The organism is Lactobacillus kimbladii (assembly GCF_000970755.1).
Lineage (GTDB): Bacteria > Bacillota > Bacilli > Lactobacillales > Lactobacillaceae > Lactobacillus > Lactobacillus kimbladii.
This window is the reverse complement of the sequence record NZ_KQ034007.1, coordinates 1,663,178-1,705,955: the sequence shown is the minus strand read 5'-3', so window position 1 is coordinate 1,705,955 and position 42,778 is coordinate 1,663,178. Positions and strand designations below refer to the sequence as shown.

Here is a 42,778-nt window from a genome sequence, read left to right as displayed (position 1 = left end):
AAGTTTTAGTTTCGAGGCTATGATTTAAAATTATTTTTTCTTTTTGTTTGTTTTAGGCAGTGGTTTAGCATTAAGGGCATTGGTAGGTATCTTTAAGAAGTCTTTGCTGCCCATGTTGCCATAACTTTGTCCAGCGCTGAATTGCATTAATTTATTTACTCTAATTTTAACTAGATATTGAAAGCTATACATCTTTTTATTTTTAACCACAAGTTTTGCAGTCATACCTTTAATTTTGCCCAATTTGACTAATTTATGATAGATGGTTTTTTGCTTGGGACTTTGAGTATTGGTAGTAAATATTGGATCTAATGCATCTTTCATCGTTTTCTGGTCTGTGATGTTCGCTTTTAAAGTATAAGTGTGACCTTTTCTAGTCATTTTATAAGCGTTAGTCAGAGCCTTAGGTGGATCCATTAACATTGAATTATTAATTATAGAATCGAGTAAATCAGCGTAAGAGTGCCCGGTTAATTTGTTAAAATCAGCTTTATACCAGTCACTTGAGCCGTTAATATAAACGTGATTGGAATTGTCAACCCATTCTTGCGAAGATTGTGTTTTACCTTTAGCTTGCGTTTGGTAGTTAAGTTGAAATACGGTAGGATTGCCACCAAAAAGGGCAGTTGTAGCAACAATTTGCTTGGAAGTATCGGTACCAAGGGTTACGATCTGCTTAGCTTGTCCGCTCTTAAATGATTTCTGTGAACATTTAATTACTTGGCTTTTAGTTAAAATCGGTTCGCTTTGCTTTTTCTGCTTGGAGCATCCGCCTGCAGCAAGCGCTGCAATTAAGCTCAAGCCCATTAATAATTTTTTGAATTTCATAGTGAGTTAGATATTCTCTTTTCTTATAATCATCATTATATCTATTGTATCGTAAAATTTGGATTTTAAAAACGATTTTTAGTCCTAAACCCTATGAAAACAAAATGTAAATGTGTAAAATAGTAAGTGAAACATTTAATTTGCAAAGGAGATATTTCATGTCAAAATTAGTTTTGATTCGTCACGGACAAAGTGAATGGAACCTTGAAAATAAATTTACTGGCTGGATTGATGTAGATTTATCAGAAAAAGGCGTTGAAGAAGCAAAGAACGCAGGTAAGTTAATTAAGGAACATGGTCTGCAGTTCGATCAAGCTTATACATCTGTTTTAACTCGTGCTATTAAGACTCTACACTATGCTTTGGAAGAAAGTGGCCAACTTTGGGTTCCCGAAACTAAGAGCTGGAGATTAAACGAGCGGCATTACGGTGGCTTGCAAGGCTTAAACAAGAAGGCTACTGCTGACAAATACGGTGATGAGCAAGTTCACATTTGGCGTCGTTCATATGATGTTTTGCCACCAAAGATTGAGGATGACTCTAAATACAGCCAAGTTCATGATCGTCGCTACGCTGATCTTGATCCCCACATCATTCCTCGGACTGAGAACTTAAAGGTTTGCTTGGAAAGAGTTATGCCATTTTGGGAAGACCACATTGCTCCAGACTTGTTAGCTGGCAAGAACGTTATTATTGCGGCTCACGGTAATTCACTTCGTGCCTTGACTAAGTACATCGAAAACATTTCTGACGCTGATATTATGAACTTGGAAATGAAGACCGGTGAACCAGTAGTTTACACCTTTGATGACAAGTTGAATGTCACTAACAAAGAAAAATTAGACGACTAATTTTAAGTTAAAAAACAAAATTCCTAACTTTCACGGTTAGGAATTTTTTGGTAGTTACAGTTTATTTGTGAATTTTGACAGAAGCGACAAGTTGCCGACCATATTGTCAGCATATTCTTTTAATTTTGGTTTGATTTTTTTCAATAAAGTCTACTCTCCTTTTTATCACTTATACTCCACAACATATTGCACTTTAATATATTCAAAACACTATATGTTGAAAAGGCTATTGCTTTTAGGCTTTAGCATGATTATCAATCCGGTTCCTTTTTCCAGCACAAAAAAGCAAAAAAATAGATCAAGTCTTTTCCAAAAGAAATACTTGATTTATCTTTTTGTCTAAAAATTAATTTTTACATTTTCTACTATAGCAATACCGTGCAAAGTATAGTTTTTTCCAGGAATTGATTCCTTATAAGAAATTGTATTAAACGACATTTCAATGCTTAAAGCTACTAATATAGCTTTTAAAATGAAAAAAGTAAAACATTAGTACAAACAAGATTATTAATGAAATAAAAGAACTAAGTAAAAAACATGGCTACCCGCCATATGCTGATCAATATATTATCAGAGTGACCTTGCCATAAAGATATTAAAAACCGATCTGTCCAATTACTAGGCAGATCGGTTTTGTTCTTTAGTTTTTGCCTTTTCTTTTGGATTTCAAAGCAATAGCAAAATCAGCAATTTCATTTTGATCTCGCTTACTTAAATGACCGATTCCCTTAAAGGTTAAACCTTTTTTGGGAAAGCGGTAAAGCTTACCAATATCGACCCATGAGGGTTTCATTAAACCGGCAGCTTGCCATTCTTTAATTGGATAATACTGTTGCCTGATATAAGCCGATTTATTTTTGTACTTACTGGTAATTTTATAAGCTTCAACTGTTTGCGCCGAAACCTTGCGAATTAATACTGGTCTACGCTTACCACCATTAGTTTCTACATAACTAACGTATAAGCTAATTAGGTCATTAGTCTTCATTTGGATCATTTAGCCAATTAGCAACTTCTTTAGCGTCTTTAAACTCCACTATTGGAGTATTTTCAGTGGCCTTTAAAAAACGTAACTCTGCTCGTTCTGTTTCACTTAAAGTTGGCTTAAAGGGTAAAGCACCATCTGCAACGATTTGCTTATAAAGCATGTTAATAGCCGTGGTGGGTGTTAGGCCCAACTCACTTAAAACTGCTTCGGTATTTTCAGCCAAGTTTTTATCAATTTGTACTTGAACTCTTTTTTTATCTTTAACTGCCATGACTATCCCGCCTCTCTCAAATAGTACTCTAATTATACTACTGTTTGAGTGCTACTTCAATTTCTATGCCTTTTTGAGCTTTTGCTTTAATTTTAACCGCTTCGCTACTGCTTAGTTTTAATTTCTTCGTCTGACCAATTGTGGCTTTTCCCTTGATCTTGTATAATAGATATTATAAAGAATTTTACTTAGGTAAGAATCTGTTCAGACAACTAAATATCAATATTTAACAGAAATTAGGTGCTCTTCAACTTAGCTACGTAATACTGGAATTAGTAAGACTAAAATAATATCGATATTGGACTTGATACTCTTGAACATTTAAATCGTGAAGATGTAATGTTGTACATTGATTATCTTAAGAATGGCCAAAATAAACAGGAGGAGTATAACTTTCCCACATTAAAAAATTAGAAAGCAACGTTATCATGCTACAAAGGGAGACAAAGCCCTATTTTTACCTATATTTATCGTAGGCTGGTTAAGTCGCTAATTGAAGAAAAAGAAATTTCAAACTGGGATTTAAAAATTGCAGGTCAGTGTTTCAAAAATTTTGACTTAAGGGATGTGAATTCTTTACCAGGCTCTAAGAATTACTCTGGCAAAAGTAGTTATTCAGCTACTATAACAATCGCTAAACTTTCAGGTGAGTTTTTAATTAATCTAGGACAAATCGGTGAAGTCGCTGAACTAAAGGTTAATGGCAAATTAGTGGGAAGAACAATTGAGCAAAACTCAACTTTTGCTATAACACCATTCTTAAAAGTAGGTCCAAATAAAATTGAAATTGAAACGGTAAATAACTTGGCTATTAAAATTCAAGATCCAGAATCCCAATTTGGTATTATTCCACCAGCTGGATTAATCGGGCCAGTAAAGTTAGAGATCTATCAAGGCTGAAAATAAGAAAGACAATCAATTACGTAAAAATAATTGATTGTCTTTTTCTTGAATTGGGTGTTGAAAAATTTCTAATCCGGTTCATTAATATTTAAAATGGCATCAAACACGCTCTGCGGCAACTTAATATCACTTTTAACAGCTTGCCTTTTGTTTAGACTTTGTCTGCGTAAAAGTTGTTGTTTCTTCGAAATACTCCGTTTTTCGCCATTAACAGCCGCATTTTTACGCAAAGGCGGCACGTCAACTCTGGCGATTGACTTGTTTTCCACCATTGCTTGCACAGGCATGGGGTATAAACGACGCGGCACAGTATATTTCAATTTTTTAACTAATTTATGAGCGATCAAATCGGCTTTTTGCCGCGGCACAATAATGTCGAGAGCATCAACAGCGGCATAGTTAATCTGAATTTGAATTTTAACTACATCCACTAGTTCGTAGTCCAGAAATTCAGTGTCAAGAGTCGCAAAACCATGAGTAATTGATTTTAAGCTGTTGAAAAAGTCATAGGCAATTTCAGACACCGGCAGTTTGTATGTTAATGTGACTAAATCTTGTTGATTGTCCAAGTCTACCATTTCCCCAAAATGCTGGTCGCATAATTTCATGACGGCACCCAAGTATTCATTGGGCGTGGTAATTACGGCCTTAACGTATGATTCAGTGACATAATCAATTTCAGAAAAATCAGGAAATTTTGCCGGATTGGTGATAGTGAGATATTCCTGTTTAGGCTGAGGCTGCTTGAGGTAAACGTGGTAGGTGGCATTCGGCGCAGTAGTCAACACTTCGACATGATATTCATCGCGCAGTCGTTCTTGGATGATTTGCAAATGGAAAATACCTAAGAAGCCGCAACGAAAGCCGGCATCAAGTGCTTCAGATTGCTCGGGGGTGTAATGAAAGGCTGAATCATTGAGAGCGAGCTTACTGATAGCCTGCTTTAGAGCCTCATAGCTGGTATCTCCTTTAGGATAAAAACCAGCATAAACCATTGACTGCGCTGGCTTAAAGTGGGGAATGGCATTTTTAGTAGGATTTTCTGCAGTGGTTAAGGTATCGCCCACCTGCACGCTGGCAATATCCTTAATCCCAGTCACAATATAGCCGACTTCTCCCGCATTTAATTCTTTTACTGGCTTCATATCTGGCGTGAAGATTCCCACTGCTTGAGCGTTAAATATACTGCCGCCTTGCATTAACTGTAGTTTTTGCTGGCTTTTTAACGTGCCGTCAATTAGTCTAACGTCCGCAATAATTCCCTGGTAAGAATCATATTGAGAGTCAAAAATCAAAGCCTTAAGGGGTGCATCTGGTTTTCCCTGGGGAGCTGGGATTTTTTGATAAATAGCTTCTAATACCTGGTGAACATTTTCTCCGGTTTTAGCAGAAATTTTTAAAATAGTCACATCTGCAAATTCGGGGCGCAAAGCACGAATTTGCGCTTCCGTTGCCGCAACGTCGGCAGCCGCATTGTCAATCTTGTTAATCACCGGAATGATGGTCAAGTTATGTTTTAAAGCTAAACGTAAGTTGGCTACGGTTTGTGCTTGCACACCTTGAGTTGCGTCCACTAATAAAATAGCACCATCGCTGGCAGCGAGGCTTTTAGAGACTTCGTAAGCAAAATCAACGTGTCCCGGTGTATCGATTAAATTGTATTCGTATTCTTGACCATTGTCAGCTTGATAAAAGTTACGCACTGATCGTGATTTAACCGTTACTCCGTGTGCTTGTTCAACTTCCATGCTGTCGAGCAGTTGCTCGCTTAACTGCCTTTTGCTGACAGTAGCAGTTTGTTCCATAATCCTGTCAGCTAAGGTTGATTTACCATGATCAATATGAGCAATTATGGCAAAATTTCTGATATTAGCAAGTTTCATTTCTATTTTGCTCCTTCCAGCTTTTGTTGCAATCCTTGCAAGTAAAACAACATTATTTGATTGGCTTCTTGTTCGAGATCGATTTGGAAGCCTTTAAAGTCGACGGGCAATTGATCGTGGTGAAATTCGTCCAGATTCATCATATTCATTAAGCCGCTAATAATGGCACTTTGAATAATGAAAAGGTGACTGGCCTGTTTAACGCTTAATAGTGTAATTCTTGCGGCAATCGCCTGACCTAGCTTTTGGTTTATTTCGTATAATTTTTCCCGACCGGCCAAAGTTTGTTCCCTGTCAGCCGCTGCTTCTAAAATTGGCCCCCGTAACGCGTTAAGCCGTAATAAATCAGGCCTTTCACGTATTAATAGGTGATTTTGTTCTAATAAAAAAGCAGCAAAGTCATTCCAAGAAGTGATACTTTTAGATTTTTGAAAACGCTGGCGTACTTCCGTGAGGTAGTCTTGATAACCGGAAAGCAGCAGATACATAAAGATATTTTCTTTAGTTTTAAAATAATTAAATAGTGTGCCTTTGGCAACGCCTGATTCACGGGCAATTTGTGCCATAGATATTTGGTTAAAATCATTTTTTTGAAATAACTTGCTGGCAGCCTCTGCAATTAGCTGTTTTTTGGCTGCTTTTTCTTGGGGAGTTAAAACATACATAATGGCAAATGTACTCCTTTTATTCAATAATGACCAACGGTCATTTTACAAAGAATTTCCAGTTTTTGCAAGAAAAAACCATCTTCATATGAGGATGGTTTTCATTGCTGATTTATTTATTAATGTATTTCTTTAATTGTTCACCACGTAGTCCAGCACTTAAGCCCACTAAGAGCTTAATTCTGGCCTTTTGACCATTGAGACCCCGGCAGAAGATAATGCCCATTTTGGCTAAGCCAACACCGCCACCTTGATAATCATAAACTGGTTCAGCGATACCGTTAAAACAACGGGAAACCAATACCAGGGGAATTCCGTTATCAAGCAGTTTTTGCAATTCAGGTAATGTTTGCGGTGGCATGTTGCCGGCTCCTAAAGCTTCAATTACTATGCCGTTTGTTGATGGCTTGTTTAAAGCTTGGAAGATTTCCGGCCCCATTCCTGCATAGGCTTTTACCAAATAAACATTTGCAATAATATGGTCAATCGGTAAATGTTGCTGAGGATTAATAGTTTGCACGTAATTAACGTGACCCTCAGACACAACGCCTATCGGACCAAATGTGGCTGTCCGAAAAGTAGCAACATTTGTAGTATGGGTCTTCGTGACATAACGAGCAGGATGAATTTCATCATTCATCACAACTACAACACCCTTGCCAATAGAAGCATTAGAACTGGCTACCATGATTGCGGTTCTGAAATTATACAGCCCGTCGCTGCCAATTTCGTTAGAAGAGCGCATAGCTCCGGTTACTACCACAGGCATTTTACTGGAAATCGTTAAATCTAAAAATAAAGCTGTTTCTTCCAGGGTGTCTGTGCCGTGAGTCACGACTGCCCCGAAAAAGCCTTCGGCTTCTGCTTGGCGGATCCGCAAAGAAAGTTGCAACATGCGCTCTGGTGTCATATGAGGAGAAGGCAAGTTGAAAATTTCTTCAGTAACTAATTGGACATCGTCATTAACGTTTAAAGAGAGGTCAGCCAAGGGATTTTGACTGTTGGGCTTAATTTTGCCATTTTCATCCTCTGACATGGAAATGGTGCCGCCAGTATGTAAGATCAGAATTTTTTTACTCATAATCGGTTTTTACTCCTGTAATTTCTTTAATTAATACTTCTACAGGTTAGCATAAAATTAGGGATGCAGAAACCGTTAGAGGTCAAAGTTTTTAGACATAAAAAAGCAGCCAAGCAAAAGGGCCAGCTGCTTTAAATTAAGGTTTTAATCAGTGAAAATTTCTTTTGCCAAATCAAAAGCAGACCATGCTTTAGGCCAGCCACAATAAAAAGCCAAGTGGGTAATCAGTTCGGCCATTTCGTCTTTTGTAATGCCGTTCTTTTTTCCCATAATCATATGTGATTTAAGTTGGGGAAAAGCTCCTTGTGCCATTAAGGCAGCACAGGTAATTAAACTACGGTCGCGTGCAGATAATTTATCTTCTCTTGACCAGACTTCACCAAATAAAACGTCATCATTTAATTCTGCAAACTTAGGTGCAAAATCACCTAAGTTATCTCTACCAGCTGTTTGTTTTTTCATTTTTAGTCCTCCAGCTTCTCATATTCTTCATCTGTAACAGGTTCCAACCATTTAGGCGTTCCAGCAGTAATAGCTATATGTACAAACCAACTGTTCTTGGTAGCACCATGCCAATGTTTGACGCTGTCATGAACTACGACGACATCTCCTGGATGCAGTTTGCGTGCCGGCTTACCTTCTTCTTGATACCAGCCTTCACCAGCAGTAGCTAATAAAATTTGAAAGCCGCCAATATGCTGGTGCCAGTTGTTGCGACAACCGGGTTCAAAACTGACATTTGAGACGCTGACATTAATATCAGGATCACTGACTAAACTTTGCTGGTAGCTTTGACCCTTAAAATATTTTTGATAAGCAGTATTTTTGGCACCTAAAGCAAAAATACCATTTTGCACATCACTTTTATGATCGTTCATTTTATTCTCCTTTTCTCTTTAATTTAATAGGATTATTTTAATCCTTAACGTGAACTTTAAGTCAAATTATTTTAACAAATGAGTTTTATTAATAATTAATTATTGTTTTTTAAATAGTATATATTGAAAAAATATAATGTGATAAAATTAACTTGATAAATGAAAGCGATTTATATTAAGGAGATTTATATGATTTATCATAAAAATTTTTCATGGGATGCTAATTATGATGTTGTCGTTTTAGGATTTGGTGGCGCTGGTGCAACTGCTGCTCGGTTTGCGGCTGATCATGATGCCAAAGTGCTACTGGTTGATGCAGCTCCTGAAGGGCACGAAGGTGGTAATACCCGTTATTCTGCCCAATTAATTGCTACTGGCAATGACTTTAATGAGTTGAAAAAGTATTATCAAAAACTAACGGCGCCAATGGAACTTGACGAAGAGATGATTGATACTTATGTCGATGGGATGGTGCACATTCCTGAATATGTTTCTAAATATTTGGGTGTTAAACCATATAATGCTAAGGAATATACCACTGATAAAAGTATTGCTATCATAGAATATCCGGAATTTCCAGGTTCAGAATCCTGTGATTTAACCTCTGTCACTAAGCAATGGTTTGATGCTGCCTTATGGCAGATTTTAAAGGAGCAGGTAGTAAAACGGCAAGACAAAATTGCTGTTTTGTACAGCACTCCTGCAGAAGAACTAATTCAAGATCCGGAAAGCAAAAAAATTTGTGGCGTGGTTATTAAACGCGACGGTAAACTATTAAAAGTGCAGGCCAAGAATGGTGTTGTGTTGACCACTGGTGGTTTTGAAAACAACCAAAGAATGATTGAAGACTTTATTGGCGCTAAAAGGCTGGCACCTTTAGGTACCCTTTATAACAAAGGTGACGGCCTGAGAATGGCCCAAGAAGTTGGCGCTGATTTTTGGCATTTACATAATTATGAATCTGTAGGCCTGCTTCATGGTATGGCTTTTGCGGTGCCAGCGGGACAACGTGGTCGCTTAATGATAGGGCCTCAAAATAAAGCTGTTTCTAGCGGTAGTGCCTTTGTTGTTGGTGATGATGGTACCAGATACTTTAATGAAGCAGAAGAAAACCGCCACGGCCATCTCAAGAATCATGGTCAATGGAAAGTGCCGCTAAACCAAGAGCACCCATACTTGATTTTTGACGAAACAAAAAAGCAGGAGCTGGATAATGATAAAATTATTGGTGATTACAAGCCATACACAGAAAATGTTATCAAGGCTGACTCTGCTGCTGAATTAGCCGATAAAATTGGTGTTGAACCGGCAGTTTTGTCTGACACTCTCAGTCGTTTCAATCAAGCTTGTCAAGAACAAGACGATCCCGAATTTAGAAGAGATCCAGCAACTTTACGTGCATTTACTGGTAACACAATTTATGCTGTCAGACTAGAACAAACTATGCTTAATACACAAGGTGGTCCTAGAAGAAATAAGAATGCCGAAATTTTAGATACCAGAGGTAAAGCAATTCCTAATCTTTATTCTGCTGGTGAACTTGGCGGTATCTGTGCTAACCAATATCAAGGTGGCAATAACTTGGCTGAATGCTTAATTTGGGGCAAGATTGCAGGGGAAAATGCGGCTAAACCAAAAGTTGATGAAGCAACCGATGCAGCAAGTGGTGCTACTATGCCTGAAAAGCACTTAACTTCGGATCTTAAACACGAAACCTATGAAACGGGAGAGAACCAATACATTGGTAAATCTACTAAAGGCATGGGTGATGAAATAGTTGTACGGGTAACTGTTGATGAGCAAAAGAACTTGAAGAATATTGAAGTTTTGAAACAAGCTGAGTCGGATGACTACGGTTTGAAAGCTATTAAGACTCTGCCTTCTAAGATGGTTCAGGAAAATACTGTTGATGTTGATGCAGTCAGTGGTGCTTCGAGTTCATCACGTGGTCTCAAAGACGCGGTTAAGGACGCGCTAAGTAAAATAAAATAGTAAGTATTGCTAAAGAGGGTCATTAATATTAAATGGCCCTTTTGTATGGTTCAAAACTGTAATTAATAGGGCAGTCTTTTTTAAGTATGTTGATTTTTAGTATAATATACACAGAAAGAAAATTTTTTGTTAATTTGATGAGGTAATAAAATGAATTTCACTCAATTACGCTGTTTTATTAAGGCCATAGATAATTCCAGTTTTACTATTGCAGCTGAGCGCTTAAATTTCTCCCAGTCGGCAGTTTCGAAAAATATTAAGGATCTTGAGGATACACTGGGGGTAACTTTAATCAATCGTGCTCATCACCGTATTTCCTTAACAAGCGCTGGCAAGTATTTCTACCGTGTTGCGCGCAATGTGGTAGATGATATGGATTACACGGTAGCATACTTGCAAAGTAAAAAGAATGACCCAGAAACGCTTTTGCGAATAGGGGTCTGCGATACACCGTTTGAACAAAAAATTCTGCCCATTTTTTTGCGCAAATTGCGTGAATCTGGGAGTAATTTGAACATCCAGTTTGTCTTTGTACTCAACAATTCTATTGGTGAGCTTCTTAACCATCATGTTGATTTGTGTGCAATTGCACGAGAAGATGTTGATATTGTTGAAGATATTCACTTCGAACCAATGGTTCAGGGTAAAGTAGTTGTAGCTTGCCCAAAAGGTTCTCCTTTAGCAGAAAAATCTAAGATCTCTATTTCAGATTTAATTGATCGTGACGTATTTTTGCTTGATCCTAACAGTTCTTTAAATGTGCAATTAAATTTTCAAACTACCTTGATCAATAAATTAGGAATGGAACATATTAAATTTGTACAAGATTTTTTGGCCATGGATATTTATGTTAGAGGTGGCTGGGGCTATGGTATTTTGCCCAATTTCATTGCAGATTATCAATCAGAGGGAATTAAATATATTCCCATTGATTTTCATGATATTTCACCATATGGAATTGCATACATGGAAAGCTTTACTAACGACTCTGTACTTGAAAAAGTGGCCAGTACATTAAAAAAAGCAATAAACGAATATTTATCTGAGGATAAAAATAAGTAATGCACAAATAAAAGTTGTTTTTGGAATGCTTGTAGTCAGCGCTTAAACGTTGATCTTACAAGCATTTTTTATTTTGCCTTTTTAAATTGTTATGTTCTGTATTCCATTTAGTAATTCTTAATTCTAAATATGGTGCATAAATTCACTTGATTCATAGTATTATGAAAACGGTTAAAGGATTTGTTTAAAGAAGTGAGGTATAAAAATGGAAAATACTTATGATGTCATTATTGCTGGTGCCAGCAATGCTGGCGCAATGGCAGCTTGTGCTGCTGCTGAAAAGGGAGCAAAAGTTCTCCTGATTGACAAGCAAGGAAGTTCAAGGTTTTTATTCCGTTCATTCTTTGCTGCGCTGGACAGTAACGCCCAAAGAAGAGCAGGAATTAAAGTTGATAAAGCTAAACTAATGAACTTTTTAACTTTGTTCTTCCAAGATAACGTTGATGAACGTTTACTTTGGACTTGGGCAAATCATGCAGATGAAACTGCCAATTGGCTGGAAGATAACATTTTGAAACCAAATGGCGGTGTTTTGAGACCACAAAAAGATGCCCACTATGAAACTGTTGTTAATACAGCTTTCAATACTGAGTTAGCAATTGCAACACCTGACAACGGCTGGGCTCATTATGGCGATTGGGTAATTGATAAGGTCAAAGAACTAGGAGTAACCCTTAAATACAACACTAAATTAGAAGAATTAGTGACAGATGATAGTGGTGCGGTAACCGGTGTAATTACCAGTGATCGTGAAAGTGGCGAAAAGACTGAGTATAAAGCTAATAAGGGTGTCATCATTTGTACTGGCGGTTACGGTGCCAATGTTGAATTGATGAAGAAATGGGATCCACTTGGCTACAAGAAGAATGTTTATTCAGATGGACCTCGTGATGATGGTTCAGGTATTCTTGCTGGCCTTAAAGTCGGTGCCGCTCGCGATGAAGAACCAGCTGAAATCATTTTTGACCGTGGTGCAGTTCCTGTTGGCACTAAGGCTGAAGACCATTATGTCATTGACTTTAAGGATCCAGGCTACTTCTGGATGGGTGCTTACCCACTACTAAAAGTTAACTTAAAAGGTGAGCGTTTCGGCAACGAAAGTGTACCTTACCAATTTGATATTAATGCAATGGCTAAGCAACCAGGCTACCTGGAAGCACAAATTTGGTCTGAAGATACTATGGATCATTTGGCACAATTTGATACTCAAGGTTGTTCTCGTTTAGGCTGGCCTGGTATTTACAATACTGAGGAAAACAAAGAAGAAATTCAACGCAGGATTGATGATGGCTTAGTCAAGAAAGCAGATACCATTGAAGAATTAGCTGAAAAATTGAATTTGCCAAAAGATAACCTGGTTAACAGTGTTAAACGCTATAACGAAATGTGTGAAAAAGGCGTAGATACCGACTTTGGTAAAGAAAAGTTCAGATTATTCCCAGTAGATAAAGCGCCATACTATGGTGTCATCATGGGCGGACGTTTGCTTGCTACTCTGGATGGATTGCGGATCAATACTAAGATGGAAGTTATTGACCAGAATGGTGATCCAATTCCTCACCTATACGCAGCTGGTAACGCCAGTGGTGGTTTCTTCTGGGGCAGTTATCCAGATAGAATTCCTGGCCTTACTTGCAGTCACGCCCAGACCTTTGGTCGTCTAGCCGGACAATATGCTGCTGAAAATTAGTTTTTATCATAAAAGGAGTTTTTATATATCATGGATGAAAAACAGTTACCTAAGCTTTCAAATTATAGGTGGGTAATCTTAGCAATAGCTGCTTTGCTTGATGCAATTAGTAGTTACATTCAATTTCAGATTTCTGCTTTAGCTGTCCAAATTATGCCAGCACTGCATATTTCACCAGCACAATTTCAAAGTTTATTAATGGCACCAATGCTTATTGCAGTTTTCTTAAGTATTCCTGCCGGCTCTCTTGCTGATAAGTTCGGAGCTAAGAAAATCGTTTCTGTTGGTTTAGTTATCTCAGTACTAGGTGCATACGGTCGCCTTTTTGCTAATAACTTTATCACAATGTTTATTACCCTGTTACTTTTCGGAGTTTATATGGCTCTGCTAAATGCTAATACTCTGAAAATCTTTGGTACCTGGTTTAAACAAGATACTAACACAGCTATGGGTGTCTTCTTTGCTTCAGCCAGTGTCGGAATTATGCTTTCCCAAGCTACCAGTTCTTTGTTCCCAACTGTTGAAAAGGCATATATCTTTTCATCGACTGTACTATTGGTTTTAGCTGTTTGCTGGGTGATCTTTGTTAAAGATACTCCTAAGGGTGAAGAAGTTCCACAACCTCAAACAGAACAAGGCAAATCTGAGTCATCGTTTGAATTCTTCAAGGCTGCTGCTAAAAGTAAGAAAACTTGGTATGTTGCTTTAGCTGTGGGCTTTGGTATGGGTGCTAGTGAAGCCTTCTCAGGCATTTTGCCACAAGCATTCGCTGCCAGGGGAATGACTCCTGCAGCTGCTGGTGTGGTTGCTTCTGTTGCTACTATTGGTAGTTTAGCAGGTTCACTCTTTGGCCCAGCAATTATCAATAAGGCCAAAAAGGCTAAACCAATGATGATTGTTATTACTGCTCTTGGTGGTCTGTTGATGGCCATAACTTGGTATATTCCATTAGGAATGCCATTAAGCATTGCACTAATCCTTGGCGGCGTATTTGGCGCTATGACTGGTCCTATTATGCAGGCTATGCCAATTACATTCCCAGAGATCGGTCCTAAGAACGCTGGTAGTGCTGGTGGACTTGTTGGTACAGTATCACTGCTATTATCATTCTTCCTTCCAGTTATTATTTCTTCAATTGCTGGTAAGAACTATGCATTAACCTTTATTATTCAAGGTCTTGTCTTTGTAGTACAAATTATCGTACTGGCAGTTTTACCAGACGCAAATGCTGCTCGTCGTCATGCTGAATAAGATTTTTTAAAGTGAAAGGGGTCATTTATATGGCACAAAAAATAACCGAAAATCCAGGCAAATATACTGGTTCTGGTCAAGGTAAGGAAAGTCAAATTAATCTTGAAGTTGAGGTTGACTCAGACAAGATAGTAAATGTTAAACCGTTAGATAAATATGCTCCCGATAGTTTAGCTGATAACGCATTTAGGAAAATGGCACAAAAAATTGTGGATCAGCAATCAGTCGATGTTGATGTTGTTTCTGGTGCTTCTGAAACTTCACACGGTATTATTGAAGGCGTTAAAGAAGCCTTGAATAAGGCAGGGGTTGACTTTGATGCCCTTAAAGAAAATGGTGGTCAAACTGCTGGCAAGAAAGAAGAAACTATTGACGTTGATGTCGCGGTAGTTGGTGCCGGTGGTGCAGGCGTGGCAGCCGCTTTAGCAGCTCGTCAACATGGCGCAGAAGTAGCTTTATTTGAAAAAACTATTTCACCACTTGGTGCAAGTACTTTTGCCGGTGGTATGTTTGCCGGCGATAGTCAACAACAAAAAGATCAAGATGCAGTTGTTTCCAAGAAGTGGCTTTACGACGAATACATGGATGCTTCTCAAGGTTACATGAATTCAATTTTGGTTCGCCGCATTATTGATGAATCAGGAAAAACTGTCGATTGGCTAAATGAAAACGGCGCTATTATGAAATTAGTTGACGCTGGTACTGGCGGCAGTTACGATCACATTGGTATGCCAGCCACTCTTCATGGCTATCAAGAAGGTGGCACTAAGGCCGTAACCAAACTAATTGAAAAATTCAAGTCAATCGGTGGCAAGATGTACTTTGGCTTTGCAGGTAAAAAATTGTTGCAAGATAATGCAGGTAAAGTCACTGGTTTAATTGCCGAAGGTGATGACAAAACACTACATGTTAATGCTAAAAAAGTCGTTATTGCAACAGGTGGCTTTGGCGGCAGTCCTGAAATGCGCAAAAAGTATCTTGGCGATGTCAGCACACAAGGTCAAGTTTTGCAAAATACTGGTGATGGTTTGAATATGGCCTGGGATGCAGGAACTGCTCACCACATTAATGGTTCTACTCATTACTTCTGGCAAACTTTTAGTGATAAAGATATTGGCGAAATGGCTAAACTTGTTGGTCCAAACTGGATGCCTGTCAATGCCCTAGCTGATTTTCCTAACTTGCGTGTTAATAATCGTGGTCAACGTTATGCTAGTGAAACCCATGCACTAGATTTCGCTGTTCACGGTGCAGAATTGTCAGAACAACCACAACAAACTGAATTCGTTGTCTTTGATCAGGCAATGCTGGATAAGATTAAAGAAGGCGGAACAGTCGCAATTGAAGACCACTATGGCAAGTGGAAGAATCGCCATCAGTTTTACATGGAATTTAACTTCCCAACGGATACTGATGAAAATATCAAGCACGAACACGAGAAGACTGACTTTACTTCATTACTGAATAAACTGGCTTCAACCAATGTTATTTTTGTTGCAGACACTATCGAAGAATTGGCTGAAAAGATGGGTGTTGACAAAGATAATTTGGCCAAATCAGTTGCGCAATACAACAATGCTAAGAAGAAGGGTGAGGACGACTTGTTCTTCTCTGATACGAAGAGAATGATTCCAGTAGAGCAGGGTCCATTTTACGCTGTAAAATTCATCGCTCGTAACCTGGGCACTCTTGGTGGTGCAACCATTGATGAAAAAATGCATGCTTTAGCTCCAAATGGTGAACCAGTACCAAACCTTTACGTAGCTGGTGCCGATGCATCAGGAATGTATGGCAAAGCTTACGTTGATTTTGAAGGTGGTACTTTAGGCTTTGCTTATATTTCTGGTAGACTAGCCGGAATTGATGCGGCTGAAACTGCTAAAGCCGGTAGGTAGATTATGGCAAAAATCATGTATGAATTAACTGATTTGTACATGATTTTTTACTAGAGGAACAGATTATGACACAAGAAAAATATGATGTAATCATTGTGGGAGCAGGTCTTGCAGGCTTTGCTGCTGCAGATGAGGCTGTAGATAATAATTTAAAGACCTTGCTGGTCGAAAAAGGTAAAACAACTGGTGGCACTGGTAACTATGTTGAAGGAGTTTTTGCTGCCGATTCCGAAATGCAAAAAAAGGATAATGCAACTCTTGATAAAGATGATTTACTCAAAGAAGAGTTAACATATTCGCACTACAAAGCAGACGGCAAGATGTGGCAAAAATACATTGCCAATGCCGGCAAAAATGTTTCCTGGCTTGAGGATCATGGTGCTGAAATTGAAATGGTAGCAAATTTAGGTTCTGGAGCTAGAACTTGGCACTTGTTTAAAGGCAAGGGTCATGATGCCATTCACAATGGTTTAGAACCATATGCTAAGAAGAAGGGCATCACCATAGTTACCCTAACTAGCGTGACTGATCTAAAACAAAATTCTGACCACACTTTTGATGTCACACTAACTAATGTTGTAGCAAAAACTACTAAAGTTGTTAATGCTAAGAATGTGGTTTTGGCTACAGGTGGTTATCTGAATGACCAAAAGTTGTTAGAAATTACACCTCACCAAAATCCAGACAACATTATTCCAGTTAACTCTGGTAAAAACACTGGGGATGGTTTGAGACTTGCTTGGAAGTTAGGTGCTAAAAAGTACTTTACTGGAATGGCAATGATGTTTGGCGGTCAGCTGAAAGATAAGACGGTGCCATCATTTAAATTGTGGGGTACTGCTATCTGGAGTTCAGTTTGTGATCAACCGCAAATGTGGGTTAACGAACTAGGTGAACGTTTTGTCGATGAAAGTGCAGCTGTAGTCAACTGGGCTAATGAAGGCAATTCAATGAACCGTCAAGACCGCGTCTTCTGTATTTTTAGCCAAAAGATTTTGGACGACTTTACTGACAAGTCTTATCCGAGATCCATGAAGCCATTTGTTCCAGAAGACAGATACCCCACTTTGCGTGATGATATTGCCAAAGCTGAAAAAGAAGGTCGTCAATACCTGCATAAAGCTGCAACGCTAGAAGAACTCGCTCAAGAAATTGATACCCCTAACTTGGTTGCGTATGTCAAACACTATAATGAAATGGCGGCAAATGGTGAAGATACTGATTTTCATAAACCGGCTAAATACATGTTGCCAGTAGATGGCGCTGGCCCGTTCTATGCTATCGAATTAGGTGTAGGTGCATACACTACAGGTGATGGACTACGCGTAAACACCAATAACGAAGTTTTGAATACAAAGGGCAGACCGATTGCGGGTTTATATGCTATCGGTGGTGATGGTTCAGCCGTTTTATATGGTGACACCTATGGTGTTAATATTCCGGGAACACATGCAGGATATTGCATCTTTTCAGGACGTAACGCAATTAAGGAAATTGTAGCCCAGAAGTAAAATAATCAAAAAAATAATTTCTAAGAAGTAAAATAAAACATTATACCAGCAAAAAAGCCAACTCATTTAATACGAGCTGGCCTTTTTGTTTGAATTCTTAAGTTATGCGTTGGCTTTTACAAATTGATCAATTTCATCTAAATATAATTGTTTTTGGCGTTGGCTGATCCAGGAAGTTTCAAAAGAATTTTTAGCAAGTTGCACGACTTGATCTTGGGAAAGATCAAATTTTTGTGCTAAAGCATAATAATTGTCGCTAATATAACCTTTAAAGTAAGCAGGGTCATCTGAATTAATGGAAACTTTTACTCCCGCATTCAAAAGATCGATTACTTCTTTACCCTTCATTTCTGGTGAAACAAAGCTGTTAGACAATGGACAAGAAGTTAAGCCAATCTGTCTTTTGGCAGCTAATTCTACCAAATCAGGATCTTCTACAATATTGGTGCCATGATCAAGCCGCTCAACTTCCATAATTTCTAAAGCTTGACGGATATGTTCGATTGAATCTTTTTGATCAATGTCACAGTGAGTGGTGATATGAAGTCCAGCCGCTACTGCGTCTTCAAACTGGCGGGCAAATTTTAGTGGCGGATTGTTATGCTCATCAGAATCAAGTCCAATACCAATAATTTTATCTTTGTATTTCAGACCTTCTTGCAGTGTTTTTCTTGCTGATTCCTTTGAAAAATCACGTAAAAAGCACATGATCAGATGAGCGTCAACGTTTAATGCCCTTGCATCAATAGTAGCTTGATAAAGACCATTGAGTACAACTTCAAAAGGAATACCGCGACTAGTATGAGCCTGGGGATCAAAAAAGAGTTCAACGTGTCGTACATTATTTGCAGCAGCTTTAGTTAAGTAGTCCCAAGCCAAGTCATAAAAGTCTTCTTCAGTTTGTAAAACATTCATTGCTGGATAATACACAGCTAAAAATGATGCTAGGTCATGATAGTTATATGTTTTTTGGACATCTTCAATTGTAGCTTGGCCTATATCGACGTGATTGCGTTTAGCTAATTTTAGTTTCAATTCAGGTTCTAAAGTACCTTCAACATGCAAGTGCAATTCGGCTTTAGGCAGGCCACGGGTAAATTCTGGTGTAACAACTGAACTCATGTAATCCTCCTTGATAATGTTCTTGTATTTAACTTATTATCTTAGTTTAGCATAATTTTAATAACAATAATAGAGCAAAAAACGAACAAATTAAAGAATTATAGCATATATGTTCCTAATAAAATACTTAACTAAAAATCTAGTTAGGTAAAATAATTAAAAATTCCAGTTAAGTATTTTAGTCGCAATGGCGCCATTTTGCGTCCGTTAAAATGCGAGCAGTAAGTAAACCGATTGGCAGAGCAGTAATAATCATTAAAGCATCCATAATCCAATAAGCACCAACGTTGATATTGGTGATACCAAAATTAAAGACAGCGCGATACATGTATAAACCGGGAACCATGATAACAATTGCGGGAACCGTGATTGCAATACGGGGGAAACCAACTTTATCCCGCACAAAACTGGCAATTAGTCCTGCTAATAATGCTCCGGTGAATGCTGCTAAGGCAGCCGGAACGTGGTTAAATTCAACTAGACTTAAACGCAGGGTATTTGCTAACGCACCAATGACTGCTGCTACTGTCGCCATTGATACTTTGGCATTAAACATGATCGAAAATCCGAAAACACCGCAGAAACTGGCAATTATTCTGCAAACTGTTAATAAAGTTGGGCTAAGATTTAATTTGGGCATGGCACCTGGCGATAAGTTGAGCATAGTAGCCATGCCCCAGCCTACCATTGCTGCAATCATGACCACTAGTATTGCGTAGGCTAATCTTTCAAGGCCTGAACGCATATCAAGTTTCGACATATCAAGGCCAGAAGTGATAAAAGGGAATCCGGGAATGACATAAAGCATCGAACCGATGTAACCATAGGCATGATTATTGCTCCAACCCCAAATTATTGTGCCTAATCTAAAACAGATGAAATATACGGCGCAGGAAACTGCCACACCGACAGTTATTTTGGCGACCAAGGTAACTTTTTTCTTTCCTAATAATTGACGCAAATAGTTCCCAATAAAGGCTCCAAAAAATGTGCAAAACATTTCCAGTATTCCTCCACCAAGCAGAAAAATAAAACTAGCACACGCCAGACCGGCACTCAAAGCGGAAATGATTAAAGGATAATTTTGAGTATGGCGCTCAATTTGATTCAGTTTGTGGTGAACTGCGCCAATTGTCCAATAATCATTTTCAGTTTCAAATTTACGGACAAATTCTTCCATCTCATTGAGCTTGTTCATATTCACTTCTGTAGTTGGTAAGGAAAGAGTCTGTGAGTAAGACTTGTTGTCAATGTCAAAGCAGGTATAGCTAATAGTTACTAAACCAATATCTGCTGAACATGTGATTTTGAGTGCTCTTGCAATTGTATTCATGGAATCGCGCACTCGCCAGGCTCCAGTGCCACATTGCAGTAGCATTATGCCAACTCTGCCTACTAAAGATCCCTTTTCTACCAAGGTGATATCTTTAACTAAAGTATCATCTGAACTTTTAAAGAACTCTTTCCAGTGAATTTTCATGTGATGCTTACTAGAAATCTTGGGATATGATTCTGGAGTCTGCTTGTCTTTCATAACTTAATTTATAACCCTTCTTTTGATAACGTAATATTTTAATTTTACCACACTCGTGGTTGGACCAATTTTATAGAATTGAGTTTAAAAAAGATGTTAATTACAAAAAAGTGTAGTATACTACAGTATGATAAAATATTAGTATGAGATTTACTTCTAAGGAAATTATATGACAGCTTTTTTGAACCGAATTGGTCCCAAAATTAAAATTGCGAATACTTTGATTGAAAAGGAATTAAACAAGCAGTTTGCAGAAATATTCAGAGATTATTCTTTAACAGGTGCCCAAATTTCTCTGATGATTTATTTATATGAATCAAAAGCACGGCAAATTACCCAAAAAGAAGTGGCAGATGTATTTGTGCTAAGTCATCCTACAATTCGAGGAATAGTTAAACGCTTAGAAGCAAATAAATTAATTGCTATTTCGCGTTTAGAAAATGATCAAAGGCAAATTGTTTTAAAGCTTTCGGATAAAGGCTTTAATTTGATAAATAAAAATATTGCCAAGATTCGCACAATAATGACAAATATTAATACTCGTATCACTAAGGGATTGTCTAAGCAAGAAATTTCAAATCTTGAACAAGTTTTAAATAGAATTTCGGATAACTTTTAATTATTATTAGCAAAAATGTAGCATGCTACATAAAAGAAAGGATTAAAATGATCGAAAATATCTCTAATAAGAAGAGGATTTTAATGATGGCTGTTTTACTATTTGGGGCATTTGTCTCTTTACTAGCCGAAACCTTTCTTAATAATGCTCTGCCAACAATAATGACGGTTTTTAAAGTTAATCAATCCACTGCTCAATGGCTTACTACTTCTTATTTATTGGTCGTAGGGCTAATGATTCCCATGTCAGCGTGGATCTTTGAATCATTTAATTTAAGACAAAACTTTTTAACAATGATGCTAATTTTTTTAGCAGGTTCATTCATTTGTGTTTTTGCCCCTAATTTTCCGGTGCTATTGCTAGGCAGAATTATTGAAGCAGTTGCGGCTGGTAGTTTAATGCCTTTTATTCAAAATGTCATTTTAATTATGTTTCCTCCTGAAAAAAGAGGCATGGCAATGGGAATCACTGGTTTGGTAATTGGCTTCGGACCAGCTATTGGCCCCACAATTTCAGGCTTAATCTTAAGGTATGCAGACTGGCAAATGCTTTTTATCATTTTAAGTATTACTAGTGGTATGGTAGCCATTTGTGCAGTTTTTTGTATGCAAAATATCACTAAGCCCCATAGAAATACTACCGATCTAATATCATTTATTGAATCAATTGCCGGCTTTGGTTTAATTTTGTATTCCCTATCAGATATTGGTAACACTGGTAAAATTACGATTGCAATAGCTGCCTTCTTTATAATAGGTCTGCTAATTATGCTGTTATTTTGTCATCGGCAGTTACATATGAAAAAACCTTTGCTTAATATTAGAGTTTTTCAAAATTTAAAATTTGATTTGTGTACTTTACTAAGCACTATCAGCAATATTTCAATGGTTGGAATTGAATTGATTTTACCTTTATATTTACAAACTACTAGAGCAGAGAGCGCATTAACTTCTGGTTTAGTAATGATGCCAGGAGCATTGTTAATGATTATTTGCAATCCTGTTTCAGGAACTTTATTTGATAAGTTTGGTATTAAAAAATTGGCACTTTTTGGTTTTACCATGCTTTTATTAGGAACGTTCCCAATGACAGTTTTTAATAGCGAAACCAGTCTTGTTTTAATTAGTTTGTGTTATGCCTTACGCATGGTAGGCACATCATTTACTATGATGACCACTTTTACCGCAGGCATTAATGTAGTAGAACCTCAAATGACTGCACATGCTAATGCGGTATCTTCTACAGTAAGACAAATCGGTGGTTCACTGGGAACGGCATTATCAATGTTAGTAATTAGCTTGTGTGCAAGTGGTGCTTCCAATGCTAAGACTGTAAATTTGACAGTTGGGTACCGCTGGGGTTTTGTCTTAATGCTGACTTTTGCAATAATCGGATTTTGTTGCTCAATGTTTTTACCTAAAAAAGAAAAAGGACTTAATTGAATTTAAATCGAAATTTGAGAAGCTAATTGTAATTTAAAAAAGTATAGTTTTCCTGATTTAATTTAAAACAAAATAGCTGAAAAGTAAGTTATGTATGACTTGATCTTTTCAGTTTTTTTGCTTGCATTTGCATGATTTTGCCAGAAAATGACAAATTATGATTGAAAATGATTGCTTTTAATTATTAAACCGCATAAAATACTGTCTGGAGGTGAAATGTATGCTAACGCCAGAAAGACAAAAAGTAATTGAAGACTACGTTAACCAGCATGGACTGTGCCGAGTTAGTGATCTCTGCACAATGACTTCGACTTCGGAGTCAACAATCAGAAGGGACCTTAATCAAATGGCACAAAAAGGTTTGGTCAAAAGAGTGCATGGTGGCGCGCAATCAGTCAAAAGCTTTACCCATGATGTATCGCAACACATTCGTTTTTCTATGAACCATAGTGATAAAAAGGCAATCGCTCAGTATGCTGCTAAAAACTTTGTTCATAAAGATGATTACATTTTTATTGACGCAGGTACGACAACTTATGAAATGGTTCCTTTTGTTGCTCTAATTCCAGGAGTGACGATTGTTACTAATGGTTTGGAAACAGCACTATGTGCTCTTAATCATGGGATTGAGGCTATTCTTTTAGGTGGCCGCATTAAGGAAAATACGCACGCTGTTGTTGGTCAAACAGCCCTAAAGCAACTGCAGGAAATGAATTTTTCCGCCAGTTTTGTTGGGACTAACGGACTTGACTCTAACGGCAATTTGACCACGCCCGATACTGAAGAAGCAGCTATTAAAAAAATTGAAATTGCACGGGCTGATCAGGCATACATTTTGACCGATACTTCTAAAATTGGTGAGCGCAGTTTCGCGACTTTTGCCCAAGCTGGGGATGTTACCATCGTTACTACCGCATTGAGCACAAAAGACAAAGAACTACTGCCAGCCAAAATTAATTTGAAGGAGATTTGCTAATGATTTATACAGTTACAGTTAATCCGGCTTTGGATTACGTAATTCAATTAAAGCAGGTTAACCGTGGTGAAGTTAATCGCTCAGATAACTGCTCATTTCTAGCTGGTGGTAAAGGAATTAATGTTTCCCAAATTCTCAATCAGCTGGATATTGACAATACAGCCTGGGGCTTTGTCGGTGGTTTTACCGGTAAAGAGCTGGTACGTCAACTTAATCAGCGACACATCGTTAATGATTTTGTCACTATATCTGATGTGACCCGCGTGAACGTTAAAGTACATGCAGAAGAGGAGTCAGAGATTAATGCCGCTGGTCCTAATATTACAGATCAGGAAATAATTGCTTTTAAGGCACGCCTTAGCGATTTGCAAAAAGGTGACATTGTGGTTTTGAGTGGTTCCTTAGCACCAAGCTTGCCAGTAGATTTTTATAAAGAACTTCTACCTATTATTAAAGAAGCAGGGGCAGAATTTGTAATTGACACAACTGGTCAGGCTTTGCTAGATACTTTGAGTTATAAGCCACTGGTAATTAAACCAAATCATCACGAACTAGCTGATTTATTCAAAACTACATTTGAGTCAGATCAGGAGATGCTTGAGTGTGCGCGCAAATTGCTTGACATGGGTGCCCAAAATGTTATGGTCTCCATGGCAGGTAAAGGTGGCTACTTGATTACACCTAAGCATTTTTATCATGCCAAAGCAGCTGTTGGTACTGCCGTTAATTCGGTTGGAGCTGGAGATTCAATGACAGCTGGCTTTGTCGGTACTTATGTTAAAACAAAAGATCCGGCCGAAAGTTTCCGTATCGGTATGGCCTGTGGAGCTGCTACAGCCTTTACTAAAGATATTGCTGTTAAAAGTCAGATTGATGCGGTCTTGCCGCAAATTAATGTTGAAGAAATTTCGTAATTTGAGGAGAATTTAAAATGAAAATTAAAGATATTTTGGCTCCTGAATCCATGATTATGGCGCTTAAAGCGACTAACAAAGAAGATGCCATTAAGGAAATGGCTGACCTAGAAGTCAAAACCGACATCGTCAATGACGAAGATGAATTCATTAAGTCAATTTGGGCTCGTGAAAATGAATCTACCACTGGTATTGGTGATGGAATTGCGATGCCCCATGCCCGTAACAAGACAATTAACAAGGCGCGTGTGCTTTTTGCTAAAAGTGAAAAAGGAATTGATTACAATTCGCTTGATGGTCAACCAGTTCATTTATTCTTTATGATTACTGCACCTGCTGGTGCCGATAATACTCACCTTGAAGCTTTAGCTAAATTATCCGGTTTATTAATTGATCCTGATCTGGTTAATGCTCTTAAAAAAGCCCAAACTCCTGAAGAAGTGATTCAGCTTTTTGAAGATGCAGAACAGCAAAAGGATGAGGCTAAAAAAGCCGAAAAAGAGCAAGCCGCAAGTGCTAGTGAAACTAAAAAGGAAGAAAAACCTTTAATTGTCGGCGTTACTGCATGTATCAACGGTATTGCCCATACTTATATGGCCCAAGAGGCTTTGATCAAGGCCGGTAAAAAACGTGGCGTTGATGTCCGCATTGAAACCAACGGTTCAGAAGGTGTCAAAGATAAATTGACCGCTGATGAGATTAGCCGCGCTCAAGGTGTTGTTATTGCGTCTGACAAGAAAGTTGACATGCCCCGCTTTGATGGCAAGCCGTTAATTTCTCGTCCAGTTGTTGACGGTATCAACAAACCTGACGAATTGATTGATAACATTTTGAATTCTAAAGCCAGCGTTTACCATTCAAATGGTGAAAAGAGCAGCGATGATAGTGACAATGCTAAAGAAGGCGTTTGGGGCTCAATTTACAAGAACCTCATGAACGGTGTTTCCCACATGTTGCCATTTGTTATCGGTGGCGGTATCTTAATGGCAATTTCCTTTATTGTGGAAAACTATGCTGGTGGTCCAAAATCTCCTGCATTTATTTTCTTGAATAATGCTGGTAACATGGCCTTTGCTTTCATGGTACCAATTTTGTCAGGTTACATCGCTGAATCAATCGGTGACCTGCCCGCTTTAATGCCTGGTTTTGTCGGTGGTTTTATGGCTACGGTCTACAGTGGTGCCTACGGTGGTGCTTATGTTGCCAATGTGGTAACTAATGCTAAATCACCTGCCGGTTTCTTAGGCGGTCTGGCTTCTGGATTTATTGCCGGATACTTGGTAGTCGGCTTAAAGAAATTGTTTGCTAAATTGCCGAAGTCTCTTGAGGGAATGAAGCCAATGCTCATTTATCCAATCTTGAGCCTGCTCTTCATTGCTCTTATCATGTACTACATTGTTAACCCAATCTTTAGTGCAGTTAACTTCGCCATTACTAACTTTTTAAACCAAATGGGTACGGGCAACTTAGCTGTTTTGACAACTATTTTAGCTGCCATGATGTCAATTGATATGGGTGGACCTTTCAACAAGGCTGCTTACGTCTTTGCCTCTGGTGCTTTTGCCAACGACCCGCATTCAACTGTTGCTGCTGTAATGATGGCTGCCGTAATGGTTGGCGGTATGGTACCACCATTTGCGACTGCAATTGGTACGACTTTCTTTAAGAATAAATATACTTTAGATGAACGCCGTGCAGGTTTAACTAACTGGATTTTAGGTTTTTCCTTCATTACTGAAGGTGCAATTCCGTTTGCTGCAGCTGATCCTGGACACGTTCTGCCTTCATGCATCATTGGTTCTGCTGTTGGTGGTGCTTTAGTGGGCATATGGCGCATAGGTGTTCCTGCACCTCACGGTGGTCTCTGGGTATCTCCGCTTGCTAACCATATTGTGCTTTACTTTGTTGCTACTCTTATTGGCTCCATTGTTGCAGGCATCATTTTAGGTCTGTGGAAAAAGCCAGTTGACAAACAAGAAGAAAAATAATCAAGTTGAACTTTTATTAATATTAAAAAAATTGGCATCAAGCTGTATAAGCAGCTTGATGTTTTTTACTTGTATAATAAGTTTCAAAAATCTTAGTGAATTTAAGGCACAGATTTAATCATTTCAGGCACTATTTTGAGCAGTTGAATACGATTACTATTGCGTAAGCTAAAAAAATTGTCATACTTATATGATATAAAAGGTAAATTCTATCTTAGTTTACGGATTGGAGAAAATCGTGTTCAATCTATTCATATTATTATCAGAACGCCTGGGTATTATTATGATTCTGGCGTTTCTCCTTGTTAACATGCGCTTTTTTAGAGATTTAATTGAAAAAAGAACTCTAAAATCGCAAATCTGGTTATTTATCATTTTTTCACTCTTTGTTGTCATTGCCAATCTCACCGGTGTAGAAATTTCAAGTTCAAAAGAAATAGTTACCCCACTTATTCTGACAGAATTACCTCAATCTGATTCAATAGCAAATACCAGGATGCTAGTTATCACTACCGCCAGTCTGACTGCTGGACCCTATGTAGGACTTTTAGTTGGTTTAGTGGGTGGTTTGCACCGCGTCATTTTTGGTGGCTTTTCGGATTATTTTTATATTGTCAGTTCAGTTCTAATCGGATATTTAATTGGCGTTTTAGGTGATAAGGTTAAGAAAAATAATTTGTACCCTTCAACCTTTTGGGTAGCAGTTTTATCTTTTTTAGCAGAACTAATTCAGATGGCCTTTATTTTTGCATTTCATGGCTTCGGCTTGATTAAATTAATTTTTGTACCCATGATATTATTGAATACAATTGGCTCTTGCTTGTTTATAGAAATTTTGAAAACTTATCTATCAAATGAGCGTCAATTGCGTGCTGTTCAAACCAAAGATGTTTTGGAATTGGCTAATAAAACATTGCCTTATTTTAGGCATGGCCTAGACTTTGATTCTGCAGAGCATGTCTGTAAAATTATCAAAAAATACACTAATTTTGATGCGGTAGGCTTAACTGATCGCGTTAATGTACTGGCCCATGTTGGCGCGGGACAAGATCACCACATTGCCGGTGAACCGGTAATAACTGATTTATCAAAAACGGTTATTGCTTCAGGACATGAAAAACTGGCACATTCAAAAGAAGAAATTGGTTGTCCCCATCAAGATTGCCCATTAACGTCTGCTATCGTTTGTCCACTGCAAGTAAATAAAAAAACGATTGGCGCACTAAAGCTGTACTTTTGTGCTGAACAAGAAATGACTGTGGTCGAAGAAAATCTGGTTCGTGGTTTGGCTATGATTTTTTCCGGTCAATTGGCTATTGGTATCGCAGAACAGCAGACCAGTTTGGTTAATGAAGCGGAAATTCGGGCATTACAAGTGCAAATCAATCCGCATTTTTTCTTTAATGCAATTAATACAATTGGCGCCTTAATGAGGGTTAACGTTAGCGAGGCTCATAGAGCTTTAATGCAACTTAGTACATTTTTCAGATTAAGCTTGAAAAATGGTCAGGCAAAAGAAATCACACTTGATCAGGAAAAAAGGTATGTTAGTGCTTATACTGGAATCGAGGAGCTGCGTTTTCCGCATAAATTTAAGATTGACTATCAAATCAGTGTGCCCGATAGTACGCTGCTGCCATCGTTTTGTTTACAAATCTTTGTGGAAAATGCTATCAAGCATGCTTTCAAAGGCAGAAAAACTGGTAACAAAATTATCATTAATTTAAGTCAAAAAAAGGATTATTTGCAGATTTTAGTAAGTGATAATGGTGTAGGTATTAAACCGGAAATTTTAAAAAGGCTGGGTCAAGAACCAATAAGTGAATCTGGCGGCAGCGGGACAGCACTTTATAATTTAAATAAACGGCTGATAGGCTTATATGGCACTAATAGTCAATTGCATATCAAAACTGGTGAGAAGGGAACGACTTTTCAAACCGAGATACCACTAAAACAAGCTGAAAAAAATGATTTTGAAGGTTAAGAGGGAGCTAAAAATGAGAATTTTGGTAGTTGATGATGAACCACTAGCCCGCACTGAATTATCTTATTTGATTAAAAAAAGTTCAGTCTTAAATAAGCAAACCGTTAAACTCTACGAAGCAGAAGATATCAAAGAAGCACAGGGAACTTTGCTTAAATATAAAATTGATTTACTGTTCTTGGACATTTCACTTAATGAAGAAAATGGCTTTGAATTGGCTGATGAATTGAAGCAACTGAGTTATTCACCGATGATTGTATTTGCTACTGCGTATGATAATTATGCTGTGAAGGCTTTTGACGTTGGTGCACTTGACTATGTATTGAAACCATTCGAACAAGAGAGGGTAGATCAGGCACTGCAAAAGGCTGTGAAAGTTTTAAACAGTCAAAATAATAATTCTGTGCAGGTCCAAAAATCGGGAAGTGATATTCTTAGTATTGAGCTTGAAGATCGCAATGTGGTTATTAAGAAACTGGAAGTAATAGCTGCAACGGTTAATAATGGTGTACTAACAATTGAAACGAGCAAGCAAAAATACGAAACACGCAAGACCTTGGCTTGGCTCAAGGAACGCTTAACAGAGCCATGCTTTTTACAAGTTCACAGAAATGCCATTGTAAATATTGAAGATATCAAGGAGGTCCAGCCCTGGTTTAATCATACCTTGATGTTGATTATGAATAATAATTCTAGAGTTCAGGTAGGGAGATCTTACCGCAAGGAATTGAATCAGAAATTAGGCTTATAAATAACTCATTTTAATTTATATTGACTTGTGAATTTGCTTTAGTGCAGTTCACAGGTCATTTTTTGCAATTCACGAGTTAATCGCTTACAAAAATCGTATTTTCTATTATCTTATTACTTGAAAGCAAGAAAGCTGAAAATGAGAAAGGAAATCGATCTTATGAAAAAAGAAAAAACAAAATCAGCTCCAATTTTAGTACAAATGTTTATTTATGCTGCAATTTTGTTTGTGGCACAAGTAATTTCTGATTTGATGCCAAAGTCTTTTCCCGTACCGACTCCAGTAATAGGGTTAGTTTTACTTTATTTTTTATTAACTGTTCACCTAATCAAAGTTGAATGGGTTGATTCTTTTGGCAGCGCATTAATCTCACTAATTGGTTTTATGTTTGTTCCTTCTGGAATTTCATTAGCTGCAAATTTAAAGATTATGCAGGAACAGGGAATCCAACTGATTATAGTGGTAATAGCTTCTACAATCATTTTATTAGTTGTTACTGCTTATACAACTAAATTCTTTAGTTGGGTTATAGGAAAAGTAACTAATAATCAACTAACTATTATTAATCACAAAAAAGTAGGGGATGTTAAATAATGCAATATATTACGAATCCATTATTTGGAGTTTTCTTGTCATTAATTGTATTTTTAACCGGACAATGGCTGTTCAAAAAATCAAAAGGTTTTTTCCTTTTTCAACCACTCTTTGTAGCAATGGTTTTAGGTATAGCAATTCTGATTATCCTTGCTAAGTGCTTTGATGTTTCAACAGCTACTGTTTATGCTAAAGCTTATAAACCAGGTGGAGATATTATTTTCTGGTTCATCACGCCAGCTACAATTGCTTTCGCGGTACCATTGTATAAGCGTAATGATGTTGTAAAGAAAAACTGGCTGGTTATTCTTTTAGGGTTGGTTTTCGGTACGTTAATTTCAATGGCTTTAATAACACTTGTCGCTAAAGCAGTTGGTTTAAATACTGTCGGAATAAAGTCAATGCTAAGTCAGTCTGCTACTACTGCAGTAGCTATGCCAATAACAAAAGCTATCGGGGGCAATGCTTCGGTTACAGCTATGGCATGCATACTTAATGCTGTAGTAATTTACGCCTTAGGCAAACAATTAGTTAAGTGGTTCAACTTAAATAGTGATCCATTGGGAACAGGCTTGGGTTTAGGTTCTGCAGGCCATACTATCGGCTCAGCTTTTGCATTGGAAATGGGCTCTGTGCAAGGAGCAACTGCTGCAGTGGCAGTTGTTGCGACAGCTTTAGTGGATAATCTGTTAGTTCCAGTTTTTGCCCATTTAATTGGGTTGTAGTTTATAATTTTATAGTTGTTTGTTTACTTACTCTAAAAGCACACGAATGAATCGTGTGCTTTTTAGATTGCCGTATATTTGCTTTATAGAGAAATGAAACTGTAACAAAACTATAATAAGGCGTTGCTTTTATCCCAATCCCTAATTAGTGTATAATGGTTATTAATTGTAAGTAACTTTTATTTTGTACTGCAATTAAAAAGTTGCCTTATTACTTAAAAACTACACTTAAATACGAAAAGGAATGACAACAATATTGAAATTTGTTAAATTTAGAAAGTTATTTGCTGCAGTTACCTTATTAGGCATAGTTCTTTTAACATTAGGTGCATGTTCACAAAAGTCACACAAAAGCAGTAAGATATCAATTATGACTACGACGAATGTCTATTCTGACATTGCTCAAAATATAGTTGGCAAATATGGCAAAGCAGAAGCAATTATTAAAAAAGCAGCAAGTGATCCTCACGATTTTCAACCTACTACTAACGACGCTAAGGCTTTATCTAACGCAGACATAGTAATAGAAAACGGCTTAGGTTATGACAGCTGGATGGATAAATTGGCCTCTTCAGTTGACAAAAAGCCGGTTCGCGTTGGTGAAGACTTGATGGGTTTAAAAAAGGGAGATAATCCGCATATTTGGTTTGATTTGACTATGCCCACTAAGTATGTTAATTACTTAGTTAAGAGCTTGTGCAAAAAGGATCCAAAGCATGCTCATTATTACAGAAAAAACGCGAAAAGATATTTAGCTGAAATTGCTCGTATTAAAAGAGCTTCGGCTAAATTAAATCATCACGTGGAAAAACCAGTTTATGTCAGTGAGCCAGTTTTTGATTATGCGTTAAGTTCTGTAAATATTAAAGTTGCAAATAAAGATTTTGAGAAAGCAATCCAAAATAATACAGATCCGAGTCCAGCAGCTGTTCAAAAAATGACTGATGGCATTAAGAAACGAAAAATTGCATTTTTTGTGATCAATGAACAAACTTCAAGTTCTACAGTTGACACTTTTCTAAAATTGGCTAAAAAGCAAAATATTCGTATCTTAAAAGTAAGAGAGACCATTCCGGATAATACTAATTATCTTGATTGGATGAATGATAGTTATCAGGATTTGGCTGAAGTAGTCCGAAAATGATTATTATGAGGCGTTAAAAATGAAGAAATTAATTGCCGTTTTAGCTTTAGGAGCAAGTATTGCAACTGTTGCCGCTCCAGAGACGATGATGGTACAGGCAAGTACAATTAATGATACTGCTAAACAAAATAGTTTTGGCGGTGTAACTTATGCGGAGCAAGTATTAGCGCAAGAGGGCATTAAATATAACGATTTTTCTGCTGCTAATCCGATCAATTACCGTAACGGCAAGCCTGAAGGCGTTGTTATTCACGAAACCGCTACACCAAATGCTACTGCACGTAATGAATGCATTTATTTTAACCGTGAATGGATGAATATTTATTCTTATGTCCATGCTTTTGTGGATAAAACAGGTGTCATTCAAATGACAAGTCCCGATTATGGAGTTTGGGGTGCCGGTCCCGTTGCCAACAACCGTTTTGTGCAGGTAGAACTGTGTGAAGAAAACAATCTGGCTGATTTTGCCAAGGGCGTGAATAATGATGCAATTTATGTTGCACAAATTTTACACAAATATAAATTAGAACCTGACAATGCTGTTCATGATGGTAAAGGGACAATTTGGTCTCACCATGCCGTATCTACATTTTTGGGTGGTACTGATCATACTGATCCGGATGGTTACTTTGCCAAATGGGGTTATTCAATGGATGATTTCTTTGACCTGGTTAAATATTATTATGATCAAGGAACACCAGCTGATAATGCACCTGAGGGAAATAATGATACAGTAACTTCACCAGCTCCTGCAGCACCCGCCAAAAAACCTGCTGTTCTACCCAAGCCGGTTACTACCAAAGTCTTGATTCATAATGCTTTGGTTTATGATGAAAATGGCGTGGCAACTGATTTGCCAACTAAAAAGGCTGGTACTAAGTTAACAATTTATGGTAATCAAATCATTAAAAAGCGAAAGTATTTACAAATAGGCGTTAATCAATTTGTCGTTGCCAGCAACGTTGAGGGCAAATTACGTCCATTAAGTCACAATGCCTATATTTACGATGGTAAAGGCAAACGGGTTGGTACAAACAAGTTATACCGTGGCAATTATGTGCGTACATATGGCGGTCGCGTTAAGATTAAGGGCCGTAAATATTACCCAATTGATGTTAATCAATTTGTCAAAGTGGGCAATTTTAAATAGATATTATAGGAAAAATGCAAATTGTCTGATATTTTAGAAGTTAATAATCTTTCAATGAGATTTGATAAAAATAATGTTTTTGAGAATTTAAAGTTCAGTTTAAAAAGGGGTTCGTTAACTGCACTCCTAGGTCCCAATGGTACTGGAAAGACTACCTTAATAAATATTTTAATGAAGATGTTGACTCCTAGCTCGGGATCTTTTACATTTGCAGACGATGTTCGTCTGGGTTATGTACCGCAGTTTCGCAATATTGATGCTGAATATCCATTATCAATTGAGGCTTTTGTGGGTTTGAATGCACCGATTATTAAAAACAGCCGAACTAAGGAAGCAATTAAAAAGCAGTTAGAGGAAACCAATTTATACCAAATTAAAAATACTCGTATGGGGGAAGCTTCTGGCGGGCAAAAACAAAGAGCCTATTTAGCTCAAGCCCTGCTTGATAATCCTAATATGATTATTTTAGATGAAGCCACAGCAAGTCTTGATCCTATGGCAAAAGATGAGCTGATGAAGCTGATCAGACATTTGAATGAAAAACATAAAATAACAGTTTTGTTTGTAACTCATGATATATCATTAGCTCACAAGTATATGCAAAACTATTTATATTTAAATCATGGTCAAATTGAACATGGCGAAATGTCCCAATTTAAGGAGGCATATGAATAATGTTTGCATATGGCTTTATGCGTAATGCATTTTTGGCGAGTACTTTTATTGCGATAACTTGTGGCACTGTCGGTGTCTACGTAGTCGCACGTAATTTTAGTTTTTTAGCACACACGCTTTCCGAAATTGGTTTTGCAGGTGCTGCATTTGCAGTTTGGCTGGGAATTGGGCCTTTGTGGGGGATGCTTTTATTCACACTCTTGGGTTCTATCAGTGTTGGGGAATTGTCACTTCATAGTGAACAAAAGGAATCCTCAATTAGTGCTATTTCAGCTCTGTTTACTGGTTTAGGAGTGCTGTTTCTTGCCATTTCAGGCGCTAACAGCAATTATGCTACGAATATTTTATTTGGCAGTATTATCGGCGTTGATCATCAGGGCGTGATCCAACTTATAGCTCTTTCTATAATTGTATTGTTGATGATTTTTAGCATTCAGCGCTCATTAAATTTCGATTCATTTGACCATATTGGTGCGTTAGCACATGGAGTAAAAACGGGTGCTATCAGTGTTATTTTTTTAATTGCTCTGGCGATGTCAGTATCAATTGGTGCACAAATAGTGGGCTCACTCTTAGTTTTTATTTTGTTAACATTACCACCAGCTACTGCAAACTATTTGGGTAAAACAATACCAGCGATGATTGGCTGGTCCGTCTTTTTTGCCCTAATTGGTGTCTGGCTTGGTCTATATTTGGGCTATATTACGAATCTGCCAGTAACTTTTTTTATAGCTGTCATTGAAGTTGCGGTGTATCTTGTTACATATTTCACTCATATTATTAAGCATAGTTTGTAGTAATTATTAATATAAAAATAACATCAATTATTATTTTTTACTTTACTTTGTGAAAAAATATACAGTGGGAATCCCGTTATTTAAACATTTATTTTTAAATTTCACTAACTTTTGTAAGCATTTACATGTATAATAGAAATTGGAAATATTAAATAAAGAAGGAGTCTTAAAAATGACATCATATTATAATGGTTTTCCCCAAAGTGATCGTGACGAAACACTAAAGATGATTAACCTCGATGAACTCGAGGAACGTGCAAAGAAAGTTATGCCAGAAGGTGCATATTACTATATTGCTTCAGGTTCAGAAAATGAGTGGACTTGGCGTAATAACACCACTGCTTTCAATCACTTTCAGATTGTGCCTCGTGCTTTGACCAATATGGATAATCCTAAATTGGATACTGAATTTATGGGCATGAAATTAAAGACACCTGTAATGATTTCACCTATTGCCTGTCATGGTATCGCGCACAAAGATGCAGAAATTGCTACTCAAAAGGGTGCAGCTGCAGCAGGTGCTTTGTTTGCCTCAAGTACGTATGCTAATAAGAGTGTGGAAGAGATTGCGGCAGCAGCTCCAAATGCACCACGTTTCTTCCAACTTTATCTCAGCAAAGACTGGGGCTTCAACAAGATGGTCTTTGATGCAGTTAAAAAAGCTGGCTACAAGGGCATTTTCCTGACAGTAGATGCTTTGGTATCAGGCTTTCGTGAAGCTAACCTCAGAACTAAGTTTGCCTACCCTGTTCCACTAGACTTCTTTACTCGCTACCAAGGAGCAAAGGGTGAAGGCCAAACTGTAGCTCAGATGTATGCTTCTTCAGCCCAAAAGATCGGGCCAGAAGATGTTAGACGTATTAAGGAAATGTCAGGCTTACCAGTATTTGTTAAAGGCGTTGTTTGTGCAGAAGATGCCTACTTAGCCATGGGTGCTGGCGCTGATGGTATTTATGTTACTAACCATGGTGGTCGTGAAGTTGACTGTGGTCCTGCAACAATTGATATGTTGCCAGAGATTGCTAAGGCCGTAAACCACCGTGTTCCTATTGTCTTTGATTCAGGCGTTCGTCGTGGTTCGCATGTCTTTAAGGCTTTGGCACTTGGTGCTGATATGGTTGGTGTTGGTCGTCCATACTTATACGGCCTTGCCCTTGGTGGTGCTAAGGGTGTTCAATCTGTTATTGAGCAACTGAACCAAGAATTGTTAATTGATATGCAATTGACTGGCTGCAAGACAATTGAAGATGTTAAACACGCTAAGATTACTCATATTAATTACACTGCCGACAACTTGAAGTCAAATACTGATCCTACAAGAGTTAAGCCATATCCTGTAACAGCTGAGAATCAATTAAAAGAAGATGACTCAGACGCTGTAACTGGTGCTTCTCAAGCATAATTAGCTTTTAGTTTTAAGTAGTAAAAAGTGCTCTGCATATATTTGGTGCTTTAACTGACATGCAGAGCCTTTTTTATTGCTTAAAAAATGATTGTTTTTAATTAATAGTTGTAATTTAATTTTTATATCTTTATAATTGTCATAATAAAAATAATAATGGAGGAAAATTATGAAGAAAGCGTGGAAATTGCTTGAAACTTTGTTGATAGCATTTATAATGTTGACCTTGTTACCCCAGAATGCAGCAGCTGCTGATAAAGGCCAAACTGAACAAAGAACCGACAATTATCTACGAAGAGTCAAGCAAAAAGGTGAACTAGTCATGGGAACTAGTCCAGATTATCCTCCTTACGAGTTTGTCAAAAATATTAAGGGCAAATCAAAAATAGTTGGTATGGATGTTGAAATAGGGCAAAAAATTGCTCATGACATGGGTGTTAAGCTCGTAGTACGGTCAATGGACTTTGACTCTCTTTTAGTGGGTCTGGAAACTGGTAAAATTGACATGGTCATTGCCGGAATGAACGCAACACCTAAGAGGGCTAAAAGCGTTGCCTTTAGTCAGCCGTACTATAGAAGTGATCAAAAATTATTGATAAGAAAAGAGGATAAAGGCAAATATCATAATTATAAGTCTTTTGCCGGCAAAGCAATTGGTGCCCAAACTGGTAGCATGCAGGCCACAATGATCAAAAATCAAGCCAAAAATGTCAAACTGAAAACCATGGATAAATATAACGACTTGGTTTTAGGATTAAAAACGCATAAGGTTGATGCTGTCTCTGTTGATAAGGCGACGGCCGAGGCCTTTGCTCAAAACACCGATGGCATAATGGTTATTCCGGCAGGCCTCAAGACAGAGTCATCTGCTACTTCTGTTGCTTTTCATAAAGGAGCAAATAGTTTAGTTAAAGCTGCTAATAAATCAATAGCGGAGATTAAACAAAAAGATTTAATTGATAAAGAATATTTACCCAAAGCTGGAAAATATTTAACTGCTGGTAAAACAAAAAAGGAAGTCAAAGCGTCTAATTCAATGTGGGCCTATAAAGACTTCTTTATAGCCGGGGTCGGCTACACCTTACTTATTTCTGCAATATCAGTATTCTTTGGTTTCTTATTAGGTGCGATACTGGCGTTTATGCGCTTAGGACACAATCAAATTGCACGTTCAGTTGCGACAGCGTATGTAGAATTTATTCGGGGCACGCCGTTAATGGTGCAATTATTATTCATTTACTTTGGCTTAGGAGTAGTAGTAAACATTCCGGCTCTACTATCAGGTATAATTGCCGTTTCCCTTAACTCTGCAGCTTATGTAGCGGAGGTAATACGTTCAGGTATTAATTCAATTGCAGTGGGTCAAACTGAAGCATCTCGCTCTTTAGGCTTGTCACGCACAGCAACTATGCGTTATGTTATTATGCCACAGGCAATGAAAAATATTTGGCCGGCATTGGGTAATGAATTTGTTTCCCTCATTAAGGAAAGTTCCATTGTTTCGGTAATTGGCGTTAAGGATTTGATTTATCAATCACGTGTAGTACAAGCCGACACTTATCGTGGAGTAATGCCATTGGTAATTACAATGATCTTATACTTTATCATTACTTTTGGTTTATCCAGCTTAATGAAAGTATTTGAAAGGAAAATGAATCATGACTAATGCAAAACCCGTAATTAAAGTTGAACACTTGCAGAAAAAGTTTGGCAGTAATGAAGTCCTAAAAGATATCAATGCTCAAGTAAATGAAGGTCAGGTTATTTGTCTAATTGGACCGTCTGGTGCTGGTAAAAGTACATTTTTGCGTTGTCTGAACCTATTAGATCAGCCATCTTCTGGCAAAGTGATTTTTGAAGATAAGGAATTAACTGCCTTAAGTGAAGATCAGCTTGATCAACTGCGTGAAAGAATGGGGATGGTTTTTCAGCAGTTTAATTTGTTTCCCCATATGAATATTATTGAAAATATTAAATTAGCGCCTATGAAAGTAAAGGGCATGAGTGACAGTGCTGCTAAAGCAAAGGGAATGGAGCTGTTAGATCAGGTTGGTCTGGCAGATAAAGCAGAAGCATTTCCAACCAATCTTTCAGGTGGACAGCAACAAAGAGTCGCAATTGCCCGGGCTTTGGCAATGGATCCAGAAGTAATGCTTTTTGATGAACCCACCTCAGCACTTGATCCGGAAATGGTAGGGGAAGTATTGAAGGTAATGCAGGATTTAGCTCAAAAAGGGATGACTATGGTAGTTGTAACCCATGAAATGGGTTTCGCTAAAAATGTAGCGGATGAAGTGTGGTTTATGGCAGATGGCTATATTCAGGAAAAAGCTGCACCACAGCAGTTTTTTGCTCAACCACAAACTCCGCGCGCACAGGACTTTTTAGCAAAAGTTCTTGAAGCTTAGGTGGGAGAAAGTAAGTGGAAGAAGCACAAGCGATTAAAATATTAACTGACTTGTTAGCAATAAATTCGGCAAATGATCATGAAGGCCTGATAGCTGATTATATAACCGTATTGTTTAGCGAATATTCAGTAGAAATTCACAGACTTTCTTATTCTTCTGGCAGAGATAATTTGGTGGTAACGATTGGAGATCATGGGCCTCTTTTAGGTTTTTCCGGTCATGAAGATGTTGTTGCAGCGGGGAATTTGACCAATTGGCAGACAGAACCGTTTACGCCCACTTTGAAAGACGGAAAAGTTTTTGGTCGTGGTGCAAGCGATATGAAGTCTGGCCTAGCGGCAATGATTGTGGCAATGCTTAATTTACTTGATAGTAAGAAAGAACTGCTTGGTCGTATTAGACTTTTAGCCTCTGTAGGTGAAGAAACCGGTGAATATGGGGCAGCGCAGTTGACTAAAGAAGGCTATGCTTCTGATTTAGACGGACTTGTTATTGGTGAGCCCTCTAACTTTGACGTACGTGTGACCCATAAAGGTGTTATCGACTATTATGTTTATTCTAAAGGTATTTGCGTTCATTCTTCGACCCCAGAAAAAGGTCAGAATGCTATAATGCCACTGATTGAGTTTGCACAAGCAGCGCAACAATTAATGGACAGTCATCAAAAAAAGGATCCGGTTTTAGGCTCTTTTACTCATGTGGTTAGCCAAATTCAGGGTGGGAGTCAAATTAATTCTGTTCCCGATAGTGCTTGGCTTTCAGGTAATATCAGAACGACACCAGTATATCCCAATGAGCAAATATATACTGAACTTGAACAAATAGTTGCTGATTTAAATAAAAAAGGCGCGCGGTTAAAAATTAGATATAGTTTTCCTGAGGTGACTTTACCTGACCAATCTCAAACAAAATTAGCTAAAATGGCTCAAAAAGTTGTTGAGCAAGAAATTGGCAGGCCAAGTGAATTTGTTGCAGGGACTGCTGCTACAGATGCATCAGAATATATTCAAGCTGGAGATTTTCCTATTATTATTCTGGGGCCGGGAGCTGGAACTACTGATCATGAGCCAAATGAGTATATAGAAGTAAATGCTTATTTAGATGGCTGTCGTTTATACCAAGAATTAGCAAGGCAGTTTTGGAACTCATTAGACTGATTTTTGACTATCATTAATATTTTTATAACAGAAAAAAGCCACTTCTTAAAAATAGGAGTGGCTTTTGATGTAAGAAATTATTATTTACATATCAGTTATATTATTTGTAACTGAAAGATGCAAGTATTAATCATAATTATTTTGGACAATTTTCTTAAATTCGTTTAAACGATTGGCAAAAGTTTTAAAAGCTTCTTCTAAATAATCAGGCTTCGTCATATCAACGCCAGCTTTTTTCATAATTTCAACTGGATAGTCACTGGAGCCAGCTTTTAAAAAGCTAATATAAGCCTTTCTCTGCTCAGCAGTACCATGAACGACATTGTTTGCTAAAGCAGTGGCCGCAGCAAAGCCTGTAGCGTATTGATAAACATAGAAATTGTAATAAAAATGCGGTACTCTAGCCCATTCTTTAGCAATTTCTCCACCAGGTTCTACTGCATCACCATAGTAGCGCTGATTAATTTTACCGTAGATATCATCTAAGCGGTCAGCAGTTAAAGGCTCACCATTGGCGTCCATTTCATGAATTTGTTGTTCAAATTCAGCAAACTGGGTTTGTCTAAACAAAGTTCCTTTGAAGGAATCCAGATAGTAATTAAGAACAAAAGCGCGCGTTTTAGGATCGGTAATATGAGCTAAAAAGTACTCCGTTAGGATGTTTTCATTAGTTGTAGACGCTATTTCAGCAACAAAGATCGGATAATCACCATAAACATACGGCTGATTTTTTCTAGTGTACATACTGTGGACGGAGTGACCTGTTTCATGAACTAATGTGTATAATGAATCAACATTGTCTTCCCAATTGAGTAATTCATAGGCATCTGTATCATAGCAGCCACCAGAATAGGCTCCGGTAGCCTTATTTTGAGACTCAACCACGTCAATTACTCTATTATTGAAAATATAGTCAACCTGCTTTAAATAGTCCTCTCCTAATGGTTGTAATGCCTTTTTGGCTTCTGCTTTAGCTTGCTTAAAAGTGTAGGTTAATGCTGGTTTACCAGTTAATGGAACGTACATATCCCACATTTGTAAATCTTTTAAGCCCAAAATTTGTTTGCGTAAAGCTACATATTCATGCAATAGATCTAAGTGTTCATCGACCTCATCAATCAAAGTATCGTAAACGACTAATGGTACGCCATTTGCATTCATTGCACTCTCACGAGCTGATGGATAATGGTGAACGCGGGCACTATAGTTATGCTCCTTGACAGCACCGGAAAGAGTTGCTGCCAGGGAATTTTCAAATTGTCCGTAAGTAGCGTACATGGAGTCAAAGGCCTCCTTGCGTACTTCACGGTTTTGAGATTGGATAAGCAGTGAGTATAAGCCATCGGAAAGCTGAACCATTTCACCGTTATCATCCTGAGTATAACCGTATTCCATATCTGAATTAGTTAAAACATTATAGGTGTTTTCGGAAGCAGATAAAGCATCACCAGCATCCGCAATGAGCTTTTCTTCTTCTGCAGATAGCGTATATGGTCGCAATCTGGTAATTTGATCAAGTAAGTGTTTGTAGTTGCTGAGTTTAGGCTCTTCTTGTTCTAAAGCACCCAACTTTTCTGCTGAAAGGCTTAAAATTGCTGGATTCATAAAAGAAGTAGCAGCTTCGAACTGGCTGGCTAGTCCCTGCACTTGAGCTACATAGCTTAAATAGTGGGCATTTCCAGTATCAACATCACTGGCAAGAGTAGCATAAGAATAGACTTTTTCCAGCCTCCGACTAACTGTTAAAATTTGAGTAATACCATTATATAAAGATGAACCAGAAGTGGTAAAATTTTCTTTTAAAGTGCTTAAAGCTGGTATTTCTTTTTTTACAAGTGTATATTCATTTTCCCAGTCAGTATCAGTTTTAAATATCCTGGTTAAGTCCCATTTAAGATTTTCTGGGACTTCATCACGTTTAGGAATTGACATAAAAATTCTCCTTTTTAGCTATTTAAATAAATTATACTAAAGATTAAAAAATAAGATATTATTAATTATAATTGATATTATTTTAATTCAAGTTAGAAAGTGTTAAAAATATATAGATGAAAACTACGAAAGGGCTTAAATAGAGGAATGAATCCAAATTCAAAACGCAGAGAAGATTACCATAAAAGGCATTCTTCTTTAAATCTTCAGCGAAATATGGCTTTAGCAGAACCAGCTAAAGCCTTTAAAGGCAGCGCTTTCGCTCGGATTTGTGGTATTGTAGCTGTTTTGTGTGTCAGCTTCGGCTTGGCCTGGGTAGCCCACATGTATTTTGCTTTGCACAGTGCAATTGATGGCGAGGGTGGAAATTATGCGACATCTGCTCGTATTGCCAACAGGCAGCCGATTTCTGTCTTAATTCTGGGAGTTGATCAAGGACTTGAAGGACGGCATGACAAAGGAAATTCTGACACTTTGATTTTGGCAACAGCAAATCCTGCTAAAAATAAGTCGACAATGACTTCAATTCCTCGAGACACCCTTGCTAATATTTTAGGCGATCCTGGAAACAAGTACAATATGTTTCGAGTTAATTCTGCTTATGGTGTTGGTGGCAGTTCTGCTTCAATGAGAACTGTTTCAGCCTTAATCGATGTTCCCATTCATTATTATGTGGAAGTAAATATGAAAGCTCTAAAAAGCCTAGTTGACGCTGTTGGTGGAGTTGACGTTAAGGTGCCGTTCAAGTTTTCATATGACTGGTGTGATTTTCACAAAGGTAAACAGCACTTAAACGGACGTCATGCTGTTGCCTATGTTAGAATGCGCCATGATGATCCTCGAGGTGATTACGGCAGGCAAATGCGTCAAAGACAAGTTATCACTGCTGTTGTTCATAAGGCTATTTCTGTGGATTCAATTACAAATTATCGCAAGTTGGTTAAGATTTTTTCAAAATATGTTAAAACCAACCTTACGTTTAATGACATGTTAGCCTTAGCACTGACATATCGAGGCTGTTCGCAGAATATTGCCAGTGGTTATATTCAGGGTCACGATGCCTGGATTAATGGAGCCTCTATTCAGGTAGCCTCAACTAAGGAGCTTCAAAAGGCTTCGGACAAGATACGTACCAATCTTGACTTGGATAAAAAAGTATTGGATAATGATGAAACGAAACTCAATAAGTTAAATGAGCAGAATAATAATATTAAGTGGACAGATCCCAGTCCGTTTACTAACTACCAGATTTACCCTTCGGTAGTAACTGATGAATCAAATGACAATTCTTCAGGAACCGGAACAAGTGGTGCTAATTCCGCTGGTCAATAACGTTTGAGCAAAGGAGGATAAAAAGTATGCGTAAGCAATCTATGTTCCTGGCTGTTTATAGTACAATATCAGCCCTCATTGCTTTTATTGCTATAGCTTTCATTTGTTTACGCACATTTCGTTGGAATTTACCAGTTGCTATATTAGCAGCAAGTATATTTGCCTTAATTTTCTTTGCTTTTTCATGGTTTCGTGGTCATGCTTCCGTTGAAATTAAACGAATTGCACGGGAATATCATTTATCTGATAAGGATTTAGCTAAAATTACTGGAATGAAAGCAAGCGATTTTCCAATATATAATGATAAATTACAGTTGATTTTACCTAAGCGTTATTGGCCTAAAGTATTGGATTCCTTGCAGAAATATGAACAAGAAAAAAAT

37 protein-coding genes and 1 pseudogene are annotated in these 42,778 nt (G+C 37.7%); 27 read left to right on the top strand and 11 right to left on the bottom strand.

The annotated features are described in order from the left end of the window. Positions 1–30 precede the first annotated feature (30 nt). Positions 31–828, bottom strand: coding sequence for a DUF6612 family protein (locus tag JF75_RS08475; protein WP_046332636.1), 798 nt, complete (start codon positions 826–828; stop codon positions 31–33). Positions 829–986: 158 nt separating this feature from the next. On the opposite strand from JF75_RS08475, the gene JF75_RS08470 reads away from it, so the two are divergent. Further along, positions 987–1,679, top strand: a complete 693-nt coding sequence (locus tag JF75_RS08470) for a 2,3-diphosphoglycerate-dependent phosphoglycerate mutase (protein WP_034978190.1) — start codon at positions 987–989, stop codon at positions 1,677–1,679. Positions 1,680–2,325: 646 nt separating this feature from the next. On the opposite strand, the pseudogene JF75_RS08465 reads toward JF75_RS08470, so the two are convergent. Together JF75_RS08465 and JF75_RS08460 are read right to left on the bottom strand one after the other, a co-directional pair. Continuing rightward, positions 2,326–2,667 (bottom strand): annotated as a pseudogene (locus JF75_RS08465) (hypothetical protein); the annotation flags it as partial. Further along, on the bottom strand, positions 2,657–2,938 hold the full coding sequence (locus JF75_RS08460) for a type II toxin-antitoxin system RelB/DinJ family antitoxin (RefSeq protein WP_046332635.1): 282 nt from the start codon (positions 2,936–2,938) through the stop codon (positions 2,657–2,659). The gene JF75_RS08460 and the pseudogene JF75_RS08465, both read right to left, overlap by 11 nt. Positions 2,939–3,505: 567 nt before the next feature. On the opposite strand from JF75_RS08460, the gene JF75_RS08455 reads away from it, so the two are divergent. Next, entirely contained in the window at positions 3,506–3,838 is a 333-nt protein-coding gene (locus JF75_RS08455; protein ID WP_046332634.1) for a hypothetical protein, read from the top strand. Between the two features lie 71 nt (positions 3,839–3,909). On the opposite strand, the gene lepA is transcribed toward JF75_RS08455, so the two are convergent. From lepA to JF75_RS08430, 5 genes are all read right to left on the bottom strand, one after another. Next, the gene (gene lepA, locus JF75_RS08450) at positions 3,910–5,724 is read right to left on the bottom strand and encodes a translation elongation factor 4 (protein ID WP_046332633.1); all 1,815 of its coding nucleotides are present in this window, start codon (positions 5,722–5,724) and stop codon (positions 3,910–3,912) included. Positions 5,725–5,726: 2 nt separating this feature from the next. Continuing rightward, positions 5,727–6,389, bottom strand: coding sequence for a TetR/AcrR family transcriptional regulator (locus tag JF75_RS08445; RefSeq protein ID WP_046332632.1), 663 nt, complete (start codon positions 6,387–6,389; stop codon positions 5,727–5,729). A gap of 112 nt (positions 6,390–6,501) precedes the next feature. Then, positions 6,502–7,470: an asparaginase gene (locus JF75_RS08440; protein WP_046332631.1), complete on the bottom strand. Its 969-nt coding sequence runs from the start codon at positions 7,468–7,470 to the stop codon at positions 6,502–6,504. 144 nt (positions 7,471–7,614) lie between these two features. Beyond that, the gene (locus tag JF75_RS08435; protein ID WP_046332630.1) at positions 7,615–7,932 is read right to left on the bottom strand and encodes a carboxymuconolactone decarboxylase family protein; all 318 of its coding nucleotides are present in this window, start codon (positions 7,930–7,932) and stop codon (positions 7,615–7,617) included. 2 nt (positions 7,933–7,934) lie between these two features. Further along, entirely contained in the window at positions 7,935–8,348 is a 414-nt protein-coding gene (locus JF75_RS08430) for a cupin domain-containing protein (protein ID WP_046332629.1), read from the bottom strand. Positions 8,349–8,537: 189 nt separating this feature from the next. Between JF75_RS08430 and JF75_RS08425 the strand changes: the two genes are divergently transcribed. The 6 genes from JF75_RS08425 to vprA all read left to right on the top strand — a co-directional run bounded on the left by JF75_RS08425 (position 8,538) and on the right by vprA (position 17,749). Beyond that, a complete protein-coding gene (locus JF75_RS08425; RefSeq protein WP_046332628.1) occupies positions 8,538–10,340 on the top strand; it encodes an FAD-binding protein in 1,803 nt (600 codons plus the stop codon). Positions 10,341–10,490: 150 nt separating this feature from the next. Then, positions 10,491–11,402 carry a LysR family transcriptional regulator gene (locus JF75_RS08420; RefSeq protein WP_046332627.1) on the top strand — a complete coding sequence of 304 codons (912 nt, stop codon included), beginning with the start codon at positions 10,491–10,493 and terminating at the stop codon, positions 11,400–11,402. A 205-nt stretch (positions 11,403–11,607) separates the two neighbouring features. Next, positions 11,608–13,092, top strand: coding sequence for an FAD-dependent oxidoreductase (locus JF75_RS08415; RefSeq protein WP_046332626.1), 1,485 nt, complete (start codon positions 11,608–11,610; stop codon positions 13,090–13,092). Between the two features lie 30 nt (positions 13,093–13,122). After that, positions 13,123–14,343: an MFS transporter gene (locus JF75_RS08410; RefSeq protein ID WP_046332625.1), complete on the top strand. Its 1,221-nt coding sequence runs from the start codon at positions 13,123–13,125 to the stop codon at positions 14,341–14,343. Between the two features lie 29 nt (positions 14,344–14,372). Then, entirely contained in the window at positions 14,373–16,238 is a 1,866-nt protein-coding gene (locus JF75_RS08405; protein WP_046332624.1) for an FAD-dependent oxidoreductase, read from the top strand. A gap of 65 nt (positions 16,239–16,303) precedes the next feature. Beyond that, positions 16,304–17,749 carry a vinyl phenol reductase gene (gene vprA / locus JF75_RS08400; protein WP_046332623.1) on the top strand — a complete coding sequence of 482 codons (1,446 nt, stop codon included), beginning with the start codon at positions 16,304–16,306 and terminating at the stop codon, positions 17,747–17,749. 102 nt (positions 17,750–17,851) lie between these two features. Here vprA and add read toward each other — a convergent pair whose 3' ends face one another. Continuing rightward, positions 17,852–18,871: an adenosine deaminase gene (gene add, locus JF75_RS08395; RefSeq protein ID WP_046332622.1), complete on the bottom strand. Its 1,020-nt coding sequence runs from the start codon at positions 18,869–18,871 to the stop codon at positions 17,852–17,854. 178 nt (positions 18,872–19,049) lie between these two features. Next, a complete protein-coding gene (locus JF75_RS08390) occupies positions 19,050–20,405 on the bottom strand; it encodes a threonine/serine exporter family protein (protein WP_046332621.1) in 1,356 nt (451 codons plus the stop codon). Between the two features lie 169 nt (positions 20,406–20,574). Between JF75_RS08390 and JF75_RS08385 the strand changes: the two genes are divergently transcribed. The 17 genes from JF75_RS08385 (at position 20,575) to JF75_RS08305 (ending at position 39,131) form a co-directional block, all read left to right on the top strand. Continuing rightward, positions 20,575–21,024, top strand: coding sequence for a MarR family winged helix-turn-helix transcriptional regulator (locus JF75_RS08385; RefSeq protein ID WP_046332620.1), 450 nt, complete (start codon positions 20,575–20,577; stop codon positions 21,022–21,024). A 47-nt stretch (positions 21,025–21,071) separates the two neighbouring features. Beyond that, positions 21,072–22,466, top strand: a complete 1,395-nt coding sequence (locus JF75_RS08380; protein ID WP_046332619.1) for an MDR family MFS transporter — start codon at positions 21,072–21,074, stop codon at positions 22,464–22,466. Positions 22,467–22,686: 220 nt separating this feature from the next. Further along, positions 22,687–23,442, top strand: a complete 756-nt coding sequence (locus JF75_RS08375) for a DeoR/GlpR family DNA-binding transcription regulator (RefSeq protein ID WP_046332618.1) — start codon at positions 22,687–22,689, stop codon at positions 23,440–23,442. Next, entirely contained in the window at positions 23,442–24,356 is a 915-nt protein-coding gene (gene pfkB / locus JF75_RS08370; RefSeq protein ID WP_046332617.1) for a 1-phosphofructokinase, read from the top strand. The genes JF75_RS08375 and pfkB overlap by 1 nt, the downstream gene beginning before the upstream one ends. A gap of 17 nt (positions 24,357–24,373) precedes the next feature. Further along, on the top strand, positions 24,374–26,344 hold the full coding sequence (locus JF75_RS08365) for a PTS fructose transporter subunit IIABC (protein WP_046332616.1): 1,971 nt from the start codon (positions 24,374–24,376) through the stop codon (positions 26,342–26,344). A 283-nt stretch (positions 26,345–26,627) separates the two neighbouring features. After that, on the top strand, positions 26,628–28,328 hold the full coding sequence (locus JF75_RS08360; RefSeq protein ID WP_046332990.1) for a LytS/YhcK type 5TM receptor domain-containing protein: 1,701 nt from the start codon (positions 26,628–26,630) through the stop codon (positions 28,326–28,328). 13 nt (positions 28,329–28,341) lie between these two features. Next, complete coding sequence (locus JF75_RS08355; protein WP_046332615.1) at positions 28,342–29,079, top strand: LytTR family transcriptional regulator DNA-binding domain-containing protein; 738 nt, start codon at positions 28,342–28,344, stop codon at positions 29,077–29,079. A gap of 159 nt (positions 29,080–29,238) precedes the next feature. Continuing rightward, positions 29,239–29,673, top strand: a complete 435-nt coding sequence (locus JF75_RS08350) for a CidA/LrgA family protein (protein WP_046332614.1) — start codon at positions 29,239–29,241, stop codon at positions 29,671–29,673. Then, positions 29,673–30,398 (top strand): LrgB family protein, encoded by a 726-nt coding sequence (locus JF75_RS08345; RefSeq protein ID WP_034978143.1) that lies wholly within the window; start codon positions 29,673–29,675, stop codon positions 30,396–30,398. The genes JF75_RS08350 and JF75_RS08345 overlap by 1 nt, the downstream gene beginning before the upstream one ends. 244 nt (positions 30,399–30,642) lie before the next feature. Continuing rightward, complete coding sequence (locus JF75_RS08340; RefSeq protein WP_046332613.1) at positions 30,643–31,542, top strand: metal ABC transporter solute-binding protein, Zn/Mn family; 900 nt, start codon at positions 30,643–30,645, stop codon at positions 31,540–31,542. Positions 31,543–31,561: 19 nt separating this feature from the next. Then, the gene (locus tag JF75_RS08335) at positions 31,562–32,692 is read left to right on the top strand and encodes an SLAP domain-containing protein (RefSeq protein ID WP_046332612.1); all 1,131 of its coding nucleotides are present in this window, start codon (positions 31,562–31,564) and stop codon (positions 32,690–32,692) included. Between the two features lie 54 nt (positions 32,693–32,746). Next, positions 32,747–33,367, top strand: coding sequence for an ATP-binding cassette domain-containing protein (locus tag JF75_RS08330; protein ID WP_046332989.1), 621 nt, complete (start codon positions 32,747–32,749; stop codon positions 33,365–33,367). After that, positions 33,367–34,164, top strand: a complete 798-nt coding sequence (locus JF75_RS08325) for a metal ABC transporter permease (protein ID WP_046332611.1) — start codon at positions 33,367–33,369, stop codon at positions 34,162–34,164. The genes JF75_RS08330 and JF75_RS08325 overlap by 1 nt, the downstream gene beginning before the upstream one ends. Before the next feature lie 172 nt (positions 34,165–34,336). Continuing rightward, entirely contained in the window at positions 34,337–35,566 is a 1,230-nt protein-coding gene (locus JF75_RS08320) for a lactate oxidase (RefSeq protein ID WP_045928621.1), read from the top strand. 169 nt (positions 35,567–35,735) lie between these two features. Next, a complete protein-coding gene (locus JF75_RS08315) occupies positions 35,736–37,232 on the top strand; it encodes an ABC transporter substrate-binding protein/permease (protein ID WP_046332610.1) in 1,497 nt (498 codons plus the stop codon). Continuing rightward, on the top strand, positions 37,225–37,974 hold the full coding sequence (locus JF75_RS08310) for an amino acid ABC transporter ATP-binding protein (protein WP_046332609.1): 750 nt from the start codon (positions 37,225–37,227) through the stop codon (positions 37,972–37,974). Before JF75_RS08315 ends, JF75_RS08310 begins: the two co-directional genes overlap by 8 nt. A 14-nt stretch (positions 37,975–37,988) precedes the next feature. Next, positions 37,989–39,131, top strand: a complete 1,143-nt coding sequence (locus JF75_RS08305) for an ArgE/DapE family deacylase (protein WP_046332608.1) — start codon at positions 37,989–37,991, stop codon at positions 39,129–39,131. Between the two features lie 126 nt (positions 39,132–39,257). Here JF75_RS08305 and pepF read toward each other — a convergent pair whose 3' ends face one another. Next, complete coding sequence (pepF, locus tag JF75_RS08300; RefSeq protein WP_046332607.1) at positions 39,258–41,063, bottom strand: oligoendopeptidase F; 1,806 nt, start codon at positions 41,061–41,063, stop codon at positions 39,258–39,260. Between the two features lie 147 nt (positions 41,064–41,210). Between pepF and JF75_RS08295 the strand changes: the two genes are divergently transcribed. After that, positions 41,211–42,395 (top strand): LCP family protein, encoded by a 1,185-nt coding sequence (locus tag JF75_RS08295; protein ID WP_046332606.1) that lies wholly within the window; start codon positions 41,211–41,213, stop codon positions 42,393–42,395. A 26-nt stretch (positions 42,396–42,421) separates the two neighbouring features. Beyond that, a partial coding sequence (locus JF75_RS08290; protein ID WP_046332988.1) for a hypothetical protein occupies positions 42,422–42,778 on the top strand: 357 nt, incomplete at its 3' end.

What these genes read in the sequence shown, in the direction of transcription:
- JF75_RS08475 (WP_046332636.1), bottom strand. Translation starts at nt 828, where the DNA reads ATGAAATTCAAAAAATTATTAATGGGCTTGAGCTTAATTGCAGCGCTT.
- JF75_RS08470 (WP_034978190.1), top strand. Translation starts at nt 987, where the DNA reads ATGTCAAAATTAGTTTTGATTCGTCACGGACAAAGTGAATGGAACCTT.
- JF75_RS08460 (WP_046332635.1), bottom strand. Translation starts at nt 2,938, where the DNA reads ATGGCAGTTAAAGATAAAAAAAGAGTTCAAGTACAAATTGATAAAAAC.
- lepA (WP_046332633.1), bottom strand. Translation starts at nt 5,724, where the DNA reads ATGAAACTTGCTAATATCAGAAATTTTGCCATAATTGCTCATATTGAT.
- JF75_RS08445 (WP_046332632.1), bottom strand. Translation starts at nt 6,389, where the DNA reads ATGTATGTTTTAACTCCCCAAGAAAAAGCAGCCAAAAAACAGCTAATT.
- JF75_RS08440 (WP_046332631.1), bottom strand. Translation starts at nt 7,470, where the DNA reads ATGAGTAAAAAAATTCTGATCTTACATACTGGCGGCACCATTTCCATG.
- JF75_RS08435 (WP_046332630.1), bottom strand. Translation starts at nt 7,932, where the DNA reads ATGAAAAAACAAACAGCTGGTAGAGATAACTTAGGTGATTTTGCACCT.
- JF75_RS08430 (WP_046332629.1), bottom strand. Translation starts at nt 8,348, where the DNA reads ATGAACGATCATAAAAGTGATGTGCAAAATGGTATTTTTGCTTTAGGT.
- JF75_RS08425 (WP_046332628.1), top strand. Translation starts at nt 8,538, where the DNA reads ATGATTTATCATAAAAATTTTTCATGGGATGCTAATTATGATGTTGTC.
- JF75_RS08420 (WP_046332627.1), top strand. Translation starts at nt 10,491, where the DNA reads ATGAATTTCACTCAATTACGCTGTTTTATTAAGGCCATAGATAATTCC.
- JF75_RS08415 (WP_046332626.1), top strand. Translation starts at nt 11,608, where the DNA reads ATGGAAAATACTTATGATGTCATTATTGCTGGTGCCAGCAATGCTGGC.
- JF75_RS08410 (WP_046332625.1), top strand. Translation starts at nt 13,123, where the DNA reads ATGGATGAAAAACAGTTACCTAAGCTTTCAAATTATAGGTGGGTAATC.
- JF75_RS08405 (WP_046332624.1), top strand. Translation starts at nt 14,373, where the DNA reads ATGGCACAAAAAATAACCGAAAATCCAGGCAAATATACTGGTTCTGGT.
- vprA (WP_046332623.1), top strand. Translation starts at nt 16,304, where the DNA reads ATGACACAAGAAAAATATGATGTAATCATTGTGGGAGCAGGTCTTGCA.
- add (WP_046332622.1), bottom strand. Translation starts at nt 18,871, where the DNA reads ATGAGTTCAGTTGTTACACCAGAATTTACCCGTGGCCTGCCTAAAGCC.
- JF75_RS08390 (WP_046332621.1), bottom strand. Translation starts at nt 20,405, where the DNA reads ATGAAAGACAAGCAGACTCCAGAATCATATCCCAAGATTTCTAGTAAG.
- JF75_RS08385 (WP_046332620.1), top strand. Translation starts at nt 20,575, where the DNA reads ATGACAGCTTTTTTGAACCGAATTGGTCCCAAAATTAAAATTGCGAAT.
- JF75_RS08380 (WP_046332619.1), top strand. Translation starts at nt 21,072, where the DNA reads ATGATCGAAAATATCTCTAATAAGAAGAGGATTTTAATGATGGCTGTT.
- JF75_RS08375 (WP_046332618.1), top strand. Translation starts at nt 22,687, where the DNA reads ATGCTAACGCCAGAAAGACAAAAAGTAATTGAAGACTACGTTAACCAG.
- pfkB (WP_046332617.1), top strand. Translation starts at nt 23,442, where the DNA reads ATGATTTATACAGTTACAGTTAATCCGGCTTTGGATTACGTAATTCAA.
- JF75_RS08365 (WP_046332616.1), top strand. Translation starts at nt 24,374, where the DNA reads ATGAAAATTAAAGATATTTTGGCTCCTGAATCCATGATTATGGCGCTT.
- JF75_RS08360 (WP_046332990.1), top strand. Translation starts at nt 26,628, where the DNA reads ATGATTCTGGCGTTTCTCCTTGTTAACATGCGCTTTTTTAGAGATTTA.
- JF75_RS08355 (WP_046332615.1), top strand. Translation starts at nt 28,342, where the DNA reads ATGAGAATTTTGGTAGTTGATGATGAACCACTAGCCCGCACTGAATTA.
- JF75_RS08350 (WP_046332614.1), top strand. Translation starts at nt 29,239, where the DNA reads ATGAAAAAAGAAAAAACAAAATCAGCTCCAATTTTAGTACAAATGTTT.
- JF75_RS08345 (WP_034978143.1), top strand. Translation starts at nt 29,673, where the DNA reads ATGCAATATATTACGAATCCATTATTTGGAGTTTTCTTGTCATTAATT.
- JF75_RS08340 (WP_046332613.1), top strand. Translation starts at nt 30,643, where the DNA reads ATGACAACAATATTGAAATTTGTTAAATTTAGAAAGTTATTTGCTGCA.
- JF75_RS08335 (WP_046332612.1), top strand. Translation starts at nt 31,562, where the DNA reads ATGAAGAAATTAATTGCCGTTTTAGCTTTAGGAGCAAGTATTGCAACT.
- JF75_RS08330 (WP_046332989.1), top strand. Translation starts at nt 32,747, where the DNA reads ATGAGATTTGATAAAAATAATGTTTTTGAGAATTTAAAGTTCAGTTTA.
- JF75_RS08325 (WP_046332611.1), top strand. Translation starts at nt 33,367, where the DNA reads ATGTTTGCATATGGCTTTATGCGTAATGCATTTTTGGCGAGTACTTTT.
- JF75_RS08320 (WP_045928621.1), top strand. Translation starts at nt 34,337, where the DNA reads ATGACATCATATTATAATGGTTTTCCCCAAAGTGATCGTGACGAAACA.
- JF75_RS08315 (WP_046332610.1), top strand. Translation starts at nt 35,736, where the DNA reads ATGAAGAAAGCGTGGAAATTGCTTGAAACTTTGTTGATAGCATTTATA.
- JF75_RS08310 (WP_046332609.1), top strand. Translation starts at nt 37,225, where the DNA reads ATGACTAATGCAAAACCCGTAATTAAAGTTGAACACTTGCAGAAAAAG.
- pepF (WP_046332607.1), bottom strand. Translation starts at nt 41,063, where the DNA reads ATGTCAATTCCTAAACGTGATGAAGTCCCAGAAAATCTTAAATGGGAC.
- JF75_RS08295 (WP_046332606.1), top strand. Translation starts at nt 41,211, where the DNA reads ATGAATCCAAATTCAAAACGCAGAGAAGATTACCATAAAAGGCATTCT.